We start from the raw sequence: 57,671 nt of genomic DNA, 5'->3' as shown, positions 1-57,671 counted from the left end.
GGCCCCCCTCACCCTCCCGGAGAAACTCCGCCAGCACCGCCGTGAGCTCGCCCGGGGCATCCTCCTGCACAAGATGCCCCGCGCCCTCGACGATCCGGAGCCGGGCACCCGGAATCCGCGAGGCCAGCTCACGGCCCTTCGCCACCGGGATCCAGCTGTCCTGGGCGCCCCAGCAGATCAGCGTCGGCAGCTCGTACTCGCGCGGCCGGTCAGCCTGCCCGCCCGATGTGGATGACGATGATCGTCACCGTGGAGTCGTTGATCTCGTAGAGCGCGCGGTACCTGCCGCTATGGATGCGGCGTAGATCCGGGGAACCGTACGGAATGGAGCCCGCAGGCCGAGGGGAGCCGGCCAAGAGGTCGATGGACGCGAAAAGCTGACGTAAGCCCTCCGGGTCGTCCTTGAGGAAGCGAGCCGCCGTGTCCAGGGCGGACTCGTCCCAGATGATGGTGTAGCTCACTCGGGCTCCAGGCCGAGTCGGGCGCGTACCTCGTCGTGCGGGATGCCGTGGAACGTTCCGGAGGCTTGGCGCGCCCGGTGCTCGTAGAGCGCCAGTGCGTCCTCCAGATCCGCCAACTCCTGTGGGTTTATCAAGACGGCCGCGGCCTGGCCGTGGTCGGTGATGGTGATGCGCTCTCGTGCGAGCGCGGTCCGGCGGACCAGCGATCCGAAGCGCGCTCTGGCCTCTGTCATGGGCAGCGTGTCACTCATGCACAGAAGTGTACACTTCTGTGCAGTCGAGTGGAGAAGTCCGCGTCTCGAACGAATGCGCCACCACGCCCTGCCTGCGCCCTGGCAGCGCCTCGTAGAATCGGCGCACCATGGTTTACCTCGACCACGCCGCCACCACCCCGATGCTCCCGGAAGCGGTGCAGGCGATGACCGCCCAGCTGACCGTCACCGGCAATGCGTCCTCTTTGCACGCCGACGGCCGGCGGGCCCGGCGCACCGTCGAGGAGGCGCGGGAATCCCTCGCCGCCTCGCTCGGTGCACGCCCGAGCGAGATCGTCTTCACGGCGGGCGGTACGGAGGCCGACAACCTCGCGGTCAAGGGCCTGTACTGGTCCCGCCGGGCCGCCGATCCGGCCCGCACCCGCGTGCTCGCCAGCCCCGTCGAACACCACGCCGTCCTCGACGCCGTGGAGTGGCTCGCCGAGCAGGAAGGCGCCCAGATCGACTGGCTGCCGGTGGACACCTACGGCCGGGTGCACGCCGATGCGCTGCGCGAGGCCATCGAGCGCAACCCCGCCGATGTCGCGCTCGCCACCGTCATGTGGGCCAACAACGAGATCGGCACCATCCAGCCGGTCCATGAACTGGCCGAGGTGGCAAGGGAGTTCGAGATCCCGCTGCATGCGGACGCGGTGCAGGCGGTCGGTCAGCTGGAGGTCGACTTCACCGCCTCCGGACTCGCCGCGATGACGGTCTCCGGCCACAAGATCGGCGGACCGTACGGCATCGGCGCGCTGCTGCTGGGCCGCGAGTACGCCCCCGTTCCGGTGCTGCACGGCGGCGGCCAGGAGCGGCATGTGCGCTCCGGCACCCTCGACACCCCCGCCATCGCCGCCTTCGCCGCCGCCGGCCGGCACGCCGTCGCGCACCGCGAGGACTTCGCCCGCGACATCGGCGCACTGCGCGACGACCTGATCAAGGCGGTACGCGCCGCCGCCCCGGACGCCGTCCTCGGCGGCGACCCGGACCCCGCGGGCCGGCTGCCCGCCAACGCGCACTTCTCCTTCCCTGGCTGCGAGGGCGACTCCCTGCTGCTCCTCCTGGACGCCCAGGGCATCGCCTGCTCCACGGGCTCCGCCTGCACCGCCGGCGTCGCCCAGCCCAGCCATGTCCTGCTGGCCACCGGCATGTCGCCGGACCTCGCCCGCGGCACCCTGCGGTTCTCCCTGGGGCACACCTCCACCGCGGAGGACGTGGCGGCGCTGGCGCAGGCCATCGGCCCGGTGGTGGAACGGGCGCGCAGCGCGGGGCTGAGCTAGCTCTCCCCTGCGGGACTAGCTCTCCCCTGCGGGACTAGTCCTCCCCTGCGGGACTAGTCCTCCCCTGCGGGACTAGCTCTCCCGTGCGGGCTTGTGCCTCTTCGGCCGTACGGGCTTGCGCAGCTCGGCCCGTACGAGCCGCAGGTACCGGTCCCAGTCCCAGTGCGGTCCGGGATCGGTGTGATCTGTTCCCGGTACCTCCACATGCCCCACGATGTGCTCCCGGTCGGCCGGGAAGCCGTACCGCCGGCAGATCTCCGCCGTCAGCCGCGCGGACGACGCGTACATGGCAGCCGTGAACGACTCCGGCCGGTCCACGAACCCCTCGTGCTCGATGCCGACGCTCCGCTCGTTGTAGCCGCGGTTCCCGGCGTGGAACGCCACATCCAGCTCGCGGATCATCTGGGCTATGTGCCCGTCCTTGCGGACGACGTAGTGGGCGGCGGCCTCATGATCCGGGTCCTGGAACACCTCCAGCGCCGTCGCGAAGCTGCCCTGGACGACATGGACGACCACCCGGTCGATCTCGTAGTCCGCCGGCCGGTCCGCCCGCCGGTAGTTCTCCGGGGACGCCTCGACCCACTGGGCGCCCGGATGGTCGACCGCGCCCGGTGTACGCGGCTTGTCATGCCCCGGCAGCCGCCACCACCAGTGCGCCAGCTCGTCCCGCCCCGCGAGCGCGGCGGCCCCGGCGGCCACCGCCCCGCCGCCGATCCACAGCGCCCGCCGCCGTGTGACCCCGGACGAGCCCCCCTTGGTGCCGCTTCTGCCGCCCGTTTCCCCAGCCCTCATCCCCATGCGCTGCATAACGCTTTCCGACCTGTCGGCGGTTCCGTCTACTCTGGACGGGCTATGACTGATGACGCCCCCCGCCGCCTCCGCGTACTCGCCGCCATGTCCGGCGGTGTCGACTCCGCCGTCGCCGCCGCCCGCGCCGCCGAGGCCGGCCATGATGTGACCGGCGTGCATCTCGCGCTCTCCGAGAACCCGAAGTCGTTCCGTACGGGTGCCCGCGGCTGCTGCACGATCGAGGACTCCCACGACGCCCGCCGCGCCGCCGACGTCATCGGCATCCCCTTCTACGTCTGGGACCTCGCCGAACGCTTCCGCGAGGACGTCGTCGACGACTTCATCGCCGAGTACGAGGCCGGGCGCACCCCGAACCCCTGCCTGCGCTGCAACGAGAAGATCAAGTTCGCCGCGCTCCTCGACAAGGCCCTGGCCCTCGGCTTCGACGCGGTCTGCACCGGCCACTACGCCACGGTCGTGCTCCGCGAGGACGGCAGCCGCGAGCTGCACCGCGCCTCCGACATGGCCAAGGACCAGTCGTACGTCCTCGGCGTCCTCGACGACCGCCAGCTCGCGCACGCCATGTTCCCGCTCGGCGACACCCTCACCACCAAGGCCGAGATCCGCGAAGAGGCGGCCCGCCGCGGTCTGTTCGTCGCCAAGAAGCCGGACAGCCACGACATCTGCTTCATCGCCGACGGCGACACCCAGGGCTTCCTCGCCAAGCGGCTCGGCGCGACCGAGGGCGACATCGTCGACGAGTCCGGCAACCGCCTGGGCACCCACGAGGGCGCGTACGGCTTCACCATCGGCCAGCGCAAGGGCCTGCGGATCGGCCACCCGGCCCCCGACGGCAAGCCGCGCTACGTCCTCGACATCTCCCCGGTCGACAACACCGTCACCGTCGGCCCCGCCGAGTCCCTCGACGTCACCGGCCTCACCGCCATCCGCCCCCGCTGGTGCGGCCGACCCCCGACCGCAGGCCCCGCCACGTACACCGCCCAGCTCCGCGCCCACGGCGGCGAGACCGAGGTCACAGCGGAGCTGGTCGACGGCGCCGAGCTGCGAGTGTCGTTCGCGGAGCCGGTACGGGGCGTGGCGCCCGGCCAGGCGATCGTGCTGTACGACGGCAGCAGGGTGGTCGGCTCGGCGACGATCGCCACTACGGAGCGGCGGGTGCGGGCGGGGGCGTAAGCGGGGTGGCCCGTCCCAGCCGGTTCACAGGCAGGAGACGCTTACCACGACAATGCGTTCCCCGCGCACGTCCGTCAGGTAGCTGAGCATCACGTACCGGCCCCCGGGGGTCCTTCCGTGTGCGACGCGTAGCCCGGGCGATGGTCCTTGGTAGGCAGCACCTTCTAAAAAGACCATCGAGTTGACGACGGCGAGTTCGGCACAGATCCGTTCGACCTCGGCTTTGACCGACGGTGTCAGGCTGTCACCGTAGTCGTCGGGGTGGTACTCCCACGTCCACTCGCTCACCCGGCCTCCAGGGCCTCGACCTCGCCTTGCGCGGTGCGCACGATGGCCCCGATTTCCCGAATGGCGGCCTGTCTCTCGTCTCCGGCGTCGCTGGACTGCAGCATCTGTTCCGCCGCGTGGAATCGGGCCGCTCTGGCCGGGTCGCGCTCGATGGCGACGAAGGTGGCCCAGCGGCGGTAGAACATGCGGATCGGTGCCGTGCTGCCGTCCTGGCCGGCCCGGTCGAACGCCTCTTGCATCTCCTCGACCAGCTCCGGCAGCTTGGCGGGTGCCAGAACGGCGACCGCCGAGCGCAGGGCAGGGAGGGTCAGATCAGGCATCGGCATGAGGGGCCCGTCACTGTGCACTGGTTGGCTGCTCATGCGGAACTCGTCTCCTCGCTCTGCCGGGCACCCCAGCCTACCCGCGCGTCTCCCGCGGGTGCCGGGAATCCTGGCGGCTCTCGTGGCGCCGTTCGCGTCATGCGGCACACCGCACCTCCGAGGCAGGCCGTGCTTCGGCCGAGGTGCGGCAGTCACGGCAGCGACCGGGGTGGCCGGCGCGGAAGGCGCGGTCGCAGTCGTCGCAGTTCTGGAGGGGGATGACGGGCGGGCGCTCGGGCTGCCCGGGCGGGCACGTCCGGGCCGGTGGGCGCAAGGCGGCCAGGCGGTGGGCGAGGAGCCGGGCCGGGCGGCGGTTGATGCGCTCGGGGAGGCCGCTGGTCAGGGCATCGGTGATCTCCTGTGGGGCCGCCCCGCGGTCCGAGCCACTCCGTGATCGCCGGGGCGAGCGCCGTGATCTCCCGCTCGGAGAGGAGCAGCCGGCGGTCGCGGTGGGGGAGGGCGGCGAGGAGATCGGCGGCTTGCGGTGCGGGCTCCGGGGGTCAGGTGCGGGCTCCGGTTCTGGCGGGCTCTCCGGCTCGGTGGTGGGCTCGGGGCCGCGTGCTTCGGTCACTACCGGGGGTGCTCCCGAGGCTGCTCCCGGTAGGTCGTACGCGAAGGTCCGCGTGATGATCCGGCCGCGTGGCCCCCGCTCGATACGGCGCTCCAGCCAGCCCTCGTCCTCCAGCTCGCGTAACGCCTCGGCGATGGTGGTCTTGCCCTCGGCGAAGTGGACGCAGAGCGCCTGAATGGTGATCGGCGCGCCATCGGGGAGGGAGAGGATGTACGCGGCGACCCCGACCGTGACCGCGCTACCGGCGCGCTGCGCAAGGCGGTTGGCGAGGACGGTGAAGTGGGAGGTCTGGCGCGTACGGATGTGAATGACGCCGCTGGAAACGCGCGAGGGCGCGGATGAGGGCGCGTTAGAATGCGCTGAAGTCATCGGGAAGGGTTTCGCTTCCTTGTGATCAGGCCCTCGGACCGGGATTGCCGTCCCGCCGGGGGCCGTTCTGTGTGCGGTTGTGGTGCTCCGTCGCAGTGGAACTGCGGCGAGCGTAACCGCATTCCGGACGCTTCCGCGCCCAAGTCACCCGATGGGGTGAGGAGTTGGGCGGCGGTAGGTAGGTGGGGTTCTCTGCCCGGGTTCTTTTGGTTGTCGGCCGGATCACCGCCGGTCGGTGGGGCGGAACCTGGTGCCGCCCCACCGGTATCCGCTCAGACGGCTTCCGGCGCGACCTGCGCGAATGCGACGAAGGACGCCCAGGAGGCGGGTGAGACCGCGAGGGAGGGCAGCGAGGTGTCCTTGGAGTCGCGGATGTGGATGGTGTGGGGGCAGGCGGATATCTCGATGCAGGCTTCGCCCTCGCTCCCGCTGTAGCTGGACTTCCGCCAGGCGACGGCAACTTCGACGCAGGATTCGTCCTGTCCGCCGCTGTAGCTGCTCTTGAACCAAGCCAGTTCGGTGTTCATGCCTCTCCTGTCAGCAGACGCTGAATGAGGGCTCGCGACGCCTCGGCGTCGAGGGCCTGAGAGCGGATTGTCCCGTACCTGTGGCTCATGATGCTGATGTCATCCGGCTCTGTGAGGAAGTAACTTCCCTGCTGGCCCGCGACGTATCCGATCGTGTGGTGGTCCGGCGTCTCCAGCAGCGTCATCGGGCCATCCATACCCGCATGGGTCTCGCGGGCGAGTGGCATGACCTGGAGCTGGAGGTTGTGCAGCTCGGAGAGCTTGAGGAGGTTCCTCAGCTGGCCTTCCCATACGGCCTGTCCGCCCATCTTCCGGAGGAGTACGGGCTCCTCCAGGACGAACGTCATCCGGCAGGCGGGCTTGCGGGCCAGCAGTATCTGCGTCGCCAGGCGGGCCCGCACGGACCGCTCGATCTCGTCGTCCTCCATGCTCGGCCGCACGCACCCGAACACCGCCTGCGCATACTCCTCCGTCTGTAACAACCCGTGCAGGAAGTGCGTCGAGTAGGAGTGCAGGGCCAGCGCCTTCGCCTGCAACTTCACATATTCCTCGGCCCATGCCGGGTGGTGCTTCTCCGCTACGTCCGGGATCAGCACACGCAGCACGCCGCCCGCGTCGAGGGCCTCGTCCACCACGTCGACATACCCCGGCTTCGGCGGTCGCTCGCCGCGTTCGACCATCGCGATCAAGGACTCGGAGTACGGGATGAGCGAGGCCAGTTCGCGGCGCGTCAGGCCGCGTTGCTCGCGGAGGAACCGGGACTGCTTGCCGAAGATCTTGAGGCTGACGGGCGGTTCGTTGTTGTGGGGCATTGCACACCTCGCACAGTTGCGGCGTGGTAGCGCACAGTAGGCGCCGTTCTGTGGCCAGGCTAGAGGCGGGCGGTGAGGCTTGTCCGCATGATGAATGAACCGCCACGATCCGAACCTTCCGGCCCTTCCGACCCCACCAAACATTCCGTGACGCAGGTGAGGTTGCTCCCGTGGACCACTCCGGACGCCGGGCCCTGCCTCCTCATCACGGACGGTGAGGGTGGCCCGGTCTCCGATCTCGCCGACAGCCTTGAGGAGATGCAGCTCGACATCGGCGAGGAACTGCTGCGTCACGCGCGGGCGATGCATGCCGATCCGAAAGTGCCGGACCGCGAGTTCCGCTTCCTCTCGCGGCGGCTGGCCGAAGCGCTGGGTGATGCGCTGCGCGTCGCCCGCACCTGACAAATGTCACGGGGAAGCGAGGACAGTCGAAACTGTTGCGGTGCGCGGCCGTGCCCGAAGCTGAAGGTGTCGAGGGAAGACGCAGTTCAGAGCGCAACTTGGGGGAGCCCACCGTGAAAAGCGAGAGCGAGAGCCGGAGCGAGAGCCGAAGCCGGAAGCAGAGTCAGGTGGCCGCGGACGGCAAGAGCCCCAATCCGCTGGTGCAGAGCCTGATGCCGCTGATCGTGGACGTCGGGATTCCGCTCGCGTCGTACTACCTCCTCAGCGACGGCTTCGGCATGAGCACGGTGGCCGCACTGGGCTGGAGCAGCGTGGTCCCGGCGCTGCGTACGGTCTGGGGCCTGGTCAGAAGCCGCAGCGTCAACGGCCTCGCACTGCTGATACTGATCGTCAACGTCGTGGGCCTGGCGCTGAGCACGGTGGCCGGTGATCCGCGGCTGATGCTGGCCAAGGACAGCGGCGTCAGCAGCGTCGTCGGCATCGCGATCCTCCTCTCCGTGCGGACGAAGCGACCGCTGATGACCGCGGGCCTCAAGCCGTGGGTCACCAAGGGGAGCGCGGCCGGCAACACCGCCTGGGACCGGCTGCTGGACGGCTCCGAGCGGTTCCGGCGGGCCGAGCGGCGGTTCTCGGCGATATGGGGGACCGCGCTGCTGACCGAGTGCGTGCTCAAGGTCATCGGCGCGTACACCCTGCCGGTGCACACGATGGTCTGGCTGGGCACGGTGCTGACCATCGTGGCCATCCTGCTGGCCATGTTCATCGCGGGCGGAAGCTCCGCCGACCCGATGGAGAAGATGGTCAAGGCCGAGATCGAGCGCACCGCCGGGGCGGGCGAGGGCGAAGCGGAGACGGCCGCGCCTGCCGCTGCCGACGCCGCCGCTGCCACGGCGGCGGTCGGCGCCGGCAGCTGAAGCCCGGCAGCTGAAGCCCGGCAGCTGAAGCCCGTGCAGCTGAAGCCCGTGCAGCTGAAGCCCGTGCAGCTGAAGCCCGTGCAGCTGAAGCCCGGCGCCTGAAGCCCGGCGGCTGGTACGGGGCCGGCCGGCTCAGGCGCCTCGCAGGGCTGCCCAGGTCAGCGGGCCGACCACGCCGTCGACGAAGAGGCCCTTCACGTCCTGGAAGCGCGCCACCCAGCTCTCGGTGCGCGGACCGAAGTCGCCATCGACCTCCAGCGGGGTGCCTCCCCTCCAGTGGTTGATGAGGCACTGGATCTCGCGGACCCGGTAGCCGAAATCGCCGAACCCGGTGGTCGCATCGCCGTCGTAGTAGCCGCAGTGGGCGACCACCCGCGCCGGGGAGACGGCGGTGTGTGCGGACGCCGGAGGGGCGGCGTGGGCGAGGGCGGGTGCCATGGCGAGCAGCAGACCGGCTGCCATGGCGGAGACGGTCGTGGTGGTGCGCCGAAGCGTGAGCATGAGGAGATCTCCTCTTCGCTGTGAGTCCCTGTCCGGGGGCTGTGATGCGAGATGGCCTGCGTCTCAGGACAGCCACGGAGAGGGTGGCACCCGGAGTTCCGCATTATGCGCATACCGTCAGAAATCCGCCCCTGTGAGTGACAGTGTCCCTCGCCAGGCGGCCGAACGGGGTAGCGGGCACGGCGGGTCAGGGCGCGGCGGTCCACTGTGAGGTGTCGCACAGACGGAGGTGGGTGTGCGAGGTCGGGCGTGGCCGACGCCGGCGCGCTGACCTGGGGACATGGCGTACGGAAGGGGCGGGTCCGGGGGAGTGGGCGGGGTGGTGCGCCTGCATAGGGGATCGATTTGTCGTCCATCCCACATCCGGCCGGTGGGGTGTCGGCAAATAGGGTCGGCGGAGCGACGGGAGGGCACAGGCAGCTGCGCCAAGGATGGGTGACGCCGAGGACTCGTGAGGAGTTGAAGGACTCGTGAAGGCGCGTCACGGTCCGGACCGCAGGCGGCCTTTCCTCGGCGACGAAGGGAACGGAAGTCATGTCGACTGTGCAAACTGAGGTCAAGCCCGGCGTTCATAGGGCCGGGCCGGCATCGCTGTACGCCGAGCTGGTCCGGCGGAATCCCGGGGAGCCCGAATTCCACCAGGCGGCTCAGGAGGTACTGGAGACGCTCGCCCCCGTACTGTCCGCCCGCCCGGAATTCGCCGAGGCGAGAATTCTGGAGCGGATCTGTGAGCCGGAGCGGCAGATCATGTTCCGGGTTCCCTGGCAGGACGATTCCGGGGCGATTCACGTCAACCGCGGCTTCCGGGTGGAATTCAACAGCGCGCTCGGCCCGTACAAGGGCGGTCTGCGCTTCCACCCGTCCGTGAATCTGGGGATCGTGAAGTTCCTCGGCTTCGAGCAGATCTTCAAGAATTCCCTGACCGGCCTGAACATCGGCGGCGGCAAGGGCGGCAGCGATTTCGATCCGCACGGCAAGTCGGATGCCGAAGTGATGCGGTTCTGTCAGTCGTTCATGACGGAGCTGCACCGCCATCTCGGCGAGCACACCGACGTACCCGCCGGCGACATCGGCGTCGGCGGCCGGGAGATCGGCTATCTCTTCGGCCAGTACCGGCGGATCACCAACCGCTGGGAGGCCGGCGTACTGACCGGCAAGGGCCTGGCCTGGGGCGGCTCCAAGGCCCGTACGGAGGCCACCGGTTACGGCAATGTGCTGTTCACCGAGGAGATGCTCAAGCAGCGCGGTGAGGAGCTGGACGGGCAGCAGGTGGTGGTCTCCGGGTCCGGAAATGTCGCGATCTACACCATCGAGAAGGCGCAGGCGCTCGGTGCCAACGTGCTGACCTGCTCGGACTCCGGCGGCTATGTCGTCGACGAGAAGGGCATCGATCTGGCGCTGCTGCGGCAGATCAAGGAGGTCGAGCGCGGCCGGATCAGCGCGTACGCCGAGCGTCGCGGGGTGTCCGCCACCTACGTGCCCGGTGGGCGGGTGTGGGATGTCGCATGCGATGTGGCGCTGCCGTCGGCAACCCAGAACGAGCTGGACGCGGACGCCGCCCGGATCCTGGTCCGCAACGGCGTCAAGGCGGTCTCCGAGGGCGCCAACATGCCGACCACGCCGGACGCGGTGACGCTCCTGAAGGAGGCCGGGGTGGCCTTCGGTCCCGGCAAGGCCGCCAACGCGGGCGGTGTGGCGACCAGTGCGCTGGAGATGCGGCAGAACTCCGCGCGCGAGGCGTGGCCCTTCGAGCGTACGGAGGGCGAACTCGCGGCGATCATGCGCGGGATCCACCGCACCTGCTACGAGACCGCCGAACGGTTCGGGCTGCCCGGTGACTACGTCGCCGGCGCCAACATCGCCGGTTTCGAGCGGGTCGCGGACGCGATGCTGGACCAGGGGCTGATCTGATCCGGGCGCGGGGCCGGAGGGGCGAGCCCGGGAGCGGGGCCGGTGACGCCGTCCCCGCCCCCGCCCACGGCCCTGCCCACGGCCCCGCTCACGGCCCTGCCCACGGCCCCGCTCACGGCCCCGCTCACGGCCCCGCTCACGGCCCCGCTCACGGCCCTGCCCACGGCCCCGCCCCCGGCCCCGCCCCGGCTCGTAAGGTGATCGCATGAATATCTGCGTCTTCTGCTCCGCGGCCGATCTCGACGACCGTTATGTCACCCCCGCCCGTCAGTTCGCCGAGCTGATGGGCAAGGGCGGGCATGCGCTGGTCTGGGGCGGCTCGGACGCCGGTCTGATGAAGGTCATGGCCGACGGGGTGCAGGAGGCCGGCGGGAAGCTGATCGGTGTCTCCGTGGAGTTCCTGGCGCACAAGGCGCGCAAGGGCGCCGATGAGATGGTCGTCACCAAGGACCTCGCCGAGCGGAAGGCGCAGATGCTGGCGCGCGCCGACGCCATCGTCATCATGGTCGGCGGTATGGGCACGCTGGACGAGGCCACCGAGATCCTGGAGCTGCGCAAGCACGGGCTGCACACCAAGCCCGTGGTGCTGCTGAACACCGCCGGTTTCTACGACGGGTTGAAGGAGCAGTTCCAGCGGATGGAGTCGGAGGGGTTCCTGCCGCTCCCGCTGACCGACCTGGTCTTCTTCGCGGCGGACGGCGTGGACGCGCTGGCGTATCTGGAGGAGGAGGCGGGCGTGCAGGCCTGAGCCACCGCCCGCCCCGAAGCCCGTCGCCCGCGTCCGGCGCCCCGGTGGAGCCGGGCCCCTGCCGGCCCGCTCGTTAGGATCGGCCTCATGGGTACGCACTTGATCACGGGCGCAGGGTCGGGCATCGGAGCGGCGGTCGCACGGCGGCTCGCCGAGCGCGGGGAGGACCTGTGGCTGCTGGCCCGCAACGCGGTCCGGGCCAAGGAGCTGGCCGCGCAGTTCCCCGGCGCCCGCACGCTCGTGGGTGACCTCGCCAACCCCGAGAAGCTGTCCTGGGCCTTCGGGCAGCAGCCGCTGCCGGACCGTCTCGACTCCCTGCAGCACATCGCGGGCGTCATCGAGCTGGGCGCGGTCGCCGATCTGCCGGCCAAGGCCTGGCAGCGGCAGCTCGCCGCCAATCTCGTCGCGCCCGCCGAGCTGACCCGGCTGCTGCTGCCGCTGGTACGGGTCGCCAAGGGGCATATCGTCTTCGTCAACTCCGGCGCCGGCCTCAACGCGCACGCCCAGTGGAGCGCCTACGCCGCGAGCAAGCACGGCCTGAAGGCGCTGGCCGACTCGCTGCGGGCGGAGGAGCACGACAACGGCGTCCGGGTGACCTCGGTCTACCCGGGGCGTACGGCCACGCCGATGCAGGAGAGCACCCACCGGCAGGAGGGCAAGGAGTACGACCCGTCCCGCTGGATCGACCCGGAGTCGGTCGCGACGGCCATCCTCACCGCCATCGATCTGCCGCGGGACGCGGAGATCAACGATGTATCGGTGCGGCCGGGGCGCTGAGCCCGCAGGGGCCCGCCGAGGCGACGTACGCTGCTCGGGTGACCACTGAAGCGAAGTCGACCGCGGCGGCGGGGTGCGGGTTCCGGGAGATCCGGGGGCTCGTCACCGAGCTGAGCCGCCGGCTGGACGCCCATCAGCGCAGCCGGATCGCCGAGCTCGATCTGACGCCGACGCAGGCCAAGGCGCTGGAGGAGCTCGGCGAGCCGAAGACCGCGCGAGAGCTGGCCGGGGTGCTGTGCTGCGAGCCGCCGAATGTCACCTATGTCATCTCCAAGCTGGAGAAACAGGGCATGGTCGTGCGACAGCCGCACCCGTTGGACGGGCGGGCCAAACAGCTCGTACTGACCGAGGCGGGGCGGGAGTTGCGGCTCGATCTGCTGCGGCGGATGGGCACCGCATCGCCGCTCGACCATCTTTCGCACGAGGAGCGGATCGCGCTGCGCGACGATCTGTTGAAGGCGCTGGGGCGGGGCGCGTAGCCGCTCGCAGTCGCCGGCTGCTTTTCACAGGACCTTGCCGAGGCCCCGGGTGTCTGCCCGGGGCCTCGTTCGTATGCGTTCAGTAAAGTTATAGCTGTAACCATTGCTCGCGAAGATGGCTACAGCTTTAACTAAATCCATGATCACTGAGAATGTGGCGCCGGACGCGACGGCGAACGAGGGGCGTACGGCCCAGGGCCAGGACCGGACGACCCAGGACCAGGACCGGACGGCCCAGGGCCAGGACCGGACGGACGACCGCACCCGGACCCGTTCCCGTGGCGGGGCCCAACTCATCGTCCTCGCCCTCGGGTTCGTGATGGCGAGCCTGGACACCGGCATCATGAATGTCGCCTCGAACGACCTGCGGGCCCGGCTCGGCCTGAGCATGTCCGGCCTCACCTGGGTCGTCGACGGCTATGTCCTCGCCTTCGCGTCGCTTCTGCTGCTCGCCGGCTCGCTGGCGAAGCGGTTCGGCGCCCGCCGGGTCTACCTCGTCGGACTCGCCGTGTTCACCGCCGCGTCCCTGCTGGGCGCCGTTGCACCCGACGGCACCGTTCTGGTGGCGGCCCGCTTCGTCCAGGGGGTGGGCGCCGCGCTCTTCATGCCCAGCTCGCTGTCGCTGCTGATGAACGCCTTCCCGGAGCCGGCCCGCCGGGCGAAGATCCTCGGTATCTGGTCGGCGATCGTCTCCACGTCCGTCGGGCTCGCGCCGACCATCGGCGGCCTCCTGGTCGGCACCCTCGGCTGGCGCAGCATCTTCCTGGTCAACCTCCCCATCGGTATCGCGGGGTTGCTGCTCACCCGGCGGGTCGTCGCGGCGATCCCGGCCCGCGGTTCGGCGCTCGGCGGCAGCGGCCACGTCCTGGGGCTGCTCGCCCTCGGATCGCTCAGCTACGCGCTCATCGAAGGGCCCGACAAGGGCTGGTCCACACCGTTCGTCCTGGGTGCGTTCGCGGTCGCGGCGGTCGCGGCGGCCGGCTTCCTCGTCCGCGAACGGACCGCCCGCACCCCGATCCTGCCGGTCGCGCTCTTCTCGGACAGCCGGTTCTCCGCGGCGAACGCGGTCGGCTTCCTCTTCAACTTCGCTTTCTACGGGGCGCTGTTCGTCCTCGGGCTCTTCCTCCAGACGGCGCGCGGCGCGAGCCCGGTGACGGCGGGGCTCCAGATGCTGCCGGCCGTCCTGGTCATCCCGTTCGGCAACATGCTCTACGCCCGGATCGGACAGCGGATCGGCAACCGGGCCGCGCTCGCCGGCTCACTGGCGCTCTCCGCGGCGGGCTACGTGCTGCTGTTCCTGATCCTCGTGCCCGGGCTGCCGTACTGGGTGATCGCGGTGGTCCTCGCGGTCACCAACATCGGCAGCGGGGTCAGCTCCCCGGCGATGACCGGTGTCCTGATGGAGGCCGCGGGCCGTGAGCACGCCGACATCGGCAGCGCGACCCTCAACGCCAACCGCCAGATCGGCTCGCTGGTCGGCATCGCCGGGATGGGCGCCGTACTGACGGCGGCGGGCGGCGGCTACCAGGGCGCGGTGCACGCCTTCGTGCTGACGGCGGGTGCGCTGGCCGTCGCGGCGGTGGCCGGCTGGGCGGGCATGCGCGAGCGGGCCTGACCGGGTGGCCGGGTGGGGTGGGCGCGCCCCGGCCGCCCCACCGCCGCATACCCTTCCTGGGTGAGCGAGAACAGCACGTACGAGTGGGCCGCGGGCGCGGCGACCGGGATCGGTTCGATGCCGGGCGGTGACGCGCGGGAGGCGGCCAGGACCGTCACCGGGTCGCTGGAGACCTTCCCGTATTTGCCGGAGCTCCCGGCGCGGGGGCCCGGCGCCGACATGATCGGGCGGACCATCGGGATGCTCGTCGAGGTCTACGGCCATGTGGAGCCCAGCGGCTGGCGGATCAGCGACCGGCCGGGCCGGGACACCCGGCGGGCCCGGGCCTGGCTCGGCGAGGATCTCGATGCCCTGGAGGAATTCACGCAAGGGTACGAGGGGCCGCTGAAGGTCTCCGCGGTCGGCCCGTGGACGCTGGCCACCGCACTGGAGACGCGCAACGGCGAGGCGGCCCTGCGTGACCCCGGGGCCTGCCGGGACCTCGCGGCGTCCCTGGCGGAGGGGCTGCACGGCCATCTCGCGGAGGTACGGCGGCGGGTGCCGGGCGCGCGGGTGGTGCTACAGCTCGACGAGCCGTCGCTGACGGCGGTGCTCCAGGGGCGGGTGAAGACCGCGAGCGGCTACCGCACCCACCGGGCCGTGGACCGGGCGGTCGTCGAGGGCGCGCTGCGTGATCTTGTCGGGGTGGCGGAGGGCGGTCCCGTGGTCGTCCACTCGTGCGCGCCCGAGGTGCCGTTCGGACTGCTGCGGCGGGCCGGTGTCACGGGCATCTCGTTCGATTTCTCGCTGCTCACCGAGCGTGAGGAGGAGGCGATCGGCGAGGCGGTCGAGGGCGGTACCGCGCTGTTCGCGGGCGTGGTGCCGGGCGTGGACGGCCGATTGTCAGACCCTGCCGGTAGCGTCATGGGTGTCAGGACGCTGTGGCGCAGGCTGGGGCTGACGCCGGGGACTCTCAGCGAGTCCGTGGTCATCACTCCGTCGTGCGGACTCGCGGTCGCTTCGCCCGCATATGCCCGCTCCGCCCTCGCCCACTGCGTCCGGGCGGCGAGATCACTCGCAGACAACCCTGAGTGACCGCACTCAAGGACCACGGGAGGACAAGACGGTGGCTGGCGAACAGCACGCAGCGGAATCCAAGGTGCCCGCAGCGGCGCGGGAGAAGCACGCGCAGCTCGCTGAGCAGATCGAGGAGCATCGCTTCCGGTATTACGTGAAGGACGCCCCGATCGTCAGCGACGCGGAGTTCGACAAGCTGCTGCGCGACCTGGAGGCCCTGGAGGACGAGTACGCGGAGCTGCGCACCCCGGATTCGCCGACCCAGAAGGTCGCCGGGGCGTACGCCACGGAGTTCACCGAGGTCGAGCACCGCGAGCGGATGCTCTCGCTCGACAACGCCTTCGACAACGACGAGTTGGCGGCCTGGGCCGAGCGGATCGCCGGTGAGCTGGGCGGCGATCCCAAGAGCGCCGGCTATCACTTCCTGTGCGAGCTGAAGGTCGACGGTCTCGCGGTCAACCTCACCTACGAGCAGGGCCGGCTGACCCGCGCCGCCACCCGTGGCGACGGGCGTACGGGCGAGGACATCACCCCCAACGTCCGTACGATCGCCGAGATCCCGCACCGCCTGAAGGGCGAGAGGATCCCGGATCTGGTCGAGGTGCGCGGGGAGGTCTACTTCCCGATGGAGAAGTTCCTGGAGCTCAACGAGCGGTTGGTGGCCGACGGCAAGCCGCCGTTCGCCAACCCCCGTAACGCCGCGGCCGGTTCGCTGCGCCAGAAGGACCCCAAGGTCACGGCCGGCCGCCCGCTGCACATGGTCGTGCACGGCCTGGGCGCCCGCGAGGGCCTGGAGATCGACCGGCTGTCGCAGGCGTACGACCTGCTCAAGGAGTGGGGCCTGCCGACGGCCACGCACAACAGGGTCGTCGACTCCCTGGAGGAGGTGCGGGAGTTCATCACCCACTACGGCGACCCCGAAACCCGCCGTACGGCCGTCGAGCACGAGATCGACGGAGTGGTCGTCAAGCTGGACGAGATCCGCCTCCAGGGGCGGCTGGGCTCGACCTCGCGGGCGCCGCGCTGGGCGATCGCCTGGAAGTACCCGCCGGAGGAGGTCAACACCAAGCTGGTCGACATCCGCGTCGGCGTCGGCCGTACGGGACGGGTCACGCCGTATGCCGTGGTCGAGCCGGTGACGGTGGCCGGGTCCGAGGTGGAGTTCGCGACCCTGCACAACCAGGACGTGGTCAAGGCCAAGGGCGTGCTGATCGGCGACACCGTCGTGATCCGCAAGGCCGGCGATGTCATCCCGGAGATCCTCGGTCCGGTCGTCGATCTGCGGGACGGCGACGAGCGGGAGTTCGTGATGCCGGCCGAGTGCCCCGAGTGCGGGACGGCTCTGCAGCCCGCCAAGGAAGGCGATATCGACCTGCGGTGCCCCAACGCCCGTTCCTGCCCCGCCCAGATCCGTGAGCGGCTCTTCTACCTGGCCGGCCGCAAAAGCCTGGACATCGAGAACTTCGGCTATGTCGCGGCCACGGCGCTCAGCCAGCCGCTGGAGCCCGCCGAGCCGCCGCTGAAGGACGAGGGTGATCTTTTCAGCCTCTCCATCGAGCAGCTGCTGCCCATCAAGTCGTACGTCCTCGACCCCGACTCCGGTCTGCCCAAGCGGGATCCGAAGACCGGCCGGGAGAAGGTCGTCACCTTCTTCGCCAACCAGAAGGGCGAGCCGAAGAAGAACGCCCTGGCCATGCTGGAGAACATCCAGGCCGCCAAGCAGCGCCCGCTGGCCCGGATCCTCACCGGTCTGTCGATCCGCCATGTGGGCCCGGTGGCGGCCGAGGCACTGGCGCGCGAGTTCCGCTCCATCGACCGCATCAGGGACGCGGCCGAGACCGAGCTGGCCGCCGTGGCCGGTGTCGGGGCCACGATCGCCGCCTCGTTGAAGCAGTGGTTCGCCGAGGACTGGCACCAGCAGATCATCGAGAAGTGGCGGGCCGCCGGAGTCCGAATGGAGGAGGAGCGAACGGGTGATGAGGGCCCGCGGCCGCTGGAAGGCGTCACCGTCGTCGTAACGGGCACACTTCAGTCACACACCAGAGATGGCGCGAAAGAGGCCCTCCAGAACCTCGGAGCGAAGGTGACCGGATCCGTTTCGAAGAAGACCGGTTTCGTAGTGGTGGGCGACAACCCCGGTTCGAAGTACGACAAAGCCATGCAGTTGAAGGTCCCCGTATTGGACGATGATGGCTTCGCGGTGCTGCTGGAGCAGGGTCCTGACGCGGCACGAGCGGTAGCTGTCACTCCGCCTGAGGAGGAGTGAGGTGTCACCCCATCGGCGCATACCAGATTGATCCGGGACGCCGGGTCGCATTCGGGCAACCGTCGTCGATCGCTGCCCGCAGCGGCCTTCCGCGGCCTACTGTTGAGGTGTGCGCCTGCCGTGGCGCGGGCACAGCCGGCTGTGAGAGGGATCGGAATGAAACCGACCGACAGCGCCGCTCCGGCGTCGCGGCTCCGGCGGCTCGTCGTGCCCGCGCTGCCCGCGACCATCGTCATCGTGGCGGGCCTCACGCTCGCCACGGGTGTCATACGCACCCTGGGCGAAGGTGACGCACTCTTCCCCGGGGGCTCCGTAGGCTGGTCGCTGGCGATCCTCACCGGCGTCATCGTCGGGCACCTGGTCGCCCTCGGCCGGGACCGCTGGTGGGGCGGCACGGGCTCCGGCGCCGCGCTCTCCCTCGCCGTCCTGCTGCTGTACGGCTGGCTGCCCGCCACCCTCGTCAGCCTCTCCGTCGTCGTCCTCGTAGGCGCCGCCCGCCGGCACCGCTGGCGACAGGCCGTGGTGCACGGTGCCGTGGACATCCTCGGCATCGGCGCCGCGGCGCTCGGCCTCGCCGCGTTCGGCGTGGTCTCCAGCGTCCGCCGCCCCTGGACTCCGGAGACCTGGAACCTCTCCGTCCTGCCCGAGGTCCTCGTCACCGCCGCCGGCTACCTCCTCGTCAGCCGCGGACTGCTCTGGGTCAGCCTCGCCCCGCGCAGCGGCGGGCTGCCCGCCATCCCCCGAACGGCCGTCGTCCGCCAGGCACTCGTCGGCATCGCGCTGCTCGGCATCTCCCCGCTGATCGCCGTCTGCGCCGTCCACGCGCCGCTGTTGCTGCCGCTGTTCGCGGTCCCGCTGATCGCGCTGGACTCCACCCTCTGGATAGCCCGCGCCCGCGCCGAGGAACAGCTGCGCGACCCGCTCACCGGCCTGCCCAACCGGCAGTGGCTGCTGGAGCGCACCTGGACCGCGCTGGACGACGCCGAGCGCGTCGGCACCCGCTCGGCGCTGGTCCTCATCGACCTGGACCGCTTCCGCTCCGTCAACGACACCCTCGGCCACCTCGCGGGCGACCGCCTGCTGCTGCAGATCGCCGACCGGCTGCGGCACGCCCTCCCGCGCGGCGCCGAGGCGGCCCGGCTCGGCGGCGACGAGTTCGCCGTCCTGCTGCCCACCACCGACTCCCTCACCAGCTCCCAGCGGGTGGCCCGCAACCTCGTCGCCGCCCTCGGATCCCCCCTGGATCTCGACGGCCTGACCCTCGTGCTCGAAGCCAGCGCGGGGGTCGCCGTCTTCCCCGACCACGCCCTGGACGCCGAAGGACTGCTGCGCCGCGCCGATGTGGCGATGTACCAGGCCAAGCGGGACCGCAGCGGCGTCGAGCTCTACGAGGCCAAGCGGGACGGCAACACCCCCGACCGGCTGGGCCTGTTGGGCGATCTGCGGCGCGCCCTGGACGCCGGTGACGTCGAGCTGCACTACCAGCCCAAGGTCGGCTTCGACGGGCATGTCGCCGGTCTGGAGGCCCTGGTCCGCTGGGTGCATCCGGACCGCGGCAGGGTGCCACCGGACGAATTCATCGCCATCGCCGAGTCCTCCGGCCTGATGCCACGGCTGACGGAGTACGTCCTGGAGACGGCGCTCGCCCAGGTGGCGCGCTGGCGCGCGATGGGCCTGGAGGTGCCGGTCGCGGTCAATGTCTCCCCCCGCGATGTGCACTCCCCGGGCTTCGCCGGAGCGGTCGCGGCCCGGCTGGCCCGACATCGCGTCCCACCGGGCGCCCTCCAGCTGGAGATAACCGAGCATGTCCTCCTGGAGGACCCGCAGCGGGCCGCCGACACCCTCGCCGGGCTCACCGCCCACGGCGTGAAGATGTCCCTCGACGACTTCGGCACCGGCTACTCCTCGCTGGTCCATCTGCGGCGCCTCCCGGTCAGCGAGCTCAAGATCGACCGCTCCTTCGTGGCCCGGCTCGCCGTGGACAACGAGGACGCCGAGATCGTCCGCTGCACCCTCGACCTCGCCCACTCCCTCGGCCTCCTGGTCGTCGCCGAGGGCGTCGAGGACGACGAGACCTGGGAGCGGCTGCGTGACCTCGGCTGTGACGCCGTACAGGGCTGGCTGGTGGCGGCCGCGATGCCACCGGACGAAACCACGGCCTGGCTGAGAGCCCGCGGCGAGCACGGCTGGCACCGCGAATCGGAGACGGCCGCCCTGGCGGCGGAGAAGGCCGCCAAGCGCCCTTCGGGACAGGTCTTGAACTGACCCGGCCACCGGCCGTCCCGTGTCCCCGCTCCGAAGACCCCTCGCAGGTGCCCACAGCGCAGGACCGGCCCGATGAGTCCGGGCCGGACGACGAGTCCGACGCATCCGTCGAGCCCGACCCCTCCGGTGGGACGGATGAGGCCGACGGGACGGGCGACGCGGACGCGGCCGAGGGTGCCGCCGAGGCGGAGGAAACGCCCGGGCAGGAGGCTCCCTAGCAGGCCACGCCCCCTCCGGCCGATCGTGGAGAGCCGCCGCCCCAGGCGTTCGCCGGCCGCCCCGGCGAAACGGTTTCGCGGCAGCTCTCCCGTACGCCATAGGATTGGGCCGGAAAAGTTCACAGGAGCATTCGCCAAGAAGACTCCGCCTGGACATTCCACCCGGAACACTCCGCCAAGAACACCAGAGGATCGCTGCATGCCTGGCATCACGCGCGAGGAGGTCGCTCACCTCGCCCGGCTGGCACGTCTGGAGCTGCAGGGCGAAGAGCTCGACCACTTCGCCGGACAGCTCGACGACATCATCGGCGCGGTCGCCCGCGTCTCCGAGGTCGCCGACCAAGACGTACCGCCGACCTCCCACCCGCTGCCCCTGACCAACGTCATGCGGCCGGACGAGGTCCGTCCGTCGCTGACCCCCGAGCAGGCGCTCTCCGGCGCCCCGGCCCAGGAGCAGCAGCGTTTCAAGGTGCCGCAGATCCTGGGTGAGGAGTGACCGACATGGCAGACCTGATCAAGCTCACCGCCGCCGAGATCGCGGCGAAGATCGCCGCCGGCGAGCTCACCGCCGTCGAGGTGACCGAGGCCCACCTGGCCCGGATCGAGGCCGTCGACGAGAAGGTGAACGCCTTCCTGCACATCGACCGCGAGGGCGCGCTCGCCCAGGCCCGCGCCGTGGACGAGAAGAAGGCCCGCGGCGAGAAGCTCGGCCCGCTGGCCGGCGTCCCGCTCGCGCTCAAGGACATCTTCACGACGGAGGGCATTCCCACCACCGTCGGCTCGAAGATCCTCGAAGGCTGGATCCCGCCGTACGACGCGACCCTGACGAAGAAGCTCAAGGCCGCCGACGTCGTCATTCTCGGCAAGACCAACATGGACGAGTTCGCCATGGGGTCCTCCACCGAGAACAGCGCCTACGGGCCGACCGGCAACCCCTGGGACCTGACCAAGATCCCCGGCGGCTCCGGCGGTGGCTCGTCCGCCGCGCTCGCCTCCTTCCAGGCCCCGCTCGCCATCGGCACCGACACCGGCGGCTCCATCCGCCAGCCGGCCGCCGTCACCGGCACCGTCGGCGTCAAGCCCACCTACGGCGGCGTCTCCCGCTACGGCATGGTCGCCTTCTCCAGCTCCCTGGACCAGGGCGGGCCCTGCGCCCGTACGGTCCTGGACGCGGCGCTGCTGCACGAGGTGATCGCCGGGCATGACCCGCTGGACTCCACCTCCATCGACGCGCCCGTACCGCCGGTCGTCGAGGCCGCCCGCAACGGCAGCGTCGAGGGCATGCGCGTCGGCGTCGTCAAGCAGTTCCGCGGCGAGGGCTACCAGGCCGGTGTCATCCAGCGCTTCGACGAGTCGGTCGCGCTGATGAAGGAGCTGGGCGCCGAGATCGTCGAGCTGGACTGCCCGTCCTTCGACCTGGCGCTGTCCGCGTACTACCTCATCGCGCCCTCGGAGTGCTCCTCCAACCTGGCCCGCTTCGACGCCATGCGCTACGGCCTGCGGGTCGGCGACGACGGCACGAAGTCCGCCGAGGAGGTCACCGCCCTGACCCGTGAGGCCGGCTTCGGCCCCGAGGTCAAGCGCCGGATCATGCTCGGCACGTACGCGCTCAGCTCCGGCTACTACGACGCGTACTACGGCTCCGCCCAGAAGGTGCGGACGCTGATCACCCGCGACTTCGAGAAGGCCTTCGAGCAGGTCGACGTGATCGTCTCGCCGACCACGCCCACCACCGCCTTCCCGATCGGCGAGCGGGCCGACGACCCGATGGCCATGTACCTCGCCGACCTGTGCACGATCCCCACCAACCTGGCAGGCAACGCGGCCATGTCGCTGCCCTGCGGCCTGGCCCCCGAGGACGGGCTGCCGGTGGGCCTGCAGATCATCGCCCCTGCCATGGCCGACGACCGGCTCTACAAGGTCGGTGCCGCGGTCGAGGCCGCGTTCACCGCCAAGTGGGGTCACCCGCTGCTAGAGGAGGCACCCGCACTGTGAGTGGAAAGCTTGCCAAGGCCAAGGGCTTCAAGAAGTCCAAGCCCGGTACGTATCTGTCCATCGGCACCACGCTGTTCGGCGCGGTGAGCGTCGTCAAGCAGGCGAAGAAGGCCAAGCTGGAGCAGGACAAGCTCCAGCTGGTCGACGCCGTAGTCTCCGCCGCCGCCATCGTCACCGGCGTCGCGCTCCTCATCCGCGAACTGCGCCGTCTCAACGACGACGACGTCCTCGCGGACTGATCGGCGCCGGACCTGAGAGGTTAGTTTCACCGTGACTGTCACCGACCTGGTGTCGTACGAGGACGCGCTGGACACCTACGACCCCGTCATGGGGCTTGAGGTACACGTCGAACTCGGAACCAAGACCAAGATGTTCTGCGGGTGTTCCACCACGCTCGGCGCCGAGCCCAACTCGCAGACCTGCCCCACCTGCCTCGGCATGCCCGGCTCGCTGCCGGTCGTCAACGCGATCGGCGTCGAGTCCGCCATCAAGATCGGCCTGGCGCTGAACTGCACCATCGCCGAATGGTGCCGTTTCGCCCGGAAGAACTACTTCTATCCGGACATGCCGAAGAACTTCCAGACCTCCCAGTACGACGAGCCGATCGCCTTCGACGGCTACCTCGACGTACAGCTGGAGGACGGCGAGGTCTTCCGGGTGCACATCGAGCGCGCCCACATGGAGGAGGACACCGGCAAGTCCACCCACGTCGGCGGTGCCACCGGCCGTATCCAGGGCGCCCGGCACTCGCTCCTGGACTACAACCGCGCCGGCATCCCGCTCATCGAGATCGTCACCAAGCCCATCGAGGGCGCGGGTGAGCGGGCCCCCGAGGTCGCCAAGGCGTACGTCGCCGAGCTGCGTGAGCTCATCAAGGCGCTGGACGTCTCCGAGGCCCGTATGGAGCAGGGCCAGATGCGCTGCGACGTGAACCTCTCGCTGCGCCCCAAGGGCACCGAGAAGTTCGGCACCCGTAGTGAGACGAAGAACGTCAACTCCCTGCGCTCCGTGGAGCGTGCGGCCCGCTTCGAGATCCAGCGGCACGCCGCGGTGCTCTCGTCCGGCGGCACGATCATCCAGGAGACCCGTCACTTCCACGAGGAGGACGGCTCCACGACCTCCGGCCGGATCAAGGAAGAGGCCGAGGACTACCGCTACTTCCCCGAGCCGGACCTGGTGCCGGTGGCCCCCTCCCGTGAGTGGGTCGAGGAACTGCGCGCCGTGCTGCCCGAGCTTCCGCGCGTACGCCGCAACCGGCTGCGCGAGGAGTGGGGCATCTCCGAGCACGACATGCAGTCGATCCTCAACGCGGGCGCGGTCGACCTGATCACCGCCACCGTCGAGGCCGGTGCCGACTCCGCCGCCGCCCGTAAGTGGTGGATGGGCGAGCTCGCGCGTCGCGCCAACGAGGACGGCGTGGAGCTGGCCGCCCTGCCGATCACCCCCGAGCAGGTCGCCCGGGTCACCGCACTGGTCGCCGACGGCTCCCTCAACGACAAGCTGGCCCGCCAGACGATCGAGGGCGTGCTGGCCGGCGAGGGTGACCCCGACACGGTCGTCGAGAAGCGCGGTCTGAAGGTCGTCTCCGACGAGGGCGCCCTGGGCACCGCCGTCGACGAGGCGATCGCCGCCAACGCCGCCATCGCCGACAAGATCCGCGGCGGCAAGGTCGCCGCGGCCGGCGCCCTGGTCGGCGCGGTCATGAAGGCCACACGTGGCCAGGCCGACGCGGCACGCGTACGGGAACTGATTCTTGAGCGCCTTGGCGCGAAAGAATGATTGAGCACAGCCTGGAGAAGCTGGGCGTCGAGGGCTGACGCACCACTGATCCGGTAGCGCGAAGCGGCCGTCCTCCTACGGGAGGGCGGCCGCTTCGCGTACCCCCACCCGTTTGGCCCGGCCAGGGAATGCCGGGGCGCGCCGCCGTGCTGTGATCAGGGAGAGGCCCCGTCCGCCGCGGACGCGGACGGGGCCGCCACCCCTTTGCCAGTGGAGGAACGGTGCAGCAGCACGCTCTTGCTTCGCGGATCGGCCGGGTCGGCGTCTGGCACGGCGGTCTGGGCCAGGTGCCGGCCGCCACCGCCCGGCAGGCGGCGGCCGAGATCGAGCAACTGGGCTACGGCGCCCTGTGGTTCGGTGAAGGGCCCGCCGGCAAGGAGGCGTTCAGCCACGCGGGCCTGCTGCTCGGTGCCACGGAGCGGATCACCATCGCCACCGGCATCGCCAACATCTGGGGCCGCGACGCCGCCGCCGCGAACAGCGCCGCGCACACCCTCGCCGAGGCGTACGACGGCCGTTTCCTGCTCGGCCTGGGCGCCAGTCACGCCCCGATCGTCAATCTGCGCGGCCATACGTACGCCAAGCCGCTCGCCGCGATGCGCGACTACCTCGACGCGATGGACGCCGCCCCGTACGAGGGCCCGGTGGCCGACCCCGCGCCGGCCCGGGTGCTGGCGGCGCTCGGCCCGAAGATGCTGGAGCTGGCCAGGGACCGGGCGGCCGGCGCCCATCCGTACTTCGTCCCCACGGAGCACACCGCCCGCGCCCGTGAGGTCCTGGGCACCGGCCCGCTGCTCGCCCCCGAACAGGCGGTACTCCTGGAGACCGACCCGGCCAAGGCCCGCGCCCTGGCCCGCGAGCACCACACGCGCTTCTACCTGGAACTGCCGAACTACGTAGGCAATCTGCGCCGGTTCGGCTTCGATGACGACGACTTCACCGGCGGCGGCAGCGACCGGCTGGTGGACGCGATGGTGGCATGGGGCGACGCGGACGCCATCCGGCGGCGCGTACAGGAACACCGCGACGCGGGCGCCGACCATGTGGCCATCCAGCCGCTGGTGGCCAACCGCGGCCTGGGCCTCGATCAACTCCGGGAGCTGGCGCCGGTGTTGACCGGCTCCTGAGGCCGGACGGCGGCGCGCAGCGGAGTCAGGGCTGCTTTGCCTCAGACGGCGGTGCCCATGGCCGACTGCTCGGGCGGGGTGTCCTTGTGGCTGATCGCCAGGTAGCCCACGAGCAGAACGATCGGCACGATGAGCGTCAGTGTGACCGGCCCCGTCCCCCGGCCGAGGCCGCCGCGGGACGTGGAGACGCCCATCCAGTCGGCGAAGGAGGCCCCGAGCGGGCGGGTCAGCACGTACGCCCACCAGAAGGCTGCGACGGCGTTGAGCCCGAGAAAGCGCCCCGACAGTGCGGGCACCGCGATGAGGGCGGTGAACAGGATGCCGGAGGTGAGATACCCCCAGCCCAGGGTGCCTGCGGTGAGGTCGCCGACCGCGGTGCCCAGGGCGAAGGTGGCGAGCACCGTCGCCCAGTAGAACGTCTCGCGGCGACGGGTGCGGATGCTGTGGATGGACAGCGTTCCCTCGGACACGTACCAGGCCGTCAGGATCGCGGCCAGCCCGACCGAGAAGGCGATGACCGAGACCGTGTAGGGGATTTTGGCCACGACATGGACGACATCGGCCGCCATGGTGCCGAACACGCTGACCATGACGATGGCGGACCAGTAGACCCAGGGCCGGTAGCGAGTGGTCCGGAACTGGAGAACCAGCAGGGCCACGAGCCCGGCCAGTCCGAGGCTGCCGGCCGGTAGGGGCCCGAGCGTCCGGCCGAGGTAGTCCGAGGCCGTCTCGCCCATGCCTGTGGTGAGTACCTTCACTCCCCAGAACAGGGCCGTGACCTGCGGTACCTTGCTCCAGCCCGGCCCGTGTCCGCCACCGGGCAACGGGGGGCGGGACCGCTCCTCGCCCACGGGCCGTGCCAGTGCCTCGCTGCTCGACTGCGCCATCGTCATGTCCGCCCTCCCGGCGCGGTGCGCCGTGTCCGCAACCTTCAGCACGTCGGGCGCTGTTCAGCCGACCACGCGTGGTCGGTGGTCTCGCCCGGTCATCGTCTACATGACTGTAGACGATGGATCGGCGGGAGCCGTGGCCGCCTCCGGTCCGCGGGCCCGGGGCCGCCGTTCCCGCATCCGGCCTCCTCAAGTCGTCCGACGGCGCGCGTCAGCGGATGATCGTCCTGACGGTTCGGCGGGAAAGGTGCGCACGGGAGCAGCGTGATGGGCGACGACCCACAGCACGGTGATCAGCGCCGAGGCGGCGCGGAATGCGGCACCGGCGGCCCGGACGGCACCGGCGGCCCAGGCGGCCTGGGGCGCAGGCGATTCCTGGGGGCCGCCGCCATGGGGGCCGCCGGTGTTGCCGTGGGAGTGAGCGCCGGATGTGACTCCACGTCGGGCACAAGCCCCGGCGCCGGCCCCACCGGTGGCGATGAGCCGGACCTCGCCGCGGAGCGGGACCGGCCGGGAGACCCCGACTGGCGGATCCGCTCGGCCGGTCCGCCGGACGCGGTCGAGGGCTACACCGACAAGGTGAGCGTCCTGCCGGGCGAGGAGTTCGGGCTGTATGTCTCGACCACCGCACCCGGCTTCCGCGTTGCGGCCTACCGAGTGGGCTGGTACCGCGGAGCCCAGGCCCGGCTGGTCTGGCGTTCGGACCGGGTGGCCGGGCAGCGCCAGCGCCGCTCGCGACCGCTGCCCGGGACCCGCACCGTACGGGCCGACTGGCGGCGCACCCTCGATGTGCGCGCCCACGGCTGGCCGCCGGGCGCCTATCTGCTCCGGCTGGACGCGGAGCACGGACACCAGCGGTACGTCCCGCTGATCGTCCGCTCGGCACATACCGCCGGCCGGACGGCCTTGATGCACGCGGTGACGACGTGGCAGGCGTACAACGCATGGGGCGGCTACAGCCTCTACCAGGGCGCGGACGGCGCGTACGGGACGCGGTCGCTGGCCGTCAGCTTCGACCGGCCGTACGACACCAACGGCGCCGGGAAGTTCCTGGTCTACGAGCGCGCGCTGGTGGTCCTCGCGGAACGGCTCGGCATCCCGCTGGCCTACACCACCGGTGTGGATGTCCACCTCACCCCGTCGCTGCTGCGGGGCGCCACGGCGCTGCTCTCGCTCGGCCACGACGAATACTGGACACCGCAGCAGCGCCGGCACGTCACCCGGGCCCGCGACGCCGGCACCAACCTGGCCTTCCTCGGGGCCAACGCCTGCTTCCGCCGGGTCAGGCTGGAGCCGGGACCGTCCGGCACCCTGCGCACCGTGGTCTGCTACAAGACCGCCTACCGGGACGATCCGCAGTTCGCCGGCCACGGCGCACCGCCGACCCACGACTTCCGCCAACCGCCCGCCGCCGACCCGGAGTCCGCCCTGACCGGCGTCTTCTACGAGGGCTACCCCACGGACGCGCCCTATGTCGTCCACAGCGCGGACCACTGGCTCTTCGCGGGCACCGGAGCGAAGCGCGGCGCGGCCTTCGACCACCTCGTCGGGGTGGAGTACGACCGGGTCACCCCGGAGGCGCCCACACCGGCCCGGCTGGAGATCCTCGCCCACTCCCCACTGGTCTGCAACGGCCGGAGCAGCCACGCGGACTCCGCGTACTACACCGTGCCGAGCGGCGCCGGTGTCTTCTCCTCCGGAACGATGCGGTGGGTCGAGGCGCTCATGGCCGGGACGCGCGAGAACGGCCGCAATCACCGCATGGACGGCCGCACGGGAGCGTTCGTCACCCGCACCACCGAGAATCTCCTCCGCGCCTTCGCCGTGGGCCCTGCCGCGAAGACACGGCCGGCGCCCCGCAACAACGTGGCGAGCGTGTACGGGACTTAGCGGCGCCGGTCAGGCGGTGACGTCGGCGAGGAACGCGGCCCAGGCGGTGGCGCTCAGCGTGAGCGCCGGGCCGTCGGGGTTCTTGGAGTCGCGGACGTGGATGGTGGCGTGGGGGGACGAGCAGGTGGCGACCTCGACGCAGTCGCCGCCCGCACTGCCGCTGTAGCTGGACTTGCGCCACTCGTAGGCGACCTCGATGCAGGCGCCGCCCTGGTCGCTGCTGTAGCTGGACTTGAACCAGGTGAGATCGTCCGAGGTGTGTGGGGCGGCTGCGCTGGTCATGACCCTCCTAGCAGATCGTCCAGCAGGCTCATGGTCTCCTCGGGCGTAAGAGCCTGCGAGCGCAGCATTCCATACTTCTGCTGGAGCGCACTGACGTGATCGGGGTCATCGTGGAGGAAGCTGGTCAACTGTCCTTCGACGTAGGCCAGATCATCGTGATCGGGCGTCTCCAGCACGATCATCGGCCCTGCAAGTCCGGCGTGATTCCCGCGACTCGTAGGCATGATCTGCAGCCCGAGGAAGGGGAGTTCTGCACATTGCCGCAGATGTCGAATCTGCTCGTGCATCACTTCGGCTCCTCCCACGGGCCGATGCAGGGTCACTTCCTCCAGGATGAAGTTCATCATCGGGGGAGGCTTGCGGGTAAGGGCCTTCTGCCGATTCAGTCGACCTGTCACCCACTCCTCAAATTGCTCCCCGCCAATCGGAGGGTAGAGGCAATGGAAGACCGCGCGGATGTATGCCTCGGTCTGTAGCAGCCCAGGTACAACCTGGTTCTCGTACCACAGCAGCGTCAGCGCCTCTTCTTCGTACTCAAGGTAGTCCTGAACGAACGCAGGCAGCTTCTCCCGCACCGGTACTTTCCTCACCGCGATCGCCAACGCGCCCTTGGTGTCCAGAAGTTCATCGAACGTCTCGGCCAGGTCGATCTTCAGCGGTCTGCGGCCCTGCTCGATGGAGCCGATGGTGTCCTCGTGGAGCCCGACCCGCTCGGCCAGGCCGGGCTGGGTGATGCGGGCGGCCTTCCGGAAGTGACTCAGCAGGGCGCCGATCACATGCCAGGAAGTGATCTTCTTTGGTTTTTTCGCCGGGTGCATGCGGCTTGCCTTCCCCCCGTCGTGCCTGTCTGATGCGGCCAGAAGTCGTACATCGCATCTGTACGACTTCACGCTGTGGCTCAGTCTAGTCACTCACTGTGACAGTGGCGGCATGCAAAAGGAGATGCAGGCACTCTGCGCCCGTACGGCGTTCTACCGGCGCGAGCGCCGATCCGTGCCGCTGGCAAGGGAGTTCGCCCGTAACGCGCTTGCCGACTGGGATCTGGAGCACCTGGCGGACGACGTCCTGCTGTGTGTGAGCGAACTGGCCACCAATGCCCTGCTGCACGGCGTCCCGCCCGGCCGTGGCTACCGGTTGTGGCTGTCGCTGGAAGAGGACGGGATGGTGCGCGTCGAGGTGCATGACAGCGGTGACGGGGAGCCGCGGGTTCCGGTGCCGTACGACGAGGCGGAGGGGGAGGCCGGGCGGGGGCTGCTGCTGGTGTCCGCGCTCGCCGACGCGTGGGGCGTCGGCGAGCGCGTTCCGGGGAAGGCCGTGTGGTGCGCGTTCCGCGGTTACGGCAAGGGCTACGGCAGGCCGTGAACGTGCGGGCCGACCGCGTTCGACCAGGCGTTGCCGCTCGCCGCGTCCCAGTTGGTCGACCAGGTCATGGCGCCCCGTACGCCGGGGTAGGTGCGGGCCGGTTTGAAGGAGCCGCAGTTGGTGCCCTTGGCCAGGCAGTCCAGGGCGGCGTTGACGACGCCCGGGGCGACATAGCCGCTGCCCGCGCCGCGGGTGGAGGCGGGCAGGCCCAGGCTCACCTGGGAGGGGTCGAGGCCGCCTTCGAGCTGGATGCAGGCCAGCGCGGTGAGGAAGTCGACGGTGCCCTGGGAGTAGACCTTGCCGTCGCAGCCGTTCATCGAACCGCTGTTGTAGTACTGGGTGTTGACGACGGTGAGGATGTCCTTGATGTTCAGCGCCGTCTTGAAGTAGCCGCCCGCGGTGGACTGCATGTCGATGGTCTGCGGGGCCATGGTGATGACGAGCTTGCTGCCCGCCTTCTGGGAGAGCGAGCGCAGTGCCTGGGTCATATAGGTGGGGTCGAGGCCGTTCTCCAGGTCGATGTCGACGCCGTTGAAGCCGTACTGCTGCATGAGGGTGTAGAGGCTGTCGGCGAAGTTGTTCGCCGAAGTGGTGTCGTTGACGGAGACGGTGCCCTTTTCGCCGCCGACGGAGATGACGACCGACGTGCCGGCCGCCTGCTTGGCCTTGATGTCGGCCTTGAACTGCTCGACGGCGTAGCCGCCCAGGCCGGCCGAGTCGAGGTTGAAGGTGACGGCGCCGGGTGTGGTGGTGGCGTCCGCGAAGGCGACGGCGATGATGTCGTACTGGCCCGGTACGTCGCTGATCTTCTGGACGGTGGCGCCGTTGTTGAAGTTCTGCCAGTAGCCGGTGACCGCGTGCCGGGGGACTGAGGGGTCGCTGCCGCCGCCTGAGGGGGTGGTGATGGCGGTGATCTCCGCCGAACGGGCCGATTCGCCGGCCGCGTTGGTGGCGGAGACCTGGAAGCGGTACGTGGTGGAGGGGGTCAGGCCGGTCAGTGTGGCCGAGGTGCCGCTGACGGTCCGGTCCTTGGCGCCGTCGCGGTAGACGGTGTAGCCGGTGGCGCCGGAGACCGGGTTCCAGGACAGGGCGACCGAGGAGGACGTCACGGAGCCGGCCGTCAGGCCGCCGGGGGCCGCGGGGACCTCGGGGCCGGGGTCGGTGCCGCCTCCGCCGTCGGGGCCGAGGACGCTGATGTCATCGGCGTAGTAGGGCGGTTGGGCGTACCAGCCGTGGGTGTAGACGGTGACGGAGGTGGTGTGGGGGCCCGTGGTGAAGCTCGTGGTGAGCTGCTGCCAGGTGGGGGCGGACGGGGTCCAGGTGGAGACGTCGGTGGTGCCGGTGCCGGAGGCGCCCAGGTAGACGTAGGAGCCCTGGACGTACGCGCTGAGCCGGTAGGCCGAGTCGGGCTTGACGGCGACGGTCTGGGAGCAGGTGGCGTTGTCCGAGGCGGTGGGGGTGACCTTGAGGGCGGCGGTGCCGCTGTGGACGGGGGAGGCGGCGGTGCTGCCGCTCGACGCCGAGCAGGTCCAGTTGCTCAGCCCGGATTCGTAACCGGCGTTCTTGGCGACGTTGACGTCGGTGGCTGCGGCGGGCGTGGCCGAGGCGGTCGTGGTGACCGCCGCGACGGCGACGACCGCGAGGAGCGTGGTGAGCAGGCGTCTGTGGCGGGACCGTCCGATGTGTGGGGTGCGAGGCATACGTGTCTCCAGTGCCGAAGGGGGGAACACGGGGAGAACTGCGCGAGACGGTGGCCACCGCTACTGGGCCAACAGAATGGTTCAGACCAATGGGTCGGTCAAGAGGTGGGGCGTATCGGGGACTTGCGCGCGTCAACCGTTCCCAAAGTTGTCACCCCGAGACCTATCGCCCGTCACGGCAGTTCGCTACCGTCCCCGTCGCATCATCTCAATGGGCTGGTCGCAAACCATTGACTGACGACTGGGAGGTCGGGCGTGGCACCGGAGGTATCTCGTAGACGCGTACTGGGAGTTGGCGCTGCCGCGGCGGGTGCGGCGATGGCCGGCTCGCTGCTGCCGCCGTCGTTGCAGCAGGCGATGGCCGACGACGCGGCGCGGCCGGCGCGCGGGCAGGGCGGGCTCAAGGACATCAAGCATGTCGTCGTGCTGATGCAGGAGAACCGTTCCTTCGACCACTACTTCGGGATGCTGCGCGGCGTACGCGGCTACGCCGACCGCAATGCGGTCGAGCTGCCCGGCGGCCGGAGCGTCTTCGAGCAGCCGGGGCTGCTGGGCGTCGGGACCGTGCTGCCGTTCTCGGTGCGCGAGGCGGCCGCCGCGCAGAACAAGGACCTGCAGTACATCGGGGCGCTGGACCACGGCTGGGACGGCGGGTCCAAGGCGTGGAACGGCGGCTGGATGAACAACTGGGTCACCGCCAAGACCGCCGCCACGATGGCGCACTACGACCGTAAGGACATTCCGCTGCACTACGAGCTCGCGGACACCTTCACCGTCTGCGACGCGTACCACTCCTCGATCCACTCCTCCACCAGCCCCAACCGCAACCACCTGGTCAGCGGCTGGACCGGCTTCGAGCCGGGCGGCAAGCGGGCCGTGGGCAACGACGCGTACGACGAGGACACCCACACCGGCTACACCTGGACGACCTACGCCGAGCGGCTGGAGAAGGCCGGCCGCAGCTGGCGGGTCTACCAGGAGTGGGACAACTTCACCGACAACAACCTGGAGTTCTACGCGAGCTTCAAGGCGGTCGCGAAGAAGGCCCTGGCCAAGGTGGACGGGGTGCACACCATGACCGCCTTCTACGGGAAGGTGGCCGGCGCCGACGTGGCCGGCCGGACGCGGCTACAGGGGCAGCTGGACGAGGGCGTCAAGGGGCTGAGCCGCGCCGAGCGGAGCCTGTTCGAGCGGGCGCTGCGGCGGGGCGAGCCGGACACCACCGCGACCGCCTTCGCCGCCGATGTGGCGAGCGGCAAGCTGCCCGAGGTGTCGTACATCGTGCCGTCCGCCGCGGACTCCGAGCACCCCGGCGATTCCTCGCCGGTCGAGAGCGCCACCCTCGTCTACAAGGTGCTGGACGCGCTCGGCAAGAACCCGGACGTCTGGCGGCACACCGCGCTCTTCCTGACGTACGACGAGAACGACGGCTTCTTCGACCATGTGCCGCCGCCGGTGCCGCCGGCCGGGACGGACGGGGAGTTCTGGGACGGGCGCCCGACCGGTCTGGGCATGCGGGTGCCGATGATCGTCATCTCGCCGTGGACGGTCGGCGGCTACGCCTGCTCGCAGGTCTTCGACCACACCTCGATCAATCGTTTCCTGGAGCGCTGGACGGGGATCAAGGAGCCGAACATCAGCGCCTGGCGGCGGACCGTCTGCGGCGATCTGACCGCCGCCTTCGACTTCTCGCGCGGGCGCAAGCAGCCGGCGGTGCGGCAGCCGGGCGAGATCCCGGCGTTCAGCGGGCGGTGGTCGCCCCTGCCGCCGGCCCGGCAGGCGCTGCCGCAGCAGGAGCACGGCAGCCGGCCGGCCAGGGCCCTGCCGTACCAGCCGGACGCGGACGGCGGCTTCGACCCGGCCGCCTCGGTCTTCCGGATGGCCGTCCGCAACGCCGGGAAGGCCTCCGCGCATCTCGCCCTCTATCCGTATGCGAAGGAATTCGACGCGCCGCAGCACCGCGATGTGCGCGGCACGGCGGAGTGGGAGGTGCCGGTGAAGGACGGTGCGTACCGCTTCACGGTCACCGGGCCGAACGGCTTCCGGCGGGAATTCGCCGGTACGGGACAGGGCGCGGCCGCGGCCGTCAAGATCAGCACGCGGATCGACGCCGGGCGCCGGGAGCTCCATCTGACCGTCGTCAACCACGGCCGCCACGATCTGACCTGCACCCTCAAGCCGCTCGCGTACGCGGACACCGCGCCGCGCACGGTGAAGGTGAAGGCCCACAGCACCCGCACCGTCGCGCATGCCGCCGCCGACGCGCACGGCTGGTACGACCTCGCGCTCACGGTCGCCGAGGACGCGTCCTTCCACCGCCGGCTGATGGGGCATGTGGAGAACGGCGAGGAGTCGGTCACCGGCTGAGGCGGCGGGCCGGAGCCCGCGGGAAGAGTTCCCACTTCCCATCCCTTTGTGGGGAAATCCACAAAGGCGACAAAGGATCTTTTCGGACTGACAGTCTGCTCAGTCAGGGGCCCGCCACTCCTTCGTCGGCAGCGGCGGGCCCCCTTCTACCCGTACATCCGCGCTCGGCACCACCCGCCCCCGGGAGTTATCGACGCACAACCCGGGAAGCAGACGAGATCCGTGACCGCTCTGGCTCGGTGGTGTCTCAGGCGCCGCATCGTGGTGATCGTCCTCTGGCTCGCCGCTTTCGCGGGGGTCGCCGTCGCCGCGGGGGTCGCCGGTTCCGCGTACTCGAACAACTACGAGGTTCCCGGGACCGAATCCGGGCAGGCCTCGGCCCAGATGGCGCAGGCCTTCCCCGGCCGGTCCGGGGACAGCGACAGCATCGTGTGGCACACGGAGTCCGGCACCGTGCGGGCCGCCGCGGTCGAGAAGACCATGTCGCGCACGCTGGCGAAGGTCGCCGAGCTGCCCGGCGTCTCCGAGGTGCAGAGCCCGTACGGCAAGCAGGCCGACGGAGCGCAGGGCGGGCGGCAGATCAGCAAGGACGGGCACACCGCCTACGCCTCCGTCGTCTTCGACCGGCCCACCGACGAACTGGACCCGGCCCAGGTCCACAAGGTCGTCGACACCGCGCGGGCCGCTGCCGGCGACGGGCTCCAGGTCGAGCTGGGCGGCGCCGGGATCGCGCTGACCGAGGCACCACGGGCCCAGCTCCCGGAAATCATCGGACTGTGCGCCGCGGCCGTGGTGCTCTTCCTCGCCTTCGGGTCGCTCGCCGCGACCTTCCTGCCGATCATCACCGCGGTCGCCGCCGTCGGCACCGCCTCCGCCGGCATCACGCTGCTCAGCCACGCCATGACCGTCGCCGACTTCGCCCCGATGCTGGGCATGCTGATCGGCCTCGGCGTCGGCATCGACTATGCGCTGTTCATCGTCACCCGGCACCGCAAGGGCCTTCGAGCGGGCCTTACCGTCGACGAGGCCGCCACCCGCGCGGTAACGGTGTCCGGGCGCGCGGTCGTCTTCGCCGGGGCCACCGTCTGTATCGCGCTGCTCGGCATGCTGATCCTGCGGCTGAGCTTCCTCAACGGCGTCGCCCTCGCCGCCTCGCTCACCGTCGTCCTGACCGTGGCCGCCTCCATCACCCTGCTGCCGGCGCTGCTCGGGCTGATCGGGACACGGGCGCTCGGCCGCCGCGAGCGCCGGCAGCTGGCCGAGCACGGACCGCGGCGCGAGCGGCCCACCGGTATCGCCGCCCGCTGGTCGGGCTTCGTCGAGCGGCACCCCAAACTGCTGGGCATGGCCGCGGCCGCCGTCATGATCGTGCTCGCACTGCCCACCTTCGGCCTCCACCTGGGCACCTCCGACCAGGGCAACAACCCCGCCACCTCGACCAGCCGCAAGGCCTACGACCTGCTGGCCGGCGGCGGGGCCGGCGCCGGCCACGGGGGCGGCTTCGGGCCCGGCTTCAACGGGCCGCTGACGCTCGTCGGCACCCTCGACGGGGCCAAGGACCGGCTCGCCTTCGACAAACTGCCCGACCGGCTGCGGCACACGCCCGGCGTCGCCCAGGTCAGCGGCCCCGAGTTCAACGGCAGCCGCGGCACCGGCGTGATCACGGTGGTACCCACCAGCTCACCGCAGTCCCGGCAGACCTCCGACCTGGTGGCACGGCTGCGTACGGACGTACTGCCGGCCGCCGAGGGGCAGACCACGATGCAGGTGCGGGTCGGCGGCGTCACCGCGAGCTACGACGACTTCGCGTCCGTCATCGTCGGCAAGCTGCCGCTCTTCATCGGCGTCGTCATCGCGTTCGGCTCGCTCCTGCTGCTGCTCGCCTTCCGCAGCATCGGCATCCCCCTCAAGGCCGCGCTGATGAATGTCACGGCGGTCGCCTCCTCCTTCGGGATCGTCACCGCGATCTTCCAGTGGGGGTGGGGCAGTGAGCTGCTGGGGCTGGGCAGCGCCGGCCCGATCGAACCGTTCCTGCCGGTCATCATGGTGTCGGTGCTCTTCGGACTGTCCATGGACTACCAGGTCTTCCTGGTCAGCCGGATGTACGAGGAGTGGCAGCTGACACGGGACAACTGCCGGGCGGTACGGGTCGGACTCGCCGAGACCAGCCGGGTGATCAACTCGGCGGCGGTCATCATGATCGCGGTCTTCGCGGCGTTCATCCTCAGCGGCGACCGGACCATCGCGATGTTCGGCATCGGCCTGGCCTCCGCCGTCGCCCTGGACGCCTTCGTCCTGCGTACGCTGCTGGTGCCCGCCCTGATGCACATGCTGGGCGGCGCCAACTGGTNACGCTGCTGGTGCCCGCCCTGATGCACATGCTGGGCGGCGCCAACTGGTGGCTGCCGTCATGGCTCGACCGCCGGCTGCCCCGGATCAGCATCGAACCGCCGCCGGAGCCGGACGGTGCGGCGGGCCCGGCCGAGCCGGCCGGCGAGAAGCCGCTGGTCAGGGTCTAGGAACTGCCCTCGGGGTGCCAGGATGCGACCTGGCGCCCGGGCGGCGTGTCGCCGCTGACCGCCCGCCCCTCGAAGCGGCTCTCATCCGACTCTCAGACACGGCCCCTACGGTCGCGCCCATGGGAACGACCAGGACGACCGAGAAGCGAACCGACGACGAGTCCGTGCCGGCGCAGGCCGCCGCCACGGAGGACACCACCAGCAAGGAGCCCGTGGACGCGGCCGCCACGACGGAGGACGCGGACGCGGCCGACGGCCGGGCCGTGGCAGCCGAGCATGACGAAGACGGCAACGACGGCATCGACGGCGACCTCGACGCCGAGAGCGCTGATGCCGAGGGCGACGACGAGGACGAGGCCGCCGCGCCCGTAGGGACCGCCACCGGCATCGCTGCCGGCGCCGGTGCCGTCGTCGCCGCGGGGCTCGGCCTCGCGTCCGTCACCGGCACCTGGCTCGGCACGCTGATGGCCGAGCGGCAGGCGCTGCTGGGCCAGATCAAGCTCCAGTCACGCCAGGCCACCGACCAGATCTCCGCCGTCTACGGCACCCCCTGGCACACCACCGCGCTGGTCAACGGCGTCTTCGCGCTGCTCGCCGTGATCGTCGCCGCGGTGGTGCTGAGCCGCCCGCGCGCCACCTGGGTGCGGGCCGTCGCCTGGGGCGGGCTGGCGCTCGGTGTGCTGGGGATCCTGATCTCCGCGGGCATGTACCTCGACCTGTTCGCCAGCATGCCCAGCATCCCTAAGGGCCCCGGGGCAGGCTCCTGAGTCCCCTACGGCCGACAGAGCCGGAATCTTAGGTTCCGGACGGCCGCGGACGCAGGTTTCCCCGCTCCGTACGGGTGCCGCGGACGGTGCCTAAGGAACCCGCCGACAGCACAGCGGGTTTCTAAGCACCACCCGGGCGCAAAGATCGGGAACTCGCCCGATGTGGCGGACCCCCCTTGGCGACGAGGCTTGAGCACATCGACAAGCCGTCGAGACACCACCTCACCGCCGTCAGGGGAGCAACACCATGTACACCTCCGAGCTGGAGATCCGGGTCCGTTACGAAGAGCTGCGCCGCGAGGCCGACCGGCAGCGCCTGGTGCGCGAGGCGACCGAGGGCCGGCGCGCCGCCGCCCGATCCGGAGCGAACGAACCCGAAGGGCGGGTGAGTTCACGGCGTGGCCGGCGGGTGCGGATACGCCGCGCCGCCGTCTGACCGCGAGGCGCACATGCCGTCCCGCGTGCCGGCCTTGCCGCCGGCCCGACCGCCGTCCGCCCGGCCCCCGGTGCTCCGCACCCCGGGCCGGGCGTTTTGCGTGGTGAAGCCCACTGCCGGATTGTCGGAGGGCTGTGCGATGCTCCTCAGCGTGGAGACCAGGTCCGTCAGTCCCGTGTTCGTCGGCCGTGCGGCCGAACTCGCCGCGCTGGGCGATGCCCTCGCCCGTATCGCGGCTTCCGGCGAGCCCCAGGCCCTGCTGATCGGGGGCGAGGCCGGGGTCGGAAAGACCCGCCTCATCGAGGAGTTCACCGATGCCGCCCGCGCCCGGGGCGCGCTCATCGCCCTCGGCGGCTGCATCGAGATCGGCTCCGAAGGCCTGCCCTTCGCGCCGTTCTCCGCCATCCTGCACACCCTCAACTGGCATCTGCGCGACGAGCTCGCCGCCGCCGTCGCCGGCCAGGAGGGCGAACTCTCCCGCATCCTGCCCGAATTGGGGGAGACACCCGGCGAGGCGCACGACGAGGAGATCGGCCGCGCCCGCCTCTTCGAGCTGACCGCCCGCCTCCTGGAGCGGCTCGCCGCCCACCGCACCCTCGTCATCGTCGTCGAGGACCTCCACTGGGCCGACCGCTCCACCCGCGAGCTGCTCGCCTACCTGCTGCGCGCCCTGCACGACGCCAACGTCCTCCTGGTGGCGACCTACCGCTCCGACGACATCCACCGCCGCCACCCGCTGCGGCCCTTCCTCGCCGAGATCGACCGGATGCGGACCGTCCGGCGCGTCGAGCTGGCCCGCTTCAACCGCGAGGAGGTCCGCTCCCAGATCGCCGGGATCAACGGCAGCGACCCCGAAGAGGACACCGTCGACCGGGTCTTCAAGCGCTCCGAGGGCAACGCCTTCTTCGTCGAGGAGCTGGCCCGCAGCCTCGCCGACGGCTGTCTGCACGGCCTGAGCGACCCGCTGCGCGATCTGCTGCTGGTGCGCGTCGAGGCGCTGCCCGAGGACACCCAGCGGGTGGTGCGCACCGCCGCCGAGGGCGGCTCCACCGTCGAGCACGAACTCCTCGCCGCCGTCTGCCAGATGCCCGAGGACGATCTCATCGAGGCGCTGCGGGCCGCCGTCGGCAGCAACACCCTGGTGCCCACCCAGGACGGCACGGGCTACCGCTTCCGGCACGCCCTCGCCCGCGAGGCCGTCGTCGACGATCTGCTGCCCGGCGAGCGCACCCGCCTCAACCGCCGCTACGCCCAGGCCCTGGAGGCCAACCCCTCACTGGTCCGCGCCGACGTCTGCGCCGCCCGCCTGGCCAGCTACTGGTACAAGGCCCATGACGCCGCCAAGGCGCTGCCCGCCGTCCTCGCCGCCTCCGTCCAGGCCCGCCGCCGCCATGCCTACGCCGAGCAGCTGCGGCTGCTGGACCGCGCCCTGGAGCTGTGGGACGACGCGCCCCCGGAGGTGCGGCAGGGGGTCCGCCCGGTCGACTACGCCGAGACGTATCCGGCCTACGGCTGCGACGACGACGCCCTGCGCTTCCTCGACCTGCTCGCCGAGATCGCGGTGGCCGCCCGGCTCTCCGGCGACGGCGAGCGGGCCTTCACGATCACCAAGCGCGCCCTGCGGTTCCTGCGCACCGAGCAGGACCCCCTGCGCACGGCGTGGTTCCTGGTGCAGCGCTCCCGGCTCTGCCAGGGCACCGGCCGCGGCAACGGCTGGGAGGACCTGGGCAAGGCGCAGGAGCTGATGCGCGGACTGCCGCCGTCGTCCGTGCATGCCGAGGTGATGGCCGCCGTCGTCAGCTGGGCGGTGCTGCACGAACCGGGCCCCGACACCTTCGCGACGGCCGAACGCGCCGTGGAACTGGCCCAGTTGGTGGGCGACGAGGAGGCCGAGATCAACTCCCGGCTGACCCTCGCGGGGCTGCGGGTCGACGTCGGCGAGGTGGACGAGGGCCTCGCCGACTTCCGCGCGGGCCTCGACCGCGCCGTCGACCGCGGCTACTTCGCCGTCATCGGACGCGGCCATGTGAACCTCCCGTCCTCCCTGGAAGGCGTCGGCCGCTCCCGCGAGGCCGTCGAGGTCACCACACAGGGCCTCGAACTCACCACCCGCTACGGCCTCAAGGACAAGACCTGCTGGGTGACGGCCAACCGCGCCGAATCGCTCCAGTCACTGGGCCGCTGGGACGAAGCGGCCCAGGCCGCCGCCGACTGCCGCCGCCTCGCCCAGAACGCCCGCTCCCTCGCCCTGGCCGCCAACCGCCTCACCGATCTCGCCCTGGACAAGGGAGAGATCGCCGAGGCCGAGCGCGAACTGGCCGTCGCCCGCGAGCACTACGGCACCCACGACCCCCAGCCGCAGCACGCCCTCCCGCTCGCCCGCCACGCCCTGCGGATCGCCGCGGCCCAGGGCCGTATCCTCGACGCCCGCGGCATCCTCCAGCAGGCCCTGGACGCCGGCTTCCCGCCCGGCACCCAGCGCTACGCCTGGCCGCTGCTGTGGTCGGCCACCGCCGCCGAATCGGACGCCCGCGGACTGCCGGCCGCCGAGCCCGGCCGGGTCACGATCCTCGCCCACATCCGGGACGCCGCGAAGAAGCTGCCCCGGCTCTCCCCGGTCTGGGAGGCGTACGGATGCGCGGTCGACGCCGAACTCCGCCGTGCCGAGGGCCGCGACGCCCCCGATGCCTGGGCCGAGGCGGTCGCCGCCTTCGAGCCCCTGGAGCGTCCGCACGAGCTCGCCCGGGCCTGCTACCGCTGGGCCGAATCCCTGCTGCACGGCAGTGAGCGGGCCACCACCGGGCTGCACGGCCGCACCCCGCGCGAGGCCGCCGTCCTCCTGCTCACCCAGGCACACACCGCCGCCACGGCGATGGGCGCCCGCCCGCTCGCCGACGAACTCGAACTCCTCGCCCAGCGCGCCCGTATCCCGCTGCCGGGCCTGATATCGACCGCCGCGGCACGGACAACCGCCGTAGCCACCCGCGGCGCCGGCGAGGACGTCTCATCCGCCGGTGCCGCGCCCGCCGAATCCCTCGGGCTGACCCCGCGCGAACGGGACGTCCTCCGTCTGGTCGCCGACGGCCGCAGCAACCGCCAGATAGCCGACGCGCTGTTCATCTCCCCGAAGACCGCCAGCGTCCATGTCTCCAACATCCTCGCCAAGCTGGGCGTCTCCGGCCGCGGCGAGGCGGGCGCGGTCGCCCACCGTCTGCGGCTGTTCAGCGCGTCGGCGCCGAGCTAGGGCGTGTCTTTCGGATCAGTCCGGATCAGCCCGCGGCGTCTGGTGCACTGCACTCGCTGCGCTCGCTCCGTCTCGGCTCTTTGATTCGTCCTTCGGATGCCGAGCTGCATCGCAAGGCGGAGCATCGCCCTCGGACTGGGTGTCCGTGGGTGATGTGACAACGCGGCGAGGTGCCGTGCCAGGCGTCGCGGGCCCGGGGTGATCCGAAAGACATGCCCTAGCGCTCTTCCTGGATCTCGCCCTGATCCTGCTGCCGCCGTGGCGCCTTGACGACGACGGTCCCCGAGGAGAGGTCTATCGGGCCCTTCCCGGGATCGCCGTCGCCCACGTCATCGACGACCAGCGACATCTTCTGCCGCTCCTCGTCGGTGTGCTTGCGACCAGGCGCGAACAGTTCTTCCGCGATGTTGAACATGGTGCCCTGCCCCCTTTTCGGCGTAACGCGCACCCGCCCCCTGGCACCCGAGTGTAGGCAGGTCACGCGAAAAGGGGACGAGACGGATCAGCTCACTTCGAGGCGGAGAATCCGGTCATCACCCTTGCGCGGCTCGCCCCGTCCGTCCGTGTTGCTGGTGACCAGCCACAACGCACCGTCATCGGCCGCCACGACGGTCCGCAGCCGCCCGTAGGTGCCCTTCAAAAAGGCCTGCGGCGCCGCCACCGGCTTCGTCCCGTCCAGCGCGATCCGCCACAGCCGTTCGCCGCGCAGCGAGGCCATCCAGATCGAGCCCTTGGCGTAGGCGATACCGCTGGGCGAGGCGTCCGCGGGCTTCCACTGCTCGACCGGGTCCACGAACCCGGCGCCCGCCGCCGTGTCCTTGGCCTTGCCCTCGACCTTCGGCCAGCCGTAGTTCTTGCCCGGCTCGATGAGATTGAGCTCGTCCCAGGTGTCCTGCCCGAACTCCGAGGCCCACAGCCGCTTGTCGCTGTCCCAGGCCAGCCCCTGGACATTGCGGTGGCCGTAGTCGTACACCACCGAATCCGCCTCGGGGTTGCCGTGCGCCGGCTCGCCGTCGGGCGTCATCCGCAGGATCTTGCCGGCCGGCGAGTTCTTGTCCTGCGCCAGCCCGGTGTCACCGGTCTCGCCGGTCCCGGCGTAGAGCATCTTGTCCGGGCCGAACGCGATCCGGCCGCCGTTGTGGATCTGCCCCTTGGGGATGCCCTTGAAGATCGTGTCGGGCGCGCCCAGTTGATTGCCCGGCGGGCGCTTCTCGTCGTAGATCATGCGGGCGATGCGGTTGTCGGACGCGGTGGTGAAGTACGCGTACACCTGATGGTCCGCGCCGAACGTCGAGGACACCGCGATCCCCAGCAGACCGCCCTCGCCCCCCGGGTCCACACCCGGCACCGAGCCCAGTTCGGTGGTCTTCCCGCAGTCCGCCGCGACCCGGACGATCTTCCCGGTGTCACGGGAGGCGACCAGCAGATCCCCGCCCGGCAGCACCGCCACGCCCCACGGCGACTTCAGACCGGTGGTCAGGGTGCCGGTCACCTTCACCGAGCCCTTGGCGGGCGGCGCGGTGGACGACGGCGTGGCGCTCGGCGAGGGGGCACCGGCGGAGGCGCCGGGGCTCTTCGCCGGGGCGGAGGAACTCCCGCCGCTGTGGGGCTGCGCGCCGCCGGACGAGCAGCCCGCTGCCAGGAGCAGCGAAGCGGCGGCCAACACGGCGGTCTGGGAACGGCGTTGCACGGCAGGGGTCCTCTCGTCGGCAGGGCGTGCACAAGAACACCACATCGCGGGCCACCGCGCCGCGCGTTACGGGTTCGGGAGCCGCCCCTGCCTGCCATGATCCGGTACGGGCGGCGGGCGGGCGAGCCGGCGGAACCCAGGGCGTGTCCGTCCTGGGGCGTGTCCGTCCTAGTACCAGGAGCCGCGCGCGGGTGGCAGGGCGGCTATCTCCGCCAGGTCCTCGCGGGTGAGCGCCAGCTCCGCGGCCTTGGCGTTCTGCGTGGCCCAGCGCTCCTTCTTCGTGCCCGGTACGGGGACGACATGACGGCCCTGGGCCAGCACCCACGCCAGCGCCACCTGCCCCGGTGTCGCACCGTGCCGGGCACCGACCCGCCGCAGCCCCGCCACCACCGGCTGGTTCGCGGCCATCATCTCGGCGGTGAAGCGCGGATGGCGGGCCCGTATGTCCTCCGGTTCGAAGCCCTGCCCCGGGGTGAGGGTGCCGGTCAGATAGCCGTTGCCCAGCGGCATCGCCGCCAGGAAGCCGACGCCCCGCGACTCGCACCACGGCAGCAGCGCCTCCAGCGCCTCCGGCGACCACACCGACAGCTCGGCCTGCACACTGCTGACCGGGAACACCTGCTGGATACGCTCCAGTTGGACCAGCGTGCCGTCGTGCAGCCGGGAGCGCGGGCGCACCCCGCCACGGGCCGCCGGCCGCCGCTCCGTACGGGCTGAGCGGGCCTGCCGTACCGCCCGGGCACCCACCGCGCACAGCCCCAGCGACCGCACCTTCCCGGCCGCCACCAGCTCCGCCATCGCCCCCCAGGTCTCCTCGATGGGCACCTCGGGATCGGCCCGGTGCAGCTGGTAGAGGTCGATACGGTCGGTCTGCAGCCGGCGCAGCGAGGCGTCGCAGGCGCGCTTGACGTAGCCGGGCCGCCCGTTGGCGACGATGTGCTGCTCGCCGACCAGCAGCCCGCACTTCGTCGACACGAACGCGTCCGCCCGCCGCTCCCTGAGCACCCGGCCCACCAGCAGCTCATTGGTGAACGGCCCGTACATGTCGGCGGTGTCCAGCAGGCTGCAGCCCCGGTCCAGCGCGGTGTGCACGGCCCGCAGCGAGCTGTCCAAGCTGCGCTGCGACTCGGTGTACCCCCAGCTCATCGGCATACAGCCGAGCCCGACGGCGCCCACTTCGAGGGCCGCCGCACCGATTGTCCTGCGCTCCACCTGGTTGTGCCTCCGTCCCCTCGCCCCCGATCAAGGGCCAGACCAAACTAACGTCTGAGCAGAACGTCTCTTCGCATAGCCTCGGGCCATGGCATCCGCAGACCAGCGCAGCGACGCGAACGACGTATGGCTCCCGATCCCGCCCGACGAGATCGACGGCCTCCCCGAGGGTCTCCACTACGTCCACTGGGACGCCGGCCCCGACTACCCGGCCGATCCGGCCCGGTGCGTCTTCTACGCCGTCCCCTACATGAAGGGCGCGGAGGTCAGCCTGCGGCCGCTGTCGCGGATGAGCCGGGTGCGGGTGGTGCAGACCCTCACCGCCGGCATAGAGCACATGCTCCCCGGGCTGTCGCAGATGCCGTCCGGTGCCCAACTGTGCAACGCCCGCGGACTGCACGACGCCAGCACCGCCGAGCTCGCGCTCACCCTGATCCTGGCGTCACTGCGCGATATCCCGGACTTCGTACGGGGCCAGGACGCGGGGGAGTGGCGGCAGGGCTTCCGGCCGGCCCTTGCCGACAAGTCGGTCCTCATTGTGGGCTATGGTTCGATCGGCAGTGCCATCGAGGACCGGCTCACGCCCTTTGAATGCGCGCGGGTGGTGCGCGTCGCGCGCACCGCGCGTGACACAGTGCGCGGTCCCGTGCATCCACTGTCCTCCCTGTCCGCCCTCTTGCCCGACGCGGACGTCGTCGTTCTGGCAATTCCGCTCACCGACGGGACCCGTGGCCTGGTCGGAAGCGATTTCCTGGCGCGGATGAAGGACGGCGCACTGCTGGTGAACATCGCGCGCGGCGGGATCGTCGACACCAAGGCGCTGCTCGCCGAACTGGAGTCCGGGCGGCTGCGTGCGGCGCTCGATGTCACTGATCCGGAACCACTGCCCGCAGGGCACCCGTTGTGGCACGCTCCGGGCGTACTCATCACTCCACACGTAGGTGGCCCCAGCTCTGCATTCCTGCCCCGTGCGAAGCGGCTGCTGCGCGACCAGCTGACGCTTTTCGCGGCCGGCGAACCTCTGCGGAACGTGATCGCCACGGCCGACTGAAGCGGGTTGCGGGTAGCGCTACGGGGCCGTACGACTGCAGGGGGTATTCGTCAACCGCCTCTCAGTCACGCTCCGTAGAGACGCTATGTCCCTGAGTGACGGATCTGGTGTATCGTCCCGATCGGGGACGGCGCCGGGACGGACGCGGCGCAATGCGAAGGATCCGGAACTCGAGGGGGGCGACGGGCGATGTACGGCCGATGGATGATTCGCGAGATGCGCGATCCACGAGCGCCCGCGGGAATACTGCGAGGCCCCCTGGCGCACCGCCCACGACGGCGCCCGGTACGGGTGAACGGGAGCGCGCGGTGAGCGCCCCCGGGGCGATGCTTTCCAGGCCACCGGCGCCGGGCGGTCGTCCGCCGAGCACGGTGCCGCAGATCGCCCTGGCCGTGCTCTGCGGCGGCTATGCCGTCGGTGCCGCCCTGGGCTGGGGGTCGCACGAAGTCGCGCTGATCATGGGGGACTTCGGCCTCAGCATCGCGGCTCTGGTGGCGGCCGTCTCCTGCGGTCTGTACGCACGCAGGCACCGCAGCCGGTTCCGCCCGGCCTGGATGCTGTTCGCCGCATCCTCGGCGATGGCCGGCATCGGCAACGGCATATGGGGCTGGTACGAGGTCATCGAGGGGACCGCGGTCCCCAGCCCCTCGCCGGCCGACTTCTGCTTCCTGCTGTTCGCCCCGCCGGCCATCGTCGGCCTGCTGGTGCTCGCCAAGAGGCCGGTGACCAGGGCCGGTTGGGTCTGCCTGGGCCTCGACTCCTGGCTGATCGCAGGGTCGCTGCTCACCCTCTCATGGAGCCTCGCGCTCGCGCACACCGCCCACTTCCACGGCCGCAGCGTGGCCCAGAGCGCCCTGTCGCTGGCCTATCCGCTGCTGGACATCGTGCTGGTGAGCATGGTGCTCGCGCTGCACTTCCGGCGCTCCTCGGTGCACCGCTCCGCCATCAACACCGCCGTCGCGGCGCTGGCGTTGACGGTGCTGTGCGACGCGCTGTTCAGCTCGCCGCTGCTGCGCGAGCACTACCGCTCCGGCCAGATCCTGGACGCCGGATGGTTCGCCGGCTCGATGCTGCTCGCGTACGCGCCATGGGTCGCCCGCCGCGCGGGCGAGGCGTGTGCCGAAGAGGACCTCAAGCCCACCGCCCGCCGGCCCCAGCCGCACGGCAGCCGCCCGATCGCGGGCTCGCTCGCCGCGCTGACGCCGTATCTCGCCGCCGCCGTCTGCACGCTCGGCATCCTCACCAACGTTCTCGACGGGCGGCGGATCGACCGCGTGGTGCTCTTCACCGGCTGCACGGTCGTCCTCGCACTGGTCGTCCGCCAGGGCATCATGCTGCTCGACAACATCACCCTCACCCAGGAGCTGGCGCAGAAGGAGAACCACTTCCGCTCCCTGGTGCAGGGCTCCAGCGACGTCATCATGATCGCCGCCCCGTCCGGTGTGCTCCGCTATGTGAGCCCGGCCGCCGCCGGTGTCTACGGGCGGGACGCGGAGGAGCTGGTCGGCTCCGAGCTGGCCTCGCTGATCCACCCCGAGGACCTGGGCCGGGTGGTGCACGAGGTCCGCAGATTCCTCGCCGCCGCCCCCGAGGACGAACCGACCACCCGTATCGAGTGCCGCTTCCGCGCCGGCGAGCGACGCCTGGGCGGCGACGGCTGGCTGAACGTCGAATCCACCGTCAACCGCCACCACGGCGGCCTGATCTTCAACTCCCGAGACGTGACCGAACGGGTCCGGCTACAGGCCCAGCTCCAGCACAACGCCTCGCACGACGCGCTCACCGACCTGCCCAACCGCGCGCTGTTCACCGAACGCGTCACCAAGGCCGTCACCGGCCGCCGGGCCAGCGACCACGACACCGCCGTGCTCTACATCGACCTCGACGGCTTCAAGCAGGTCAACGACACCATCGGGCATCAGGCGGGCGACGAACTGCTGGTGCAGGCCGCCCGCAGGCTCGGCGAGTCGGTGCGCTCGGGGGACATAGCGGCCCGGCTGGGCGGCGACGAGTTCGCCGCGCTGATCACGGGCGACGGCACCCGGGACCGCGCCGCCCGCGACTACCGTATCCACGAGATCGCCGACCGGCTGCGGATCAAGCTCTCCGAGCCGTACCGCATCGACGGCCGGGATGTGCGGGTGGCGGCCAGCATCGGGGTCGCCTTCGCCGAGCCCGGCGTCACCCCCGCGGGCCTGCTGCGCAACGCCGACCTCGCGATGTACCGCGCCAAGCAGGCCGGCAAGGGCCGGGTGGAGCTGTACGCCCCGCAGATGCAGGACGAGGTGGCACACCGCGCCGAGCTCGCCACCAAGCTCCGTACGGCGCTGCACGACGGCGAATTCGCGCTGCTGCACCAGCCGGTCGTGGACCTCTCCACCGGACGGGTCACCGCGGTCGCGGCACACGCCCGCTGGCGCTCCGCCCAGGGCATCCTCTTCACCCCCGCCGAGTTCCTGCGGGTCGGGGACCGTGGCCGGTTCGCCGAGGACGGCAACCGCGCCGCCGAGCTGGACCGCTGGCAGCTGGAGGAGGCCGTCGAGCAGGCCGCCGCGCGGCACCGCGCCGGTCATCCGGTTCCGGTCGCGGTCCGGCTCTCCGCCCGGCGGCTGCTGGACCGCGCGCTGTCCCCCAAGGGCGTCGAGTCGCTGCTCACCCGGCACGGTCTGCCCCCGCGCGCGCTCGTCCTGGAATTGTCCGAAAGTGATCCCCGTATCGCGCTGGACGACCTGGAGCGCCGACTGGTCGCGCTGCGCCGGCTGGGCGTACGGATCGCGCTGGACGGCTTCGGCAGCGGGTACGCCGCGATCAGTGCGCTGCGCCGGCTCCCGGTCGACGTACTGCGGCTGGACCGCGGGCTGGTCGACGGTGTGGTGGAGTCCGCCCGGCTGCACAAGATCACCGCCGGGCTGCTGCGGATCGCCGGTGACCTGGGCATGCAGTCCGTCGCGGACGGCGTCGATCTTCCCGAGCAGGTCCTCGCGCTGCGCTCGATGGGCTGCACACACGGCATGGGCACGGCGTTCTCCGGACCGCTCGACGAGCACCGGCTGCGGCGGTCCCTGGCGCACGACGGCTATCCGGTGCCGGACGTGGCGAGCCAGGGCCGGGCGGTGGTGCTCAGTGGCAGTGCGCTGCCCGTCCGGCACGGCGGGCCGGCCGGCCCGGATGCGCTCGTGCATCCGCCATTGCGCTCAAATAGTGAGACCTCCGTCCCACCCACTTGACACTCGGTGCACGGCGGGGGGAGGGTCAGTGCCATGCGCACCCGAATTCTCGTACTTGGAAAGCGCGTCGGCTGAAGCTGGGTCCCTGACGAAACCCGGCTCATCGCACCGACGCGCTCCCCTCGCTTGCCACCTGGCACGGGGGGTTTTTTGTTGCACAGCAACCTCACAAATCCCGTCAAAACCCTCAGCTTCGAGAAGAGACGCAGATGACCGAGCAGGCCTCCGGGGCCCACCATCCGCAGCCGCGGGCCCGTAACTCCGGCGGACCGCAGCAGCCCGCCACCGTCGAGCACGTCACGGGCGCGCAGTCCCTCATCCGTTCGCTTGAGGAGGTCGGGGCCGACACCGTGTTCGGCATCCCCGGCGGTGCGATCCTTCCTGCGTACGACCCGATGATGGACTCCTCGAAGGTCCGGCACGTCCTGGTCCGCCACGAGCAGGGCGCCGGCCACGCCGCCACGGGATACGCCCAGGCCACCGGCAAGGTCGGCGTGTGCATGGCGACCTCCGGACCGGGCGCCACCAACCTGGTCACCCCGATCGCCGACGCCCACATGGACTCCGTCCCGCTGGTCGCGATCACCGGCCAGGTCGCGTCCAAGGCGATCGGCACGGATGCCTTCCAGGAGGCGGACATCTGCGGCATCACGATGCCGATCACCAAGCACAACTTCCTGGTCACCGACCCGGCCGAGATCCCCCGGACGATCGCCGAGGCCTTCCACATCGCCTCCACCGGCCGCCCCGGCCCGGTCCTGGTCGACATCGCCAAGGACGCCCTCCAGGCACAGACCACCTTCGCCTGGCCGCCGCACACCGAGCTGCCCGGCTACCGCCCGGTCACCAAGCCGCACGCCAAGCAGATCCGCGAGGCCGCCCGGCTGATCGTCGAGTCCAAGCGTCCGGTGCTCTACGTCGGCGGCGGAGTGATGAAGGCCGGCGCCACCGCCGAGCTCAAGGTGCTCGCCGAGCTGACCGGCGCCCCCGTCACCACCACCCTGATGGCGCTGGGCTCCTTCCCCGACAGCCACCCGCAGCACGTCGGCATGCCCGGTATGCACGGTGCGGTGACCGCCGTCACCGCGCTGCAGAAGTCGGACCTGCTGATCACCCTCGGCGCTCGCTTCGACGACCGCGTCACCGGCAAGCTGGACTCCTTCGCGCCGTACGCCAAGGTCGTGCACGCGGACATCGACCCGGCGGAGATCGGCAAGAACCGCGCCGCGGACGTGCCGATCGTCGGTGACGCCCGCGAGGTCATCGCCGACCTGATCGTCGCCGTCCAGGCCGAGTACGACGCCGGCCACAAGGGCGACTACAGCGCCTGGTGGAAGGACCTCAACCGCTGGCGCGACACCTACCCGCTCGGCTACGACCAGCCGGACGACGGCACCCTCTCCCCGCAGCAGGTCATCGAGCGGATCGGCAAGCTCGCCCCCGCCGACACCATCTACGCCGCGGGCGTCGGCCAGCACCAGATGTGGGCCGCCCACTTCATCGACTACGAGCAGCCCGCGACGTGGCTGAACTCTGGCGGCGCCGGCACGATGGGCTACGCCGTTCCGGCCGCCATGGGCGCCAAGGCGGGTCAGCCCGACCGTACGGTCTGGGCGATCGACGGCGACGGCTGCTTCCAGATGACCAACCAGGAACTGGTCACCTGCGCGCTGAACAACATCCCGATCAAGGTCGCGATCATCAACAACGGCGCGCTGGGCATGGTCCGCCAGTGGCAGACCCTGTTCTACAACCAGCGCTACTCCAACACCGTGCTGCACTCCGGCCCCGAGTCGGACGGCGTCGCCGAGGAGGGCAAGCCCAGCGGAGGTACCCGGATCCCGGACTTCGTCAAGCTGTCCGAGGCGATGGGCTGTGTCGCGATGCGCTGCGAGGACCCGGCCGAGCTGGACGCGGTCATCGCCAAGGCCAATGCCATCAATGACCGTCCGGTCGTGATCGACTTCATCGTGCACGAGGACGCCCAGGTGTGGCCGATGGTCGCCGCCGGCACCTCCAACGACGAGGTCATGGCCGCCCGGGGCGTGCGTCCCGACTTCGGCGACAACGAAGACGACTGAGCCCAGGACGTCACGGACGCACGGAAGAAGAGAGAAGACCATGTCCAAGCACACGCTCTCCGTCCTGGTGGAGAACACCCCCGGCATCCTGGCCCGGATCGCCGCCCTGTTCTCCCGCCGCGGCTTCAACATCGACTCGCTCGCGGTCGGGGTCACCGAGCACCCCGACATCTCCCGCATCACCATCGTCGTCAGCGTCGAATCGCTGCCGCTGGAGCAGGTCACCAAGCAGCTCAACAAGCTCGTCAACGTTCTGAAGATCGTCGAGCTGGAGCCGGGCTCCGCCATCCAGCGCGAACTCGTCCTGGTGAAGGTCCGCGCCGACAACGAGACCCGCTCGCAGATCGTCGAGATCGTCCAGCTCTTCCGCGCCAAGACCGTGGACGTCTCCCCGGAGGCCGTCACGATCGAAGCCACCGGATCCAGTGAAAAGCTGGAGGCGATGCTCAAGATGCTGGAGCCGTTCGGCATCAAGGAGTTGGTGCAGTCCGGCACCATCGCCATAGGCCGGGGTTCCCGGTCCATCACGGACCGCTCGCTGCGCGCCCTGGACCGTTCGGCCTGATTCCCGCGGTCCAACCGGACCGTATGGCGAGACCCCGCAACCTTCCCGACCCCGCCCGACGTACTGTGTGGGCACCCCGCTAGATCCAAGGAGATACCCGAAGTGGCCGAGCTGTTCTACGACGACGATGCCGACCTGTCCATCATCCAGAACCGCAAGGTCGCGGTCATCGGCTACGGGAGCCAGGGTCACGCCCACGCGCTGTCCCTGCGTGACTCGGGCGTCGACGTGCGTGTCGGTCTGCACGAGGGTTCCAAGTCCAAGGCGAAGGCCGAGGAGCAGGGCCTGCGCGTGGTGACCCCCGCCGAGGCGGCCGCCGAGGCCGACGTCATCATGATCCTGGTGCCGGACCCGATCCAGGCCAAGGTCTACGAGGAGTCCATCAAGGACAACCTCAAGGACGGCGACGCGCTGTTCTTCGGTCACGGTCTGAACATCCGCTACGGCTTCATCAAGCCCCCGGCCGGCGTGGACGTCGCCCTCGTCGCCCCCAAGGGCCCGGGCCACCTGGTCCGCCGTCAGTACGAGGAAGGCCGCGGCGTCCCGTGTATCGCGGGCGTCGAGCAGGACGCGACCGGCAACGCCTTCGCGCTCGCGCTCTCCTACGCCAAGGGCATCGGCGGCACCCGCGCCGGCGTCATCAAGACCACCTTCACCGAGGAGACCGAGACCGACCTGTTCGGTGAGCAGGCTGTCCTCTGCGGTGGCGCCTCGGCGCTGGTCAAGGCCGGCTTCGAGACCCTGGTCGAGGCGGGCTACCAGCCCGAGATCGCGTACTTCGAGTGCCTCCACGAGCTGAAGCTGATCGTGGACCTGATGTACGAGGGCGGCCTGGAGAAGATGCGCTGGTCGGTCTCCGAGACCGCCGAGTGGGGCGACTACATCACCGGCCCGCGGATCATCAACGAGAACACCAAGGCCGAGATGAAGAAGGTGCTCGCCGAGATCCAGGACGGCACCTTCGCGAACAACTGGATGGCGGAGTACAACGCCGGTCTGCCGAAGTACAACGAGTACAAGAAGGCCGACGAGAACCACCTGCTGGAGACCACCGGCAAGCAGCTGCGGAAGCTGATGAGCTGGGTGGACGACGAGGCGTAAGCCCGACGGACAGGGGGTCGCGAAGCAACTCGCGGCCCCCTCGTCCATGTGCCCGCCCAAGCGCCGTCACGGCGCCTTGTCCACCGCGTAGAACCCGCACGGGTGATCCTTCCGCAACGGCACAGGACGCGCCCCCCACCGCCACTACACTGCCAATCACAAGCGCGTCAGGCTCACAACGTCGTGCGTCTTCCACGCGGCTTTCCCCCTTCACCGCCTTCGGCCGTCGGGACGGCCGCCCTCCCCCACAGCCTTGAGGGCGTGGGAGGTACCCCCAGGACTAGTGAGGACTGAAGACCACGTGAGCTCGAAACCTGTCGTACTGATCGCCGAAGAGCTGTCGCCCGCCACCGTCGACGCCCTCGGGCCGGACTTCGAGATCCGGCACTGCAACGGCGCGGACCGCGCCGAGCTGCTCCCCGCGATCGTTGACGTCGACGCCATCCTCGTGCGCAGCGCGACCAAGGTCGATGCCGAGGCGATTGCCGCCGCCAAGAAGCTGAAGGTCGTCGCCCGTGCGGGCGTGGGCCTGGACAACGTCGATGTCTCCGCCGCCACCAAGGCCGGCGTGATGGTCGTCAACGCCCCGACCTCCAACATCGTCACCGCCGCCGAGCTGGCCTGCGGTCTGCTCGTCGCCACGGCCCGCAACATCCCGCAGGCCAACACCGCCCTGAAGAACGGCGAGTGGAAGCGCAGCAAGTACACCGGTGTCGAGCTCAGCGAGAAGACCCTCGGCGTGGTCGGCCTCGGCCGGATCGGCGTCCTGGTCGCGCAGCGGATGTCGGCGTTCGGTATGAAGGTCGTCGCCTACGACCCGTACGTCCAGCCGGCCCGGGCCGCGCAGATGGGCGTCAAGCTGCTGACCCTCGACGAGCTGCTGGAGGTCGCGGACTTCATCACCGTCCACCTCCCCAAGACGCCCGAGACCGTCGGTCTCATCGGCGACGAGGCGCTGCACAAGGTCAAGCCGTCGGTCCGGATCGTCAACGCCGCGCGCGGCGGGATCGTCGACGAGGTGGCGCTGGCCAGCGCGCTCAAGGAGGGCCGGGTGGCCGGCGCGGGTCTGGACGTCTACGCGACCGAGCCCTGCACGGATTCGCCGCTCTTCGAGTTCGACCAGGTCGTCGCCACCCCGCACCTGGGTGCCTCGACGGGTGAGGCGCAGGAGAAGGCCGGTATCGCGGTCGCCAAGTCGGTGCGGCTGGCGCTGGCCGGCGAGCTGGTGCCGGACGCGGTCAACGTCCAGGGCGGGGTGATCGCCGAGGACGTCAAGCCGGGCCTGCCGCTGGCCGAGCGTCTCGGCCGAATCTTCACCGCGCTGGCCGGCGAGGTCGCGATGCGCCTCGACGTCGAGGTCTACGGCGAGATCACCCAGCACGACGTCAAGGTGCTGGAACTCTCCGCGCTCAAGGGCGTGTTCGAGGATGTCGTGGACGAGACGGTCTCCTACGTCAACGCCCCGCTGTTCGCGCAGGAGCGCGGCGTGGAGGTGCGGCTGACGACCAGCAGCGAGTCGCCCGAGCACCGCAATGTGGTGACCGTGCGCGGCACGCTCGCGGGCGGCGACGAGGTGTCGATCTCCGGCACGCTCTCCGGCCACAAGAACATCCAGAAGATCGTGGCGGTCGGTGAGCACTCCATCGACCTGTCGCTCGCCGACCACATGGCGTTCATGCGCTACAGCGACCGTCCCGGTGTCGTCGGCACCGTCGGCCGGATCCTGGGCGAGGCGGGTATCAACATCGGCGGGATGCAGGTCTCCCGGGCCGATGTCGGTGGCGAGGCGCTGGTCGCGCTGACCGTCGACGACACCATTCCGCCGAATGTCCTCGCCGAGATCGGTGAGGAGATCGGCGCGACCTCGGTGCGCGCGGTGAACCTCGGTCACTGACCGGTAGGTTTTCGCAGGTCAACGGGCCCGGGCCCCGCTTCGGCGGGGTCCGGGCCCGTTCGTGTGCGGGCGTCGTCCGCGCGCCGCCGTGGACCGGCACCCGGCGTTGGCTGATGCGTCAACCATTCACCCGAATGGCCTATCCGGTGGTGAAGGCGAGGGGGCCGCCAGCAGCGTGGTGGGGACGCCGGAGCCGGTGCCGTGTGGGCTTCCCGAGTCGCTGGGGAGATGTTCGCGGCGCGCAATGGGAACTGTGCGTGCCCCCACCGGCGCGTGCGGAAGGAGAACAGACGCCATGAACGCACCTCTGGGTGACGCCCCGCAGAGTCTGACCGGCCTGCATGTGATCGATGTGGCCGGCGCGAAGGTGGGCACGGTCCAGCAGGTCTACCGGGACGATGCCACCAACGAACCCGAGTGGATCACCGTGCGTACCGGGCTGTTCGGTCTGAAGGAGACCTTCATACCGCTCGCCGGGGCCCGCCGGACCGGCGACGAACTGCACGTTCCGCACGCCAAGGACACCATCAAGGACGCGCCGAGGATCGACGCCGACGGTCATCTCGACCCCTCCGAAGAAGCCGAGCTCTATCACCACTACGGGCTGGAGCGGCCGGGCATGTCCAACCCCGGCGAGCTGGGCGAGCTGGAGAGCCGCGGCGGTGCCGCCTCGCGCGCGGACACCGTGGTGTCCTCCGGTCCCCGGCCCGACACGGCCGGCGACGCCTCCGGTGCGGCGGGTGCGACCGGCGTCAGGCACCGGGCGAGCCAGGACACCGCACAGCACGCCCGTCCGACGGCGGACTCCGCACACCATCCCCCGGCGGGCGGCGAACGCAACAAGCTGTTCGACCGGCCGATGGCGATGTCGCGCGGCCAGGGCGAGCTGGACACCGTGAACGGCAAGGAGCAGGCGCCCGAGATGGTGCTGTCCGAGGAGCAGATGGAGATCGGCACCGCGGAGCGCGAGAGCGGCCGGGCCCATGTGCGCAAGCATGTCGTGACCGAAGAGGTGCACCGCACCGTCCCCCTCACCCATGAGGAGGTGCGGGTGGTCCGCGAGAAGATCACCGACGAGGAGCGGCGGACGGGACGGATCAACCAGCGGCTCGGCGAGGGTGAGGTCGAGATCGTGCTGCACGAGGAACAGGCCGTGATCAGCAAGAAGACCGTGCCGGTCGAACGGGTGCGGCTGGAGACCGAGTGGGTGACCGAGCAGCAGGAGGTCAGCGCCGAGATCCGCAAGGAAGAGCTGGAGATCGACGACGGCAGGGGCGGCGGAGGCAAGGAGTCCGGCCCGGACCGTCCACGGTGACCCGGGCCCCCGGCCCCGGCAGATAGACGTCCGTCCCAGACATATGTCTTAGACGCTCGTCTGGTACGAGCGTATGGTCCGGGGATAAGCTGCCCCCATGGGACACCGTGAAGATCTTCTGGAGGGCGCCAAGCGCTGCCTCCTGGAGAAGGGATATGCGCGCACCACCGCCCGCGACATCGTCGCCGCATCCGGCGCCAACCTCGCCTCCATCGGATACCACTACGGATCCAAGGACGCGCTGATGCGCCAGGCGGTCATCGCCTCCGCCGAGGAGTGGGGCATGGGCATGGCCGAGGTGCCGGCCGGGTCCACCGACGACGCGACGGCGGCCGGCGACCCGCTGGAACGGTTCGCCGCGGTCTGGGACAAGGTCCTGCAACGCATCGCCACGGAACGGGAGTTCATCGCGGCGCAGGTCGAGGTGCTGGGGCTGCTGCCGCGTGACGAGGGGTTGCGCGAGGCGATCGGCGCGGTGCTGCCGGAGGGCGGCGAGGGACTCGTCGCGATCTTCGAAGGGGTGCCGGACACCGAGGTCGACGCGGAGTCCGCCCGCGTCGTCGGCTCCTTCTACCAGGCCCTGCTCACCGGCCTGATGGTGCAGTCACTGATCCGGCCCGACGCGATGCCCTCCGGCCAGGACCTCGCGTCCGCGCTGCGCCGGGTCAGCGCGGGCGAGGTGCTGGGGCAGAAGTAACGGACGGCGGCGCGACACCCGGCGCGGCGGCCGCCGCGCCGGTCCGGCCACCGGCCGGCGGGTGTCACGGGGCAGCGGGCTCCGCGGGCAGCACATGGTCGCCGATCCGGTCGGTGCTCAGGCACAGCGAGCAGACCACCGCATCGTGGGTCCGGCAGGCGGCCACGTCCGGGCGCTCGAACTCCTGCCGGCACACATGGCAGGTGTACGTGGTCGCGCGGGGGTTGCCGTCCGCGTCCAGCAGCGGCTCGTCGATCCCGTCGCCGGTCCGCCGCAGGTAGTACCGGCCCTTGGTGACCACGGCCACCAGCGGGGTGAGGACGAAGGCGATCAGGGCCGCGGCGACCGGCGAGTACGGCTGGAGCGCGTCGCCCAGGGCATGGAAGTACATTGCGATCGACAGCCCGGAGGCGGCGACGAAGGCCACCACGCCCACGGGGTTGACCGGGTAGAGCATGCCCCGGCGGAACTCGGGAGCGTGCGGGGACAGCTTCAGCAGGTACTTGTTGACCATGATGTCGGTGGCGACGGTGACGACCCAGGCGATGGCGCAGTTGGAGTAGAAGCCCAGGATGCCGTTGAGGAAGCTGAACATGTCGGCCTCCATCAGGATCAGCGCAAAGGCCAGGTTGGCCAGTACGAACACCATCCGGCCCGGATAGCGCTTGGTGACCCGGGTGAAGGAGTTGGTCCATGCCAGCGAACCCGAGTAGGCGTTGGTCACATTGATCTTGATCTGGCTGATCACGACGAGGACCACGGCCAGCGGGATCACCAGCCACGGCGGCATCATCGCGGCGAAGGCGCCCTTGAACTGCTGGATCGGTTCGGTGGCCGCGGCCGGGCCCACCTCGGCGAGGACGTAGACGGCCAGGAAGAGCCCGATGGCCTGCTTCAGCGCGCCCAGCACCACCCATCCGGGGCCGGCCATCACCACGGCCGTCCACCAAGTGCGCTTGTTCGCCTCGGTCTTGGGCGGCATGAAGCGCAGATAGTCGATCTGCTCACCGATCTGGGCGATCAGCGACAGGCAGACGCCGGCGCCCAGCAGCACCGAGGCGGTGTTGACGCCGCCGTGGCCTCCTGCGCCCGCGTACGACAGAAAGCGGTTCACCGTTCCCGGGTCGGTGGCGACCAGATAGAGCAGCGGCCCCACCATCAGCAGCAGCCAGACCGGGGTCGTCCACACCTGGAGCTTGCTGAGCGCCTTCATCCCGTAGATGACCAGCGGGATCACCAGGAAGGTGGAGACCAGATACCCCAGCCACAGCGGCAGGCCGAGGCCCAGCTTCAGCCCCTGCGCCATGATCGAGCCTTCGAGCGCGAAGAAGATGAAGGTGAAGCTGGCGAAGATGACGCTGGTGAGTACCGAGCCGTAGTACCCGAAGCCGGAGCCGCGGGTGATCAGGTCCAGGTCGATGTTGTAGCGCGCCCCGTAGTAGGCGAGCGGAAAGCCGGTGACGAAGATGACCACGGCCGCCACGAGGATCGCGGCCAGCGCGTTGCCGGTGCCGTGGGTGAGGCCGATGCCGGCGCCGATGGAGAAGTCGGCCATGTAGGCGATACCACCCAGCGCGGTGGTTGCCACCACCATCGGCGTCCAGCGGCGGTAACTCCGCGGGGCGAACCGGAGGGTGTAGTCCTCCAGGGTCTCCGTGACCGCCTGGTCGGGGCGTAGGTGACCGGCGGCTGCGTGATCTGCGACTGTGTGATCGGCGACCGCCTGCTCGGCGCTCGGCCCGGCCGGTGGCAACTGCCGGCCGCTGTCGGGTGCGGTCAGTTGTGGCTCGACGCTCATGCCAGGCCTCCTGGGGTGCGGTGGGTACTGCGACCCGGAGGCTAGGAAGAGTGTGTTACCAGTGACTGCTTTCCGGATGACGCGGCTGTTTCCGGGGGGTGTTCGCCGTCGGGCTCCGACGAGGGCGTGTCTTTGGGATCAGCCCGGATCCTGCGCCCGGACCCTGCGCCCGGTTCACAGCCGCGCCGCCTTGAGCGCCATGTGCAGCAACAGCCGGTGCTCACCGTCGTCCAGGTCGAGGCCGGTCAGCTTCTCCACCCGGCCCAGGCGGTAGTAGAGCGTCTGGCGGTGGATGCCCAGCGCCTGCGCGGTGCGGCTCGCCTGGCCCGCGCAGTCGAGGAACACCTCGGCGGTGCGGGCGAGTTCGGCGTGTGCCGGGGCCAGCAGCGGGCCGATGGCCGGGTCCGGTGCGGCGGCCGGCAGCGCGGTGAGCATGCGGTACCCGCCGATGGCATCCCATTGGGCGATCGGGCCCAGCCGGGGCTCGGCGCGGGCCGCGCGGGCCGCGTCCAGCGCCTCCCGCCAGATGGCCGGCAGATCGGCCAAGTCCCGTGTGCCGATGCCGATTCCGGCGGCGCCCTGACCGGCCGTACCACCGGCGCGCGCGGCGCCGCGCCCGGCCTGCC

50 protein-coding genes and 2 pseudogenes (1 of these 52 running past the window's edge) are annotated in these 57,671 nt (G+C 70.7%); 33 read left to right on the top strand and 19 right to left on the bottom strand.

The window, feature by feature from the left end; all coding sequences use genetic code 11:
* The 3 genes and pseudogenes from DY245_RS46330 to DY245_RS15890 all read right to left on the bottom strand — a co-directional run.
* Positions 1-199: pseudogene (locus tag DY245_RS46330) on the bottom strand (alpha/beta fold hydrolase); its annotated part reaches 20 nt to the left of the window's first position; the annotation flags it as partial.
* Between the two features lie 10 nt (positions 200-209).
* Positions 210-461: a type II toxin-antitoxin system RelE family toxin gene (locus DY245_RS15895; protein ID WP_128507850.1), complete on the bottom strand. Its 252-nt coding sequence runs from the start codon at positions 459-461 to the stop codon at positions 210-212.
* On the bottom strand, positions 458-712 hold the full coding sequence (locus DY245_RS15890) for a type II toxin-antitoxin system Phd/YefM family antitoxin (RefSeq protein WP_128507848.1): 255 nt from the start codon (positions 710-712) through the stop codon (positions 458-460). Before DY245_RS15890 ends, DY245_RS15895 begins: the two co-directional genes overlap by 4 nt.
* Before the next feature lie 110 nt (positions 713-822).
* On the opposite strand from DY245_RS15890, the gene DY245_RS15885 reads away from it, so the two are divergent.
* On the top strand, positions 823-1,992 hold the full coding sequence (locus DY245_RS15885; protein WP_128507845.1) for a cysteine desulfurase family protein: 1,170 nt from the start codon (positions 823-825) through the stop codon (positions 1,990-1,992).
* A gap of 72 nt (positions 1,993-2,064) precedes the next feature.
* On the opposite strand, the gene DY245_RS15880 is transcribed toward DY245_RS15885, so the two are convergent.
* A complete protein-coding gene (locus DY245_RS15880; protein ID WP_425329397.1) occupies positions 2,065-2,784 on the bottom strand; it encodes an N-acetylmuramoyl-L-alanine amidase in 720 nt (239 codons plus the stop codon).
* 60 nt (positions 2,785-2,844) lie between these two features.
* Between DY245_RS15880 and mnmA the strand changes: the two genes are divergently transcribed.
* Complete coding sequence (gene mnmA / locus DY245_RS15875) at positions 2,845-3,975, top strand: tRNA 2-thiouridine(34) synthase MnmA (protein WP_128507841.1); 1,131 nt, start codon at positions 2,845-2,847, stop codon at positions 3,973-3,975.
* A gap of 24 nt (positions 3,976-3,999) precedes the next feature.
* Here the strand turns inward: mnmA and DY245_RS15870 are convergent, their stop codons facing one another.
* From DY245_RS15870 to DY245_RS15850, 5 genes are all read right to left on the bottom strand, one after another.
* Positions 4,000-4,263: a hypothetical protein gene (locus DY245_RS15870; protein ID WP_128507839.1), complete on the bottom strand. Its 264-nt coding sequence runs from the start codon at positions 4,261-4,263 to the stop codon at positions 4,000-4,002.
* On the bottom strand, positions 4,260-4,625 hold the full coding sequence (locus tag DY245_RS15865) for a hypothetical protein (RefSeq protein ID WP_128507837.1): 366 nt from the start codon (positions 4,623-4,625) through the stop codon (positions 4,260-4,262). Before DY245_RS15865 ends, DY245_RS15870 begins: the two co-directional genes overlap by 4 nt.
* A gap of 97 nt (positions 4,626-4,722) precedes the next feature.
* Positions 4,723-5,565 carry a hypothetical protein gene (locus DY245_RS15860; RefSeq protein ID WP_342354196.1) on the bottom strand — a complete coding sequence of 281 codons (843 nt, stop codon included), beginning with the start codon at positions 5,563-5,565 and terminating at the stop codon, positions 4,723-4,725.
* A gap of 272 nt (positions 5,566-5,837) precedes the next feature.
* Positions 5,838-6,092: a DUF397 domain-containing protein gene (locus DY245_RS15855; RefSeq protein WP_128507835.1), complete on the bottom strand. Its 255-nt coding sequence runs from the start codon at positions 6,090-6,092 to the stop codon at positions 5,838-5,840.
* Entirely contained in the window at positions 6,089-6,904 is an 816-nt protein-coding gene (locus DY245_RS15850; protein WP_181923699.1) for a helix-turn-helix domain-containing protein, read from the bottom strand. Before DY245_RS15850 ends, DY245_RS15855 begins: the two co-directional genes overlap by 4 nt.
* A gap of 258 nt (positions 6,905-7,162) precedes the next feature.
* On the opposite strand from DY245_RS15850, the gene DY245_RS47860 reads away from it, so the two are divergent.
* Together DY245_RS47860 and DY245_RS15840 are read left to right on the top strand one after the other, a co-directional pair.
* The gene (locus tag DY245_RS47860; RefSeq protein WP_342354195.1) at positions 7,163-7,306 is read left to right on the top strand and encodes a hypothetical protein; all 144 of its coding nucleotides are present in this window, start codon (positions 7,163-7,165) and stop codon (positions 7,304-7,306) included.
* Between the two features lie 212 nt (positions 7,307-7,518).
* Entirely contained in the window at positions 7,519-8,220 is a 702-nt protein-coding gene (locus tag DY245_RS15840) for a VC0807 family protein (RefSeq protein ID WP_128507866.1), read from the top strand.
* Positions 8,221-8,352: 132 nt separating this feature from the next.
* On the opposite strand, the gene DY245_RS15835 is transcribed toward DY245_RS15840, so the two are convergent.
* Positions 8,353-8,721, bottom strand: coding sequence for a peptidoglycan-binding domain-containing protein (locus DY245_RS15835; RefSeq protein ID WP_128507831.1), 369 nt, complete (start codon positions 8,719-8,721; stop codon positions 8,353-8,355).
* 534 nt (positions 8,722-9,255) lie between these two features.
* On the opposite strand from DY245_RS15835, the gene gdhA reads away from it, so the two are divergent.
* The 14 genes from gdhA (at position 9,256) to DY245_RS15775 (ending at position 24,957) form a co-directional block, all read left to right on the top strand.
* Positions 9,256-10,632 (top strand): NADP-specific glutamate dehydrogenase, encoded by a 1,377-nt coding sequence (gene gdhA / locus DY245_RS15830; RefSeq protein WP_244943067.1) that lies wholly within the window; start codon positions 9,256-9,258, stop codon positions 10,630-10,632.
* 205 nt (positions 10,633-10,837) lie between these two features.
* A complete protein-coding gene (locus DY245_RS15825; RefSeq protein ID WP_128507828.1) occupies positions 10,838-11,380 on the top strand; it encodes an LOG family protein in 543 nt (180 codons plus the stop codon).
* Positions 11,381-11,467: 87 nt separating this feature from the next.
* A complete protein-coding gene (locus DY245_RS15820; protein ID WP_128507826.1) occupies positions 11,468-12,157 on the top strand; it encodes an SDR family oxidoreductase in 690 nt (229 codons plus the stop codon).
* 38 nt (positions 12,158-12,195) lie between these two features.
* Positions 12,196-12,636, top strand: coding sequence for a MarR family winged helix-turn-helix transcriptional regulator (locus DY245_RS15815; RefSeq protein ID WP_425329396.1), 441 nt, complete (start codon positions 12,196-12,198; stop codon positions 12,634-12,636).
* A gap of 139 nt (positions 12,637-12,775) precedes the next feature.
* Entirely contained in the window at positions 12,776-14,251 is a 1,476-nt protein-coding gene (locus DY245_RS15810; protein ID WP_128507824.1) for an MFS transporter, read from the top strand.
* A 60-nt stretch (positions 14,252-14,311) separates the two neighbouring features.
* A complete protein-coding gene (locus tag DY245_RS15805; RefSeq protein WP_128507822.1) occupies positions 14,312-15,325 on the top strand; it encodes a methionine synthase in 1,014 nt (337 codons plus the stop codon).
* Between the two features lie 31 nt (positions 15,326-15,356).
* On the top strand, positions 15,357-17,573 hold the full coding sequence (ligA, locus tag DY245_RS15800) for an NAD-dependent DNA ligase LigA (RefSeq protein ID WP_128507820.1): 2,217 nt from the start codon (positions 15,357-15,359) through the stop codon (positions 17,571-17,573).
* Positions 17,574-17,729: 156 nt separating this feature from the next.
* On the top strand, positions 17,730-19,838 hold the full coding sequence (locus DY245_RS15795; protein WP_181923698.1) for a putative bifunctional diguanylate cyclase/phosphodiesterase: 2,109 nt from the start codon (positions 17,730-17,732) through the stop codon (positions 19,836-19,838).
* Positions 19,839-19,885: 47 nt separating this feature from the next.
* Positions 19,886-20,056, top strand: coding sequence for a hypothetical protein (locus DY245_RS44380; RefSeq protein ID WP_181923697.1), 171 nt, complete (start codon positions 19,886-19,888; stop codon positions 20,054-20,056).
* Positions 20,057-20,255: 199 nt separating this feature from the next.
* Positions 20,256-20,552 (top strand): Asp-tRNA(Asn)/Glu-tRNA(Gln) amidotransferase subunit GatC, encoded by a 297-nt coding sequence (gene gatC, locus DY245_RS44375; RefSeq protein WP_181923696.1) that lies wholly within the window; start codon positions 20,256-20,258, stop codon positions 20,550-20,552.
* Between the two features lie 5 nt (positions 20,553-20,557).
* Positions 20,558-22,051 (top strand): Asp-tRNA(Asn)/Glu-tRNA(Gln) amidotransferase subunit GatA, encoded by a 1,494-nt coding sequence (gene gatA / locus DY245_RS15790; protein ID WP_128507818.1) that lies wholly within the window; start codon positions 20,558-20,560, stop codon positions 22,049-22,051.
* The gene (locus DY245_RS15785; RefSeq protein WP_128507816.1) at positions 22,048-22,290 is read left to right on the top strand and encodes a hypothetical protein; all 243 of its coding nucleotides are present in this window, start codon (positions 22,048-22,050) and stop codon (positions 22,288-22,290) included. Before gatA ends, DY245_RS15785 begins: the two co-directional genes overlap by 4 nt.
* Before the next feature lie 31 nt (positions 22,291-22,321).
* On the top strand, positions 22,322-23,830 hold the full coding sequence (gatB, locus tag DY245_RS15780; protein ID WP_128507814.1) for an Asp-tRNA(Asn)/Glu-tRNA(Gln) amidotransferase subunit GatB: 1,509 nt from the start codon (positions 22,322-22,324) through the stop codon (positions 23,828-23,830).
* A gap of 221 nt (positions 23,831-24,051) precedes the next feature.
* Positions 24,052-24,957, top strand: coding sequence for an LLM class F420-dependent oxidoreductase (locus DY245_RS15775; protein WP_128507812.1), 906 nt, complete (start codon positions 24,052-24,054; stop codon positions 24,955-24,957).
* 41 nt (positions 24,958-24,998) lie between these two features.
* Here DY245_RS15775 and DY245_RS15770 read toward each other — a convergent pair whose 3' ends face one another.
* Positions 24,999-25,844, bottom strand: coding sequence for a COG4705 family protein (locus DY245_RS15770; RefSeq protein WP_128507860.1), 846 nt, complete (start codon positions 25,842-25,844; stop codon positions 24,999-25,001).
* Between the two features lie 270 nt (positions 25,845-26,114).
* Here DY245_RS15770 and DY245_RS15765 point away from each other — a divergent pair, with 270 nt between their 5' ends.
* A complete protein-coding gene (locus DY245_RS15765; protein ID WP_181923694.1) occupies positions 26,115-27,737 on the top strand; it encodes a N,N-dimethylformamidase beta subunit family domain-containing protein in 1,623 nt (540 codons plus the stop codon).
* 9 nt (positions 27,738-27,746) lie between these two features.
* Here the strand turns inward: DY245_RS15765 and DY245_RS15760 are convergent, their stop codons facing one another.
* Positions 27,747-28,019: a DUF397 domain-containing protein gene (locus tag DY245_RS15760; protein ID WP_128507810.1), complete on the bottom strand. Its 273-nt coding sequence runs from the start codon at positions 28,017-28,019 to the stop codon at positions 27,747-27,749.
* Positions 28,016-28,837 carry a helix-turn-helix domain-containing protein gene (locus tag DY245_RS15755; protein WP_128507808.1) on the bottom strand — a complete coding sequence of 274 codons (822 nt, stop codon included), beginning with the start codon at positions 28,835-28,837 and terminating at the stop codon, positions 28,016-28,018. Before DY245_RS15755 ends, DY245_RS15760 begins: the two co-directional genes overlap by 4 nt.
* 112 nt (positions 28,838-28,949) lie before the next feature.
* On the opposite strand from DY245_RS15755, the gene DY245_RS15750 reads away from it, so the two are divergent.
* Positions 28,950-29,381 (top strand): ATP-binding protein, encoded by a 432-nt coding sequence (locus tag DY245_RS15750; protein ID WP_128507806.1) that lies wholly within the window; start codon positions 28,950-28,952, stop codon positions 29,379-29,381.
* On the opposite strand, the gene DY245_RS15745 is transcribed toward DY245_RS15750, so the two are convergent.
* Positions 29,366-31,081, bottom strand: a complete 1,716-nt coding sequence (locus DY245_RS15745; RefSeq protein WP_128507804.1) for a chitinase — start codon at positions 31,079-31,081, stop codon at positions 29,366-29,368. The two genes, DY245_RS15750 and DY245_RS15745, sit on opposite strands and share 16 nt — an antisense overlap.
* A 255-nt stretch (positions 31,082-31,336) precedes the next feature.
* On the opposite strand from DY245_RS15745, the gene DY245_RS15740 reads away from it, so the two are divergent.
* From DY245_RS15740 to DY245_RS15720, 5 genes and pseudogenes are all read left to right on the top strand, one after another.
* Positions 31,337-33,448, top strand: coding sequence for a phosphocholine-specific phospholipase C (locus DY245_RS15740; protein WP_128507802.1), 2,112 nt, complete (start codon positions 31,337-31,339; stop codon positions 33,446-33,448).
* Positions 33,449-33,670: 222 nt separating this feature from the next.
* Positions 33,671-35,798, top strand: a pseudogene (locus DY245_RS15735) (MMPL family transporter); the annotation flags it as partial.
* A 288-nt stretch (positions 35,799-36,086) separates the two neighbouring features.
* Positions 36,087-36,734 (top strand): hypothetical protein, encoded by a 648-nt coding sequence (locus DY245_RS15730; protein ID WP_128507800.1) that lies wholly within the window; start codon positions 36,087-36,089, stop codon positions 36,732-36,734.
* A gap of 247 nt (positions 36,735-36,981) precedes the next feature.
* The gene (locus DY245_RS15725; RefSeq protein WP_128507798.1) at positions 36,982-37,170 is read left to right on the top strand and encodes a hypothetical protein; all 189 of its coding nucleotides are present in this window, start codon (positions 36,982-36,984) and stop codon (positions 37,168-37,170) included.
* 139 nt (positions 37,171-37,309) lie between these two features.
* The gene (locus DY245_RS15720) at positions 37,310-40,414 is read left to right on the top strand and encodes a helix-turn-helix transcriptional regulator (RefSeq protein ID WP_128507856.1); all 3,105 of its coding nucleotides are present in this window, start codon (positions 37,310-37,312) and stop codon (positions 40,412-40,414) included.
* 217 nt (positions 40,415-40,631) lie between these two features.
* Here the strand turns inward: DY245_RS15720 and DY245_RS15715 are convergent, their stop codons facing one another.
* From DY245_RS15715 to DY245_RS15705, 3 genes are all read right to left on the bottom strand, one after another.
* Positions 40,632-40,829, bottom strand: a complete 198-nt coding sequence (locus DY245_RS15715; protein WP_128507796.1) for a DUF6191 domain-containing protein — start codon at positions 40,827-40,829, stop codon at positions 40,632-40,634.
* Positions 40,830-40,916: 87 nt separating this feature from the next.
* Positions 40,917-42,149 (bottom strand): PQQ-dependent sugar dehydrogenase, encoded by a 1,233-nt coding sequence (locus DY245_RS15710; protein ID WP_181923693.1) that lies wholly within the window; start codon positions 42,147-42,149, stop codon positions 40,917-40,919.
* Positions 42,150-42,272: 123 nt separating this feature from the next.
* A complete protein-coding gene (locus tag DY245_RS15705) occupies positions 42,273-43,316 on the bottom strand; it encodes an aldo/keto reductase (protein ID WP_128507792.1) in 1,044 nt (347 codons plus the stop codon).
* A gap of 88 nt (positions 43,317-43,404) precedes the next feature.
* Between DY245_RS15705 and DY245_RS15700 the strand changes: the two genes are divergently transcribed.
* The 8 genes from DY245_RS15700 to DY245_RS15660 all read left to right on the top strand — a co-directional run bounded on the left by DY245_RS15700 (position 43,405) and on the right by DY245_RS15660 (position 55,247).
* Positions 43,405-44,367, top strand: coding sequence for a 2-hydroxyacid dehydrogenase (locus tag DY245_RS15700; RefSeq protein ID WP_128507790.1), 963 nt, complete (start codon positions 43,405-43,407; stop codon positions 44,365-44,367).
* A 308-nt stretch (positions 44,368-44,675) separates the two neighbouring features.
* A complete protein-coding gene (locus DY245_RS15695) occupies positions 44,676-47,594 on the top strand; it encodes a putative bifunctional diguanylate cyclase/phosphodiesterase (RefSeq protein ID WP_425329395.1) in 2,919 nt (972 codons plus the stop codon).
* Between the two features lie 209 nt (positions 47,595-47,803).
* Complete coding sequence (locus DY245_RS15685) at positions 47,804-49,675, top strand: acetolactate synthase large subunit (protein ID WP_128507786.1); 1,872 nt, start codon at positions 47,804-47,806, stop codon at positions 49,673-49,675.
* A gap of 40 nt (positions 49,676-49,715) precedes the next feature.
* Entirely contained in the window at positions 49,716-50,240 is a 525-nt protein-coding gene (ilvN, locus tag DY245_RS15680) for an acetolactate synthase small subunit (RefSeq protein ID WP_128507784.1), read from the top strand.
* Positions 50,241-50,342: 102 nt separating this feature from the next.
* A complete protein-coding gene (ilvC, locus tag DY245_RS15675; RefSeq protein WP_128507782.1) occupies positions 50,343-51,341 on the top strand; it encodes a ketol-acid reductoisomerase in 999 nt (332 codons plus the stop codon).
* Positions 51,342-51,642: 301 nt separating this feature from the next.
* Complete coding sequence (serA, locus tag DY245_RS15670; protein ID WP_128507780.1) at positions 51,643-53,235, top strand: phosphoglycerate dehydrogenase; 1,593 nt, start codon at positions 51,643-51,645, stop codon at positions 53,233-53,235.
* A 295-nt stretch (positions 53,236-53,530) separates the two neighbouring features.
* Positions 53,531-54,550 carry a PRC and DUF2382 domain-containing protein gene (locus tag DY245_RS15665; protein ID WP_128507778.1) on the top strand — a complete coding sequence of 340 codons (1,020 nt, stop codon included), beginning with the start codon at positions 53,531-53,533 and terminating at the stop codon, positions 54,548-54,550.
* A 97-nt stretch (positions 54,551-54,647) separates the two neighbouring features.
* Entirely contained in the window at positions 54,648-55,247 is a 600-nt protein-coding gene (locus tag DY245_RS15660) for a TetR/AcrR family transcriptional regulator (protein ID WP_128507776.1), read from the top strand.
* 64 nt (positions 55,248-55,311) lie between these two features.
* Here the strand turns inward: DY245_RS15660 and DY245_RS15655 are convergent, their stop codons facing one another.
* A complete protein-coding gene (locus DY245_RS15655; RefSeq protein WP_128507773.1) occupies positions 55,312-57,045 on the bottom strand; it encodes a purine-cytosine permease family protein in 1,734 nt (577 codons plus the stop codon).
* 174 nt (positions 57,046-57,219) lie between these two features.
* Positions 57,220-57,671, bottom strand: a 452-nt coding sequence (locus DY245_RS15650) for a PucR family transcriptional regulator (RefSeq protein WP_244943066.1), incomplete at its 5' end; no start/stop codon positions are given.

Origin of the sequence: Streptomyces inhibens, from assembly GCF_003389455.1 — a bacterium.
In the GTDB taxonomy this organism is placed as follows: Bacteria; Actinomycetota; Actinomycetes; order Streptomycetales; family Streptomycetaceae; genus Streptomyces; species Streptomyces inhibens.
This window is presented reverse-complemented; position numbering and strand designations above follow the sequence as displayed.

What these genes read in the sequence shown, in the direction of transcription:
- mnmA (WP_128507841.1), top strand. Translation starts at nt 2,845, where the DNA reads ATGACTGATGACGCCCCCCGCCGCCTCCGCGTACTCGCCGCCATGTCC.
- DY245_RS15660 (WP_128507776.1), top strand. Translation starts at nt 54,648, where the DNA reads ATGGGACACCGTGAAGATCTTCTGGAGGGCGCCAAGCGCTGCCTCCTG.
- DY245_RS15730 (WP_128507800.1), top strand. Translation starts at nt 36,087, where the DNA reads ATGGGAACGACCAGGACGACCGAGAAGCGAACCGACGACGAGTCCGTG.
- DY245_RS15720 (WP_128507856.1), top strand. Translation starts at nt 37,310, where the DNA reads ATGCTCCTCAGCGTGGAGACCAGGTCCGTCAGTCCCGTGTTCGTCGGC.
- DY245_RS15835 (WP_128507831.1), bottom strand. Translation starts at nt 8,721, where the DNA reads ATGCTCACGCTTCGGCGCACCACCACGACCGTCTCCGCCATGGCAGCC.
- DY245_RS15825 (WP_128507828.1), top strand. Translation starts at nt 10,838, where the DNA reads ATGAATATCTGCGTCTTCTGCTCCGCGGCCGATCTCGACGACCGTTAT.
- DY245_RS15885 (WP_128507845.1), top strand. Translation starts at nt 823, where the DNA reads ATGGTTTACCTCGACCACGCCGCCACCACCCCGATGCTCCCGGAAGCG.
- DY245_RS15755 (WP_128507808.1), bottom strand. Translation starts at nt 28,837, where the DNA reads ATGCACCCGGCGAAAAAACCAAAGAAGATCACTTCCTGGCATGTGATC.
- DY245_RS15665 (WP_128507778.1), top strand. Translation starts at nt 53,531, where the DNA reads ATGAACGCACCTCTGGGTGACGCCCCGCAGAGTCTGACCGGCCTGCAT.
- DY245_RS15655 (WP_128507773.1), bottom strand. Translation starts at nt 57,045, where the DNA reads ATGAGCGTCGAGCCACAACTGACCGCACCCGACAGCGGCCGGCAGTTG.
- DY245_RS15770 (WP_128507860.1), bottom strand. Translation starts at nt 25,844, where the DNA reads ATGGCGCAGTCGAGCAGCGAGGCACTGGCACGGCCCGTGGGCGAGGAG.
- gatC (WP_181923696.1), top strand. Translation starts at nt 20,256, where the DNA reads ATGCCTGGCATCACGCGCGAGGAGGTCGCTCACCTCGCCCGGCTGGCA.
- DY245_RS15750 (WP_128507806.1), top strand. Translation starts at nt 28,950, where the DNA reads ATGCAAAAGGAGATGCAGGCACTCTGCGCCCGTACGGCGTTCTACCGG.
- DY245_RS15745 (WP_128507804.1), bottom strand. Translation starts at nt 31,081, where the DNA reads ATGCCTCGCACCCCACACATCGGACGGTCCCGCCACAGACGCCTGCTC.
- DY245_RS47860 (WP_342354195.1), top strand. Translation starts at nt 7,163, where the DNA reads ATGCAGCTCGACATCGGCGAGGAACTGCTGCGTCACGCGCGGGCGATG.
- DY245_RS15765 (WP_181923694.1), top strand. Translation starts at nt 26,115, where the DNA reads ATGGGCGACGACCCACAGCACGGTGATCAGCGCCGAGGCGGCGCGGAA.
- DY245_RS15880 (WP_425329397.1), bottom strand. Translation starts at nt 2,784, where the DNA reads ATGAGGGCTGGGGAAACGGGCGGCAGAAGCGGCACCAAGGGGGGCTCG.
- DY245_RS15850 (WP_181923699.1), bottom strand. Translation starts at nt 6,904, where the DNA reads ATGCCCCACAACAACGAACCGCCCGTCAGCCTCAAGATCTTCGGCAAG.
- DY245_RS15840 (WP_128507866.1), top strand. Translation starts at nt 7,519, where the DNA reads ATGCCGCTGATCGTGGACGTCGGGATTCCGCTCGCGTCGTACTACCTC.
- gatA (WP_128507818.1), top strand. Translation starts at nt 20,558, where the DNA reads ATGGCAGACCTGATCAAGCTCACCGCCGCCGAGATCGCGGCGAAGATC.
- gdhA (WP_244943067.1), top strand. Translation starts at nt 9,256, where the DNA reads ATGTCGACTGTGCAAACTGAGGTCAAGCCCGGCGTTCATAGGGCCGGG.
- DY245_RS15725 (WP_128507798.1), top strand. Translation starts at nt 36,982, where the DNA reads ATGTACACCTCCGAGCTGGAGATCCGGGTCCGTTACGAAGAGCTGCGC.
- DY245_RS15855 (WP_128507835.1), bottom strand. Translation starts at nt 6,092, where the DNA reads ATGAACACCGAACTGGCTTGGTTCAAGAGCAGCTACAGCGGCGGACAG.
- DY245_RS15710 (WP_181923693.1), bottom strand. Translation starts at nt 42,149, where the DNA reads ATGTGGTGTTCTTGTGCACGCCCTGCCGACGAGAGGACCCCTGCCGTG.
- DY245_RS15860 (WP_342354196.1), bottom strand. Translation starts at nt 5,565, where the DNA reads ATGACTTCAGCGCATTCTAACGCGCCCTCATCCGCGCCCTCGCGCGTT.
- DY245_RS15795 (WP_181923698.1), top strand. Translation starts at nt 17,730, where the DNA reads ATGAAACCGACCGACAGCGCCGCTCCGGCGTCGCGGCTCCGGCGGCTC.
- DY245_RS15715 (WP_128507796.1), bottom strand. Translation starts at nt 40,829, where the DNA reads ATGTTCAACATCGCGGAAGAACTGTTCGCGCCTGGTCGCAAGCACACC.
- DY245_RS15890 (WP_128507848.1), bottom strand. Translation starts at nt 712, where the DNA reads ATGAGTGACACGCTGCCCATGACAGAGGCCAGAGCGCGCTTCGGATCG.
- DY245_RS15685 (WP_128507786.1), top strand. Translation starts at nt 47,804, where the DNA reads ATGACCGAGCAGGCCTCCGGGGCCCACCATCCGCAGCCGCGGGCCCGT.
- DY245_RS15865 (WP_128507837.1), bottom strand. Translation starts at nt 4,625, where the DNA reads ATGAGCAGCCAACCAGTGCACAGTGACGGGCCCCTCATGCCGATGCCT.
- ilvN (WP_128507784.1), top strand. Translation starts at nt 49,716, where the DNA reads ATGTCCAAGCACACGCTCTCCGTCCTGGTGGAGAACACCCCCGGCATC.
- DY245_RS15760 (WP_128507810.1), bottom strand. Translation starts at nt 28,019, where the DNA reads ATGACCAGCGCAGCCGCCCCACACACCTCGGACGATCTCACCTGGTTC.
- DY245_RS15820 (WP_128507826.1), top strand. Translation starts at nt 11,468, where the DNA reads ATGGGTACGCACTTGATCACGGGCGCAGGGTCGGGCATCGGAGCGGCG.
- DY245_RS15700 (WP_128507790.1), top strand. Translation starts at nt 43,405, where the DNA reads ATGGCATCCGCAGACCAGCGCAGCGACGCGAACGACGTATGGCTCCCG.
- DY245_RS15810 (WP_128507824.1), top strand. Translation starts at nt 12,776, where the DNA reads ATGATCACTGAGAATGTGGCGCCGGACGCGACGGCGAACGAGGGGCGT.